This is a genomic window from Gluconacetobacter azotocaptans, from assembly GCF_014174355.1.
In the GTDB taxonomy this organism is placed as follows: Bacteria; Pseudomonadota; Alphaproteobacteria; order Acetobacterales; family Acetobacteraceae; genus Gluconacetobacter; species Gluconacetobacter azotocaptans.
Genome location: NZ_JABEQF010000022.1, coordinates 1 through 40488, shown reverse-complemented (window position 1 = coordinate 40488; position 40488 = coordinate 1). Strand labels below are relative to the sequence as shown.

45 protein-coding genes and 1 tRNA gene are annotated in these 40488 nt (G+C 58.7%); 36 read left to right on the top strand and 10 right to left on the bottom strand.

Annotated features, from left to right (window positions below):
• The first annotated feature begins 34 nt into the window (after window positions 1-34).
• Window positions 35-111, top strand: a tRNA-Met gene (locus HLH34_RS17870).
• On the opposite strand, the gene HLH34_RS17865 is transcribed toward HLH34_RS17870, so the two are convergent.
• The 4 genes from HLH34_RS17865 to HLH34_RS17850 form a co-directional block, all read right to left on the bottom strand.
• Window positions 68-1765 (bottom strand): recombinase family protein, encoded by a 1698-nt coding sequence (locus HLH34_RS17865; protein ID WP_183120918.1) that lies wholly within the window; start codon window positions 1763-1765, stop codon window positions 68-70. The two genes, HLH34_RS17870 and HLH34_RS17865, sit on opposite strands and share 44 nt — an antisense overlap.
• A gap of 28 nt (window positions 1766-1793) precedes the next feature.
• Window positions 1794-2174: a helix-turn-helix domain-containing protein gene (locus tag HLH34_RS17860; protein ID WP_102324111.1), complete on the bottom strand. Its 381-nt coding sequence runs from the start codon at window positions 2172-2174 to the stop codon at window positions 1794-1796.
• Complete coding sequence (locus HLH34_RS17855) at window positions 2164-2487, bottom strand: type II toxin-antitoxin system HigB family toxin (protein ID WP_166116241.1); 324 nt, start codon at window positions 2485-2487, stop codon at window positions 2164-2166. Before HLH34_RS17855 ends, HLH34_RS17860 begins: the two co-directional genes overlap by 11 nt.
• A gap of 101 nt (window positions 2488-2588) precedes the next feature.
• Window positions 2589-2798, bottom strand: coding sequence for a hypothetical protein (locus HLH34_RS17850; protein WP_244960035.1), 210 nt, complete (start codon window positions 2796-2798; stop codon window positions 2589-2591).
• 137 nt (window positions 2799-2935) lie between these two features.
• Here HLH34_RS17850 and HLH34_RS17845 point away from each other — a divergent pair, with 137 nt between their 5' ends.
• From HLH34_RS17845 to HLH34_RS19845, 7 genes are all read left to right on the top strand, one after another.
• Window positions 2936-3652 carry a DUF2726 domain-containing protein gene (locus HLH34_RS17845; protein WP_220792249.1) on the top strand — a complete coding sequence of 239 codons (717 nt, stop codon included), beginning with the start codon at window positions 2936-2938 and terminating at the stop codon, window positions 3650-3652.
• Between the two features lie 203 nt (window positions 3653-3855).
• Window positions 3856-4536: a DNA methyltransferase gene (locus tag HLH34_RS17840; RefSeq protein WP_183120914.1), complete on the top strand. Its 681-nt coding sequence runs from the start codon at window positions 3856-3858 to the stop codon at window positions 4534-4536.
• A gap of 7 nt (window positions 4537-4543) precedes the next feature.
• Entirely contained in the window at window positions 4544-5095 is a 552-nt protein-coding gene (locus tag HLH34_RS19850) for a transcriptional regulator domain-containing protein (RefSeq protein WP_373318563.1), read from the top strand.
• A gap of 1 nt (window position 5096) precedes the next feature.
• Window positions 5097-5678, top strand: coding sequence for a DUF2285 domain-containing protein (locus tag HLH34_RS17835; RefSeq protein WP_183120913.1), 582 nt, complete (start codon window positions 5097-5099; stop codon window positions 5676-5678).
• Window positions 5679-5754: 76 nt separating this feature from the next.
• Window positions 5755-6714 (top strand): BPSS1187 family protein, encoded by a 960-nt coding sequence (locus HLH34_RS17830; protein ID WP_183120912.1) that lies wholly within the window; start codon window positions 5755-5757, stop codon window positions 6712-6714.
• Window positions 6711-7151: a hypothetical protein gene (locus HLH34_RS17825; protein ID WP_183120911.1), complete on the top strand. Its 441-nt coding sequence runs from the start codon at window positions 6711-6713 to the stop codon at window positions 7149-7151. The genes HLH34_RS17830 and HLH34_RS17825 overlap by 4 nt, the downstream gene beginning before the upstream one ends.
• A gap of 273 nt (window positions 7152-7424) precedes the next feature.
• Entirely contained in the window at window positions 7425-7595 is a 171-nt protein-coding gene (locus tag HLH34_RS19845) for a transcriptional regulator domain-containing protein (protein WP_373318562.1), read from the top strand.
• Between the two features lie 216 nt (window positions 7596-7811).
• On the opposite strand, the gene HLH34_RS17815 is transcribed toward HLH34_RS19845, so the two are convergent.
• Window positions 7812-8468, bottom strand: coding sequence for a hypothetical protein (locus HLH34_RS17815; RefSeq protein WP_183120910.1), 657 nt, complete (start codon window positions 8466-8468; stop codon window positions 7812-7814).
• Between the two features lie 197 nt (window positions 8469-8665).
• On the opposite strand from HLH34_RS17815, the gene HLH34_RS17810 reads away from it, so the two are divergent.
• The 7 genes from HLH34_RS17810 (at window position 8666) to HLH34_RS17780 (ending at window position 14435) form a co-directional block, all read left to right on the top strand.
• On the top strand, window positions 8666-8935 hold the full coding sequence (locus tag HLH34_RS17810) for a helix-turn-helix transcriptional regulator (RefSeq protein WP_183120909.1): 270 nt from the start codon (window positions 8666-8668) through the stop codon (window positions 8933-8935).
• Window positions 8936-10054 (top strand): replication initiator protein A, encoded by a 1119-nt coding sequence (locus HLH34_RS17805; RefSeq protein ID WP_183120908.1) that lies wholly within the window; start codon window positions 8936-8938, stop codon window positions 10052-10054.
• Window positions 10051-10566 (top strand): DUF2840 domain-containing protein, encoded by a 516-nt coding sequence (locus tag HLH34_RS17800; RefSeq protein WP_077813555.1) that lies wholly within the window; start codon window positions 10051-10053, stop codon window positions 10564-10566. Before HLH34_RS17805 ends, HLH34_RS17800 begins: the two co-directional genes overlap by 4 nt.
• The gene (locus HLH34_RS17795) at window positions 10563-11168 is read left to right on the top strand and encodes a S26 family signal peptidase (protein ID WP_183120907.1); all 606 of its coding nucleotides are present in this window, start codon (window positions 10563-10565) and stop codon (window positions 11166-11168) included. The genes HLH34_RS17800 and HLH34_RS17795 overlap by 4 nt, the downstream gene beginning before the upstream one ends.
• Window positions 11152-11487 carry a DUF736 domain-containing protein gene (locus HLH34_RS17790; RefSeq protein WP_183120906.1) on the top strand — a complete coding sequence of 112 codons (336 nt, stop codon included), beginning with the start codon at window positions 11152-11154 and terminating at the stop codon, window positions 11485-11487. Before HLH34_RS17795 ends, HLH34_RS17790 begins: the two co-directional genes overlap by 17 nt.
• 4 nt (window positions 11488-11491) lie before the next feature.
• Complete coding sequence (locus HLH34_RS17785) at window positions 11492-12145, top strand: lytic transglycosylase domain-containing protein (RefSeq protein ID WP_183120905.1); 654 nt, start codon at window positions 11492-11494, stop codon at window positions 12143-12145.
• 79 nt (window positions 12146-12224) lie between these two features.
• On the top strand, window positions 12225-14435 hold the full coding sequence (locus HLH34_RS17780; protein ID WP_373318561.1) for a relaxase/mobilization nuclease domain-containing protein: 2211 nt from the start codon (window positions 12225-12227) through the stop codon (window positions 14433-14435).
• Between the two features lie 11 nt (window positions 14436-14446).
• Here HLH34_RS17780 and HLH34_RS17775 read toward each other — a convergent pair whose 3' ends face one another.
• The gene (locus tag HLH34_RS17775; protein ID WP_183120903.1) at window positions 14447-15355 is read right to left on the bottom strand and encodes a LysR family transcriptional regulator; all 909 of its coding nucleotides are present in this window, start codon (window positions 15353-15355) and stop codon (window positions 14447-14449) included.
• Window positions 15356-15532: 177 nt separating this feature from the next.
• On the opposite strand from HLH34_RS17775, the gene HLH34_RS17770 reads away from it, so the two are divergent.
• Window positions 15533-16741: an MFS transporter gene (locus HLH34_RS17770; RefSeq protein WP_183120902.1), complete on the top strand. Its 1209-nt coding sequence runs from the start codon at window positions 15533-15535 to the stop codon at window positions 16739-16741.
• A gap of 22 nt (window positions 16742-16763) precedes the next feature.
• Here HLH34_RS17770 and HLH34_RS17765 read toward each other — a convergent pair whose 3' ends face one another.
• A complete protein-coding gene (locus tag HLH34_RS17765) occupies window positions 16764-17675 on the bottom strand; it encodes an AraC family transcriptional regulator (protein ID WP_183120901.1) in 912 nt (303 codons plus the stop codon).
• A 122-nt stretch (window positions 17676-17797) separates the two neighbouring features.
• Between HLH34_RS17765 and HLH34_RS17760 the strand changes: the two genes are divergently transcribed.
• From HLH34_RS17760 to HLH34_RS17750, 3 genes are read left to right on the top strand one after another with little or no spacing between them, the layout of a single operon-like run.
• Window positions 17798-18760 (top strand): SDR family NAD(P)-dependent oxidoreductase, encoded by a 963-nt coding sequence (locus HLH34_RS17760; RefSeq protein ID WP_183120900.1) that lies wholly within the window; start codon window positions 17798-17800, stop codon window positions 18758-18760.
• A 53-nt stretch (window positions 18761-18813) separates the two neighbouring features.
• Window positions 18814-19779 carry a LysR family transcriptional regulator gene (locus HLH34_RS17755; protein WP_244960033.1) on the top strand — a complete coding sequence of 322 codons (966 nt, stop codon included), beginning with the start codon at window positions 18814-18816 and terminating at the stop codon, window positions 19777-19779.
• Between the two features lie 45 nt (window positions 19780-19824).
• Entirely contained in the window at window positions 19825-20427 is a 603-nt protein-coding gene (locus HLH34_RS17750) for an isochorismatase family protein (RefSeq protein WP_183120898.1), read from the top strand.
• Between the two features lie 23 nt (window positions 20428-20450).
• Here HLH34_RS17750 and HLH34_RS17745 read toward each other — a convergent pair whose 3' ends face one another.
• Both HLH34_RS17745 and HLH34_RS17740 read right to left on the bottom strand, forming a co-directional pair.
• Entirely contained in the window at window positions 20451-20675 is a 225-nt protein-coding gene (locus tag HLH34_RS17745; RefSeq protein WP_183120897.1) for a helix-turn-helix domain-containing protein, read from the bottom strand.
• Between the two features lie 49 nt (window positions 20676-20724).
• Complete coding sequence (locus HLH34_RS17740) at window positions 20725-21009, bottom strand: helix-turn-helix domain-containing protein (RefSeq protein ID WP_183120896.1); 285 nt, start codon at window positions 21007-21009, stop codon at window positions 20725-20727.
• A 105-nt stretch (window positions 21010-21114) separates the two neighbouring features.
• On the opposite strand from HLH34_RS17740, the gene HLH34_RS17735 reads away from it, so the two are divergent.
• The 17 genes from HLH34_RS17735 to HLH34_RS17655 all read left to right on the top strand — a co-directional run bounded on the left by HLH34_RS17735 (window position 21115) and on the right by HLH34_RS17655 (window position 39769).
• Window positions 21115-21411 carry a DNA -binding domain-containing protein gene (locus tag HLH34_RS17735; RefSeq protein ID WP_183120895.1) on the top strand — a complete coding sequence of 99 codons (297 nt, stop codon included), beginning with the start codon at window positions 21115-21117 and terminating at the stop codon, window positions 21409-21411.
• Between the two features lie 117 nt (window positions 21412-21528).
• Window positions 21529-23517, top strand: coding sequence for a conjugal transfer protein TraG (locus tag HLH34_RS17730; protein ID WP_183120894.1), 1989 nt, complete (start codon window positions 21529-21531; stop codon window positions 23515-23517).
• Window positions 23518-23519: 2 nt separating this feature from the next.
• Complete coding sequence (locus HLH34_RS17725) at window positions 23520-23963, top strand: ribbon-helix-helix domain-containing protein (protein WP_456305555.1); 444 nt, start codon at window positions 23520-23522, stop codon at window positions 23961-23963.
• A gap of 172 nt (window positions 23964-24135) precedes the next feature.
• Window positions 24136-25113 (top strand): P-type conjugative transfer ATPase TrbB, encoded by a 978-nt coding sequence (trbB, locus tag HLH34_RS17720; RefSeq protein ID WP_183120892.1) that lies wholly within the window; start codon window positions 24136-24138, stop codon window positions 25111-25113.
• The gene (locus HLH34_RS17715; RefSeq protein WP_077813542.1) at window positions 25110-25442 is read left to right on the top strand and encodes a TrbC/VirB2 family protein; all 333 of its coding nucleotides are present in this window, start codon (window positions 25110-25112) and stop codon (window positions 25440-25442) included. The genes trbB and HLH34_RS17715 overlap by 4 nt, the downstream gene beginning before the upstream one ends.
• Window positions 25442-25717 (top strand): VirB3 family type IV secretion system protein, encoded by a 276-nt coding sequence (locus HLH34_RS17710; protein ID WP_183120891.1) that lies wholly within the window; start codon window positions 25442-25444, stop codon window positions 25715-25717. The genes HLH34_RS17715 and HLH34_RS17710 overlap by 1 nt, the downstream gene beginning before the upstream one ends.
• Before the next feature lie 12 nt (window positions 25718-25729).
• Window positions 25730-28159 carry a conjugal transfer protein TrbE gene (gene trbE, locus HLH34_RS17705; RefSeq protein WP_183120890.1) on the top strand — a complete coding sequence of 810 codons (2430 nt, stop codon included), beginning with the start codon at window positions 25730-25732 and terminating at the stop codon, window positions 28157-28159.
• Window positions 28156-28893 carry a P-type conjugative transfer protein TrbJ gene (gene trbJ / locus HLH34_RS17700; protein WP_183120889.1) on the top strand — a complete coding sequence of 246 codons (738 nt, stop codon included), beginning with the start codon at window positions 28156-28158 and terminating at the stop codon, window positions 28891-28893. Before trbE ends, trbJ begins: the two co-directional genes overlap by 4 nt.
• Before the next feature lie 5 nt (window positions 28894-28898).
• Window positions 28899-30293: a P-type conjugative transfer protein TrbL gene (gene trbL, locus HLH34_RS17695; RefSeq protein ID WP_183120888.1), complete on the top strand. Its 1395-nt coding sequence runs from the start codon at window positions 28899-28901 to the stop codon at window positions 30291-30293.
• Window positions 30294-30298: 5 nt separating this feature from the next.
• Complete coding sequence (gene trbF, locus HLH34_RS17690; RefSeq protein ID WP_183120887.1) at window positions 30299-30982, top strand: conjugal transfer protein TrbF; 684 nt, start codon at window positions 30299-30301, stop codon at window positions 30980-30982.
• On the top strand, window positions 30979-31980 hold the full coding sequence (trbG, locus tag HLH34_RS17685) for a P-type conjugative transfer protein TrbG (RefSeq protein ID WP_183120886.1): 1002 nt from the start codon (window positions 30979-30981) through the stop codon (window positions 31978-31980). Before trbF ends, trbG begins: the two co-directional genes overlap by 4 nt.
• A complete protein-coding gene (locus HLH34_RS17680) occupies window positions 31977-33167 on the top strand; it encodes a TrbI/VirB10 family protein (RefSeq protein ID WP_183120885.1) in 1191 nt (396 codons plus the stop codon). Before trbG ends, HLH34_RS17680 begins: the two co-directional genes overlap by 4 nt.
• A complete protein-coding gene (locus tag HLH34_RS17675; protein WP_183120884.1) occupies window positions 33164-33403 on the top strand; it encodes a DUF2274 domain-containing protein in 240 nt (79 codons plus the stop codon). Before HLH34_RS17680 ends, HLH34_RS17675 begins: the two co-directional genes overlap by 4 nt.
• A 215-nt stretch (window positions 33404-33618) precedes the next feature.
• Window positions 33619-34776 carry an AAA family ATPase gene (locus HLH34_RS17670; protein ID WP_183120917.1) on the top strand — a complete coding sequence of 386 codons (1158 nt, stop codon included), beginning with the start codon at window positions 33619-33621 and terminating at the stop codon, window positions 34774-34776.
• Window positions 34773-36995, top strand: a complete 2223-nt coding sequence (locus tag HLH34_RS17665) for a S8 family peptidase (RefSeq protein WP_183120883.1) — start codon at window positions 34773-34775, stop codon at window positions 36993-36995. Before HLH34_RS17670 ends, HLH34_RS17665 begins: the two co-directional genes overlap by 4 nt.
• A 93-nt stretch (window positions 36996-37088) precedes the next feature.
• On the top strand, window positions 37089-38288 hold the full coding sequence (locus HLH34_RS17660; protein ID WP_183120882.1) for a nucleotidyltransferase domain-containing protein: 1200 nt from the start codon (window positions 37089-37091) through the stop codon (window positions 38286-38288).
• Between the two features lie 488 nt (window positions 38289-38776).
• Window positions 38777-39769 (top strand): CBASS cGAMP-activated phospholipase, encoded by a 993-nt coding sequence (locus tag HLH34_RS17655; protein WP_183120881.1) that lies wholly within the window; start codon window positions 38777-38779, stop codon window positions 39767-39769.
• 168 nt (window positions 39770-39937) lie between these two features.
• On the opposite strand, the gene HLH34_RS17650 is transcribed toward HLH34_RS17655, so the two are convergent.
• On the bottom strand, window positions 39938-40378 hold the full coding sequence (locus HLH34_RS17650; protein ID WP_183120880.1) for a hypothetical protein: 441 nt from the start codon (window positions 40376-40378) through the stop codon (window positions 39938-39940).
• Between the last annotated feature and the right edge of the window lie 110 nt (window positions 40379-40488).

Genomic DNA, 40488 nt, shown 5'->3' with positions numbered 1-40488 from the left:
TCGCCGCCAGGTCTTCCAGTCCACCTTACACCACCGCGGGGTGGAGCAGCCCGGTAGCTCGTCAGGCTCATAACCTGAAGGCCGCAGGTTCAAATCCTGCCCCCGCAACCACTGATACCGACACTCCCGTGAGCAAAGCTCCGGGAGTGTTTCTTTTTTCAGCCGTTCCAATAGCTTGCCGCTCGATCCAACTCAGGATCGTGCCCAGTTCCCCATACAGCATCGCGTCGGCCTCGCCACGGTTCGGGCCGGGTGTGAGCACGACCTTCTCGATCAGCGTCCGCAGCGCCTCGGCGGCTTCCAGCCGTTCCTCGGGACGATTGAGGGCGTCGGTCAGACGGCCGACCTTGCGGGCGTAGATCGCCGAAGCGCTCGGCAGCAGGTCCGGCACGTCGTCAGGAACGTCGGCCAGCAGGGATGCCAGTTCAGCCTTACGCGCTTCAAGTGTGTCCATCTCCGCCTTCATGCTGGGATGGAACATTCCTGCCTTGATGGCTTCAATGATGCCCCGGATCTGCTTCTCGACCTTCGCCTGTTCCACCTGCCAGACATCGGCGTTGGACCGACGCTCGCGGTTGAGACGATTGGTCTCCTCGGCATAGGCACGCATTGCCTCGGCCGCGATCTCCGGCGCCATCATCCGGTCCTTCAGACCGGAGAGCACGCGACGTTCCAGGTCGGGGCGAGGGATCGTCCGACTGTTGGTGCAGGAGCCATTCGTCACATGACTGGAGCAGGCGAAACGGTCGGAACCCCGTAGCGTGTAGGGACCACCGCACAGCCCGCAGAACAGCAGGCCCGACAGCAGGGATTTCGGCCGACGTGTGCCATTCAGCCGGTTGCGCTTGTGATGCGCCCTCACGGCCTCGGTGACGTTGATGTATTTTTCGGCGATGATGCTCTGTCGCGCTTTGGCAGCCTGCCAGAGAGCGTCATCGACGATCCGCAGGTTGGGAACCTCCGTCACTACCCATTCTGACTCTGGATTGAGGCGCGAGACGCGCTTGCCCGTCGACGGATCTTTGACGTACCGTTGCCGGTTCCAGACCAGTCGACCGATATACAACTCGTTGTTGATGATGCCGGTGCCGCGCTTCACATGGCCCCGGATGGTGGTGTCACTCCATAGCTTGCCCTCCGGGCCAGCGATGCCCTGGTCGTTGAGAGCTTTGGCAATGGCGCGCGGACCAATGCCGGCGGCGAAGTCACGGAAGATGCGGCGGACGATCTCCGCCTGATGCGCGTCGATCTCGCGGTCGCCCCGGATATGTTCGCCTTTGGCATCGAACTGGCGGACGACGCGATAGCCGTAGCACAGGCCGCCGCCGGATTTACCGTCCTCAACCCGGCCGCGCAGACCGCGATGGGTCTTGGCCGCGAGGTCTTTGAGGAACAATGCGTTCATTGTGCCCTTGAGGCCGACATGCAGTTCGCTGATCTCGCCTTCGGCCAGGGTGACGATCGGCACGCCGGCGAATTTCAGGTGCTTGAACAGGGTGGCGACGTCGGCTTGGTCGCGCGAGATGCGATCCAGCGCTTCGGCCAGCACGATGTCAAACCGTCCGGCCTGGGCGTCCTGCAACAGGGTCTGGATGCCGGGGCGCAGAATCATACTGGCGCCGGAGATGCCCGCGTCCTTGTAGGCGCCGACCACCTTCCATTTCTCGCGCTTGACGTGTTCCCGGCAGATGCGGAACTGGTCCTCGATCGACGCCTCGCGCTGGTTGTCGGAGGAATAGCGGGCATACAGGGCGACGCGGGTCATGGACATGTTCCTTGGGCGGTGTTTCCTATCAGGCGACTTTGTCCATCCGGCTGGGCCGGATCAGCACCTCGGCCGAGATGCCGAGGCCGTCATGCAACTGGCGGATCATATCGATCGACAGGCCGCGCTTGCGGTTCAGCACGTCGGCCACCCGGTTGCGCGGGCCGATCATCGGCTCCAGATCCTTACGGGTGAGGCCCTGCTGTTCCATGCGGAAGCGGATCGCCTCGACAGGATCGGGCGGGTCGATCGGATGGTGCTTCGCCTCATAGGCGTCGATCAGCGTTGCCAGCACGTCGAGCTTGTCGCCGTCTGGCGTGCCGCTCTTCGCTCCCCACAGCCGCCCGACTTCTTCGAGCGCCGCGTCATAATCCGCCTCATTGCGGATGGGCTTCAGATCAGCCGTCATGTTCCACCTCCGTCACGTCGATCCTGTCATACGCTTTGTGCGTGCCGATCCATTTGATCCAGACAATGCTTTTCTCGAAATCGACCGCCACGACTAGGCGATATGCGTTGCCCTTGATGTTGAAGACGATCCGCTCGGCGCTGACGATGCTGGCCGTGGCGTAGAGCCGCTTCACATCGGCGGTGCTTGTCCAGGCAGCCTTGCCGACTTCGGCGAACCAGGCGTCCAGCGCCGCCTTGACGGCCGGCTGGTCCTTCTGACCCGCCAGACTGTCGACGAACTCCCTTAGCGTGCGTCGGGCGATGATCCTCATTGACTGACCTTATATCACGGGACCATAATGGTCACAAGAAAAATGCACGACTGCCTGGCGAGGGGTCGTTCGCCGGGGAAAACGCAGCCGGGGAGGGGAAGCTACCGCATGGGGCCGGATCGGTTCTGCCGGGCCTGTTTCCGCTCCAGGGCGCGGGCACGTTCAAACTGCTCGCGAGCCATCTGCCGGCCGATCAGGCGGGCGAGGGACCGGATGGTGTCACTGGACGGGCGGAATGCTTCCTCGGCCGTTTCCGCCTCACTGGCGGGGCCGAACACCTCGATCCTGATCCTGTCGGGTCTGCGTGCCATCCTGTCCACCTTCCCGGTCATGGGGCGACAGGAATGATGAAGGACAGGACAAGGGGATTTGAGAAGACCGTGCGGCACCCCATGCGGTAATCGGCGGTGATCGCGCAGAAAAGGGAGGCTTATCGGTCGTGGAAAAAATGATCATTCTTCTGGCGATTGGATACGCCCTTGGATTCTATATCCGGGGTCGGCGCGCGACGGCCAACCTGGCACAGGCCGGGCAGCAGATTGCCGAAAGGAATGCTCGACTTCAGACACTGGATCGTCAGATCTCTGGACGCGATACAGAAGTTTCGTCTTTGCGCCGTCGGATTGCTACGCTGGAAACACAGGCCGCTGACCAGAAGAAGGAGGCAGAGCGTCGGCGGCAGTATTTTCAGGACAACGATCTGTCCAACACGCAGAATCAGCTACATTTCATCAGTCAGTGCAGCCTGCGCGCCGTCCGGCCCGTCAACAAGGAGGCTGTGCAGGTACTCTACGCGCTCGACGAGTGGATCAGGACATATCAGCCCGACTGGCGTTTCGCCTTCGAGGTTTCGATGGGTGGGTTCATCAGAACGACTTACGACCCGGAAGATCCGCGTCAGAAGCAGGCTTTCAGCTCCTATAGCGGCAAGCGTGTTGATTTCCTGCTGATTGATCGCTATGGGCTGCCTGTATTGGTGATCGAATATCATGGCACAGGCCACGACCTGTCCGGCGATGCGGATGACCGCATGGCGGTAAAGCGTCTGGCCTTGCAGAAGGCCGGTATCCCGCTGCTCGAAATTCCCGAAAAGATGGCCAAACCTCAAGTCATGGCTGCCATTTCCGAGGCAGCCGGGTCGGCTCTCAGGGTAAAAACAGGCTAAGGGCTCCGCCCTCGCGCCAGCAAGGGTGCGCGTCAGCAGGCTGACGCCGCCCGATGGGGTGTCCCCGATCTTCCTGCGCGCCGCTCCGTGCAGACCGGGCGATACCCCTCCCCATCGGTCGCCCTTGCTGTTGCTACCCCGCTGCTCGCCGCGAGGCAGAGGAACAGCGGGGGCTGTTCCTCGCGGAACAAAGGGCAAAGACCATGACTGGCAACACGAACACGGCGACCGATTTCCGCAATACCATTCTCAACGGCGACAGCGTGGAACTGATGCGGGTAATGCCGCGCAATTCGGTGGATTTCATTCTGACTGATCCGCCTTACCTGGTGAACTATCAGGGCAGGGACGGGCGGAAGGTTCGCAACGACGATAATGCGCGCTGGCTCCGTCCGGCGGTCAATCAGATGCACCGTGTGCTGAAATGGGGTGGTCTTGCCGTCAGTTTTTACGGGTGGAACAAGATCGACCTGTTTGCAGAAGCGTGGAAAGCGGCCGGGTTTCGCATGGTCGGGCATATCGTGTTTCGTAAATCCTATGCCTCATCTTCTGGTTTTCTGCGGTACGAGCACGAAAGCGCCTACCTTCTGGCGAAAGGGAACGTAAAGCGGCCCGGCCAGCCGGTGCCGGATGTGATCGACATGCCGTATTCCGGGAACAAACTGCACCCGACGCAAAAGCCCGTCGCGGCGCTGCTTCCTCTGGTGGATACGTTCTGCCCGGCTGGTGGCCTGGTGCTGGACCCGTTTTGTGGTTCGGGTTCGTCGCTGATGGCGGCGCAGCATCTCGGGCGTGACTGGCTGGGGATGGAATTGGACGCAGACCACGTGGCAACGGCGACCCGGCGCTTGGCCTGGCACGCGGCGAAGAAAATAGCGGCATAGGGGATGAATGCCGCAGGGCCGACAATTCGGTTCTGCGGTGCCCCCTTCCTTGGCCTGTCTGTTCGCACAAATTTGCGCCGATCCGACTTCGCGGATCGGCGGCGGGAAGATGGAAAATAAGCACAGCTCGCCGGGCGAGTGCCCGGCTCGCGAACTATTCTGGCAGGTGCGAAAGAGCGACATAATATCGTGCGATCGCGTTACGAGATCGACATATCTCCAAATGCAGTCTGCACAAAATCTTCCCGTTGCGCATCCTGATTGTCCTGCTGTCAGAAGCAGGCGCAAAAGGAAGGGTAACGCGATGCCGATGTCAGATTGGCAGTCGCCGGCCGCTTACGAACACGCACAAGACATAGCTGCCGCCGGCATGGCCTGGGAATATCTTCGACGTGACGACGAATACCGTCGCGCGTTCCAGCGAATGAAAATGCTTCCGGCTCCGAAGCCAGGGGGCAGCAAAGCCTTTTCCGAACGATGGGGTTTACGATTTCCCTGTCGATCCGGCGGTACCTGCCGGCCGCACGCCTGTCTTCTGGATACCGGAACTCTCGCCTGACATGATCGAACTGCGTGCGGCTCTTGCAGATGCGGATGGCCCGGCAGACATGCCGATCAATCTCGCAGCATTACCGGATCTCGTCGCACGGCTGGATGACGGTGATGCGTGGCACGGTTTCTGGCAGCCCGGCGCGTCGGCACATCAGTTCTGGCTTCCGACACGTCCGGCAGATAGACGTGCCACCTATGTCGTCATCCTGCCGCTTGATAAGCTGCTGGAGCTTCGCGCGGAGGCCGTGCTGCGTTTATGGCGCGCGCTGGTCGGTCGGTCTGAAGGCATATGGGCGCATGATTTCCCGCAACAAACACGGGATCGGCATATCTTGATGCTCCGGGCGTTTGACGGGCGGGCGGCTGGCGCGAGCTATCGCAAGCTTGCCGAAGCCCTGCTCGGGTTTCGGGGCAGAAAAGCGGACTGGGACAGCAATCCGCGTAAGAACCAGGTCCGCCGCTTGGTCGCCGATGGTCGTTATTATGTTCGAGGAGGCTACCGTGACCTGTTGCGTTATCCGATCCGTCTGTCTGATCGTTTACATTCAACCGGGAGGTCAGGATGCCGGCCGCCCTCAATTCATGAATGAATTTTCTGTGTCTCAGTGTTTGTCGTTGCATTTATGCTAAATTATCCATCTTAATCAAGGAATAGGAATGGCCAGTATGCGTCATTTTATACAAGGCATTTTTATTCTGTTGTCTGTTTTCTTTATATGGCCAACAAACGGAATGGCTGACGACTGGTCCAGTCAAATCGTAGAGCATGACGTTGATCCAAGTGATACTGACTCTGGTATTGTCAAAAGCGACGCACGAAATGTCGCAGGATATATGAAGAATGCTAGCGAAGATGGTCGCCTTCTTGTATTTTTTGGAGGTGCCCAATCCTTTCGTCAGACACCCAATATTCCTTTTATTGCCGATGCCCTGGAACATCACTATCGCGTTATTATGATTGATTATGTCTATAATCCACCAGGGACACTGCTGTGTGATCAATCGAATGATCCATGTTTTTCAGACTATCGCAAAGCCAAGATTTTCGGTGGGGCTCCTATGAAAGGATTAAATGTTTCCACACCGGAGGGGCTGGTAGCCCGCACGGCTTCAATGTTGCGGTATCTTCATCGTAAGTGGCCAGCAGAGCATTGGGATCAATATCTCGATCAGGGACAGCCTCGGTGGGCGAATATTGCTGTCTCAGGGTTCTCTCAAGGTGCTGGCCTGGCTGCTTTTTTTGCGAAAACAACAACTGTCGCGCGAGTAATCCTTCTTTCCAGTCCCTGGGACCACTATCAAGCGACCAATAGTGTTGCTTCGTGGCTTTCTTCGCCTTCAGCTACGCCCGCTGACCGCTGGTGGGGGATGTACTCGGCTCGCGAAGCGAACGCGCAATGGATGCAGAAGACCTACGCCGCTCTCGGTATCTCCCCTGATCATATTCGATTGGTTACTGACGCAGCACAATGTAAGCCTGGATCAGGTCTTTATCTGCCCAACCACTGGGCTGTTGCTGAACTTGGCTGTACGCCGAGAACCCCCAATGGTTCATTCATGGAGAAGCCCTTGTGGGATCTGATGTTGGGGGATGGACGTGGTCGAGACGAGGACTCTGCGCCATGAATACATATACAAGCGGGATACTGGCTGTCATCCTTGGGGTTGTGCCTGTTTCCAGCCTGAATGCCCGAGAATTTTTAAGCTACGAACCGTCGACAGTCAGCGTTCACGGTTCGATACAGCGCGTTCCCTGTATTGCCTCTGAAGGGCAGCGTATGGCTCCTGAATGTAAAGTCCTGCGACTTGAGATCAATAGTCCGGTCGATATCGGCGGTGGCAGCCAAATCGATACGCCTGTCACCAACCAGAAATATTTCGACATTGTTCTTGTGCAAAAGTCTATGGTTGCTGGTTCTACTGGTCCGGAAGCGAGGGTAGCGTTGTCAGATCTCGTCGGTAAGCCAGTTACTGCGGTCGGGTCACTAACATATGCCCCGACAAGGGGAACGACGAAAGTTCGTTTTGTTGTGAAAGATATTGAGGAAGTTATAGGTAAATAAAGGATAGTACTAATGATTGGGGAGATGTCGTTCGCCGGGTGAATGCCCGTCGAACAAAGTATTCTGGCAGGCGCGGAAGAACGCTATAACGTCGTGCTATCGCGTTACGAGATCGACATATCTCCAAATACAGTCTCAAAAATCTTTCCCTTTGTGCATCCTGATTGTCCTGCTGCCAGAAACAGACGCAAGAGGAAAGGTAATGCGGTGCCGAGATCAGATTGTTAGTCGCCGGACGCTTACGAACATGCACAAGATATAACTGCCGCCGGCATGGTCTGGGAATATCTTCGAGGCGATGACGATTACCGTCGGGCGTTCCAGCGAACGAAAAAGCTTCCGGCTCCGAAGTTTGGGGGCAGCGAAGCCTTTTCCGAACGATGGGGTTTGCAATTTCCCGCGACAGACACAGGACCCGCATATCCTGATGCTCCAAGCGTTTGACGGTCGGACGGCTCTGGCGCGAGCTATCGCAAGCTCGCCGAGGTTCTGCCCGGTGCGAAGGCAGGAAGGCCGATTGGGGCAATGATCCTCGAAGAAACCAGGTCCGCCAGATCGTTGCCGATGGTCGGTATTATATTCGGGGAGGTTGTCGCGATCTGTTGCGCTATCCGTTTCGCTTGTCTCAGGGAGATTAAAAGTAATCTACAGTTTTGAATTTTATTCGTCGAATTCTATAATTTCTGGAAGTTCCGCTTTTCCATTGATTTTATATTCAGAAAGAGTTCTTATTCTCCTATAAATACTAAGTAATATTTTAAGTGATATCAATGGATCGTTTGTTCTTTCTAGAATGGCTTTAGTTGAGGGAAGGTCAAGAATTTTTGCTATCTCTTCGTTGGCAAAGGTAACTAACTCTAGTTGTTCTTTGGTTAATGCTATTTTCTTTTTTTCGACGTCCATGCGCAATAGTTTGCGTTTTTGAAGATCTGTATGAATGGCATTGTAAGTTTTGTTGCATGCTCCAATAGATGCAGCGACACTACCAACTACGCCAGCTATCTGTACGGCAAGTGGAAGATTCAAAAGAAGTTCAATATAGCCTGGAGAGGCATATTGCATTTTCTGGATCAGAGGACGTCTTTTGGGGGGCGTTGCGTACTTTAGCTGATTATAAAAGCTAACAGCACTATATCCCCCTTGCCATGGAAACGCACGAAAAGCGCGCTCTATTCGTTCATCCGTCACTTCATCCGGTGACGGAAGGACGGCTTCAAAAGCGAAATAGACCTGTTCATAAGCTCGGGGAAACTTGTAGAGATCTTCTAAAGACCAGCGCTTGTCGATGAAAATTTTATAACTTTTAGGGTATTCCAAAGAACTCTCCTGTATGGCGCGTAGAATACTGGAATATCAGATCGTGTTTATTATCCATGAGAGTAGCATCCATGATAAGGGTGCCGGAATCAATCCCACTCAATTCCGGCACTCTCCATCCCGCCGATCCTCCGCCACGGTTCACCATGGCCCGCTGTTGTCACCAACAGCCGCCGAACCCAACCGGAGGCTCGATCATGCTCGATCCCAAGACGGGGTTGCCGCCCCGTTTCCTGCGCACGCCGGATGCGGCGCGCTTCCTCGGCATTTCCATCCGTACGTTGGAAAAGCACCGCACCTACGGCACCGGTCCGACCTATCGTAAGATCGGCGGCCGCATCGTCTATGCCCTCGACGACCTCCAGGGCTGGGTCGAGAACGGTGTCCGCAGGTCTACCACCGACGTGACACCTTGCCGGGTCTTTCCTGCCCGCCCACTGACCCCGGCCGAGAAAGCGACCCTTTGAATGGCCGGCGTCATGCCACCGCGCGGTCAGCATGCGCGGGAGAGCGAGCGGCTCCGCCTCGATCCCTTCGTGATCGCGGGGGGCGATGCCAGTCCCCGCGATCAGCGCGACCTGATGGAGCGGCCGTTCTTCTCGCTCTCCAAGGTAAAGCGGGTCGCGCCGATCCTCTATGAGGCTGGGGGTCAGCGCGTCGAGATTCATGGCCTCGCCGAACACGGCATGGCGACGATCTGGGATGCTGACGTGCTGATCTGGGCCGCCTCGCAGATTGTCGAAGCGGAGAATAGTGGCCTCCGGACATCACGCTTCCTGCGTTTCACTCCGTACCAGCTTCTGATGGCCGTGGGTCGTGCCACGGGCGCACGGGACTACCGGCTGATCAAGGCCGCGTTCGCCCGCCTGCAATCGACCGTGGTTCGTACGACCATTCGCAACGGCGAACATTGGCGTCGGCACCAGTTCTCCTGGATCAACGAATGGGAGGAGCGGGTGACCCGAGATGGGCGTGTCGAGGGTATGGAATGCGTCCTGCCCGACTGGTTCTATCGTGGCGTCATCGACCGCTCGCTGGTCCTGACCATCGACCCGGCCTATTTCCGTCTGACCGGCGGCATCGAACGCTGGCTCTACCGCGTCGCCCGCAAACATGCCGGGCATCAGCCGCAGGGCTGGCTGTTCGAGATGGCGCATCTCCATGAAAAATCCGGCAGCCTGGCGCGTGTCTCCGACTTTGCACTCGATTTGCGGCGCATCGCTGCCCGCCAGTCGCTTCCCGGTTATCGCCTCGCGATCCGGCGCGAGGGGCGGCGGAAACTGCTGCATATTCGCCCCGTCAATTTATCCACAGTGCCTGTGGATGACGGTGCGGATGGACACGGGATTTCGGGCGCAGGGACTATCGGGACTTCGGGCGCATCACTATCGGGATTTCAGGCGCACGAACCCCAGCTAAGCCTTTGGCCTGAAACGCGGAATCGCGCTCTTAACTTAGAGTCTAACTTAGACTCTAACTTTTTAATGTTGGGGCGACCGGATGTCGACCGTGGTGCCGGTGCCGCCGACAGGCCGGGCGATCCGCACACGTGTGGTCTTTCTCCCATGCCGGGAGATGGGCCATGACCAGCGCCATAACATTCCGTGCGCTGGGCAACGCCCTGCCGTTTGCCCGTGACGCATTGACCTATGTCGAACTGACCCACATCGAGAAGCGCGTCGAGAACTGGATCAGGTTCGGCCAAGAGGCTCAGGAACAGATCCTCGACCGACGCCGCCGGATCTTTTCCTTCCATCCCGGTAGCGTCTTCGCTTTCGTCCGCTGGGCGGCCAATGATTTCGGCACGATCGCATCGCGCATCGACATCCTGCGCGCCGTGGTGCCGGTAGAACCCTGCCAGACGGTGCCTTTCGTCCGGCCGGGCGCCGAAATCCTGTTGCGGGTTGCAGGCTGGCCGAAGGTCGAACAGGTGCTCCGTCATATCGATGCGGTGGAAGAGGCCGGCATCGACGCCTGCGCGGTTTCGCTGGATCACTGGCGGCATGTCGGCAACCGGCTGAACGCGGGTGAGCAACCGCGCCCCTACACGACGGCACGTCATCGGGCCTGGCTCAGACGGCGGGAGATCGTGCCATGACCCGCTTCGGTTATGTCATGGCGACGTATTTTGCCGCGATGGGCGTGGCCGTCGCCGCTATCGTCCCCGTGCCGGTGAAGCTGCTCTGGAATGCCTCTGCCAGCACGCCCCTCGGCCTCTACGACCTTACCGCACCGAACGGGTTGAAGGTCGGCGATCTGGTCGCCGTCAGGCCGCCGAAACCGCTGGCCGATTTCATGGTCGGGCGCGGCTATATCGGGCGGAACGTGCCGCTGCTCAAGTCTGTGGCGGCGCTGCCTGGGCAACAGGTCTGCCGTGTCGGCCGTACCGTCACCGTGGATGGTGTGCGGCTGGGCGAGGCACAGGACCGTGACCGGCGCAGGCGTATGTTGCCGGTCTGGCAGGGCTGCCGCCGCATCGCACCGGATCAGATTTTCCTCATGAACCCGTCTGTCCACGACAGCCTGGACGGTCGCTATTTCGGCCCGCTCCCGCGCGCCGCCGTGATCGGGCGGGCGATGCCGCTCTACACCGACGCGCGCGGTAACGGTCATTTCGTCTGGCGCGGCCTGTTCGCTGACAGGCCGACGCCGCCCCTTCCCAACATCGCTATGGAGACTTCCCATGCCGCAGATCGGTAGCTTCACGCGCGACAAGATCGGTTTTGTCGGGCGCATCCAGACCTTCCTCGGCTCTTATGAGATCGTCATCGTGCTGACCGAGAGATCGGACTCCGACAACGCACCGGATTATCGCATCCATCGCGATGACGAGGATGGTCCGGAGATCGGTGCCGGCTGGAAACGCACGGGCGAGCGGGCCGGCGATTACGTCGCCGTGCTGATCGACGATCCGCTTCTGCCGCAGCCGTTGCGCGCCAATCTGTTTCGTGATGGCAGCGACGGTGGCATCTGGTCGCTGCATTGGAACCGGCCGCCGAAGCGCGATGGGCGGGACTGACCCCATGCGCAATCAGACCCGGATCGCGTGTCTGCTGGCAGCGGGATGTCTCGTGTCCATGGTGCCGGTTGCTGTATCGGCGCAGACAATCGACGTCCCGTATGCCGCCGAGGTTGCTGAGGCTGCGCGGCGTTTCGACATTCCGGCGACATGGATCAGGGCCGTCATGGGGGCGGAGAGTGCAGGTGATCCGGGTGTGGTTTCATCGGCAGGCGCGATGGGGCTGATGCAGATCATGCCCGGCACATGGGCGGCTCTGCGCGTCCGGCATCATCTCGGTCGCAATCCCTACGATCCGCGCGACAACATTCTGGCCGGTGCGGCGTATCTCCGTGAACTGCATGACCGCTACGGTTCGCCGGGTTTTCTCGCTGCCTATAACGCCGGTCCCGATCGCTACGAGGCATCTCTGGAGGGTCGTCCGCTCCCATCGGAAACACGCGCCTATGTCGCTTCCGTTGCGTCGACCATCGCAGGTGGCGTCGACGCTCCCGTCATGATCGCGGCGGCCGATCGGTTTGCCTGGACCCGTGCGCCGCTCTTTATCGTGCAGCCGGATCGCAATGCAGCGGGCGCGTCTGTGCGCGATATGTCGGGGATTCTGCCGCGATCGGATGGCCTGTTCGTCGCGGGTGGCGGCATGGGATCGCGGCCATGATGGCGATGTGCAGGGCAGGAGGTGGAGAGGCGGAGAGAGGGCAGAAGAGGGAGCGCAAGATTAAAGCGGGCGGCACCCCATGGGTCCGATCCGCAGGGCAAGCCCTTGTCTGCACATTGTTTTGGGTGGCACCCCCTTTGAGGGGGTATGGTGCCGCGACAGGCGGCGAAGTCAGTTTCCGCCCCGTTTTTTGCGGCACTCTTGCCTGTTTCTGGCAGTTTTGGATGGATCGGCGGTCGTGAGCGCGGGCGACGACAACCGGTTCCGCCCGAGGCTGGGCCGTATCCGCGCCGACACGCCGAAGGTCGGTCGTGCCAGGAGTTTCCTGACCAGGGTGCGGACCGTCACGCGCCAGCAGCAGGCGGCGACCGGTGGGAGCGGACGCCCCCGAGGCGGCGGTCCCGGACATGCGCCGAAGGGGGACGGAAGCATCGCGTCCGGACGTGGTGTGCGACGCGGACGCGGAGCGACGTTTGTGCGCGCCCGGAACCTCTCGAATGGCTGGAGCCATCGTCGACCAGGCAGCCGTCGCCTCATCGTCAAATCCCGTTCCGTTCGTGCCGCCGGACGGAATGGCAAGGCCGCCGCCCATCTCCGCTATATCCAGCGCGACGGCACCGCTCGCGATGGTGAGCGAGGACGACTCTATTCGGGGACGGAAGACCGTGCCGATGGCGATGCCTTTCTCGATCGCGGCCGTGATGACCGCCATCAGTTCCGATTCATCGTCTCACCGGAGGATGCCGGGGATCTTGCCGACCTGACGGGCTACACCCGCGACCTGATGGCCCAGGTCGAAGCCGATCTCGGCACGAAGCTCGATTGGGTTGCCGTTAATCACCATAACACCGGCCACCCGCATGTGCATGTCGTCGTCAACGGTCGTGACGATCTGGGCGAGGATCTGGTCATCAATGGCGACTACCTTGCCAACGGCATCCGCGAACGGGCAAGCGAACTGGTGACGCTGGAACTCGGCCCCGTCACCGAGATCGAGCAACGTCGCAAGCTGGTCGCCGAAATCGACCAGGATCGTTTTACCCGCATCGATCGGGCGATACTCGCGGAGGCCGACGGCCGGTTTCTCGATGTGCGCCACGAGCCTGATGATCCGCGCGGCCAGGCGGATCGGACGCTGCGCCTGCGCCGTCTTGGCAAGCTGGGAGATATGACCCTCGCCACGGAACATGCGCCAGGTGTGTGGGAACTGAGCGAGCGGCTGGAGCCGACGCTGCGCGAGATGGGCGAGCGCGGCGACATCATCCGCACGATGCAGAAGGCACTCCGGGCGGAGGGCGCCGAGCGCGACCCGATGAGCTTTGCGATCCATGATGCAGCACCGGCGACGCAGATCGTCGGTCGCGTCATCGACAAGCATCTGTCGGACGAACTGGGCGAGGAACTGACGCTGGTGGTCGATGGGATCGATGGCCGCACGCATCATGTCGCCGACATCGATCCGGCTCGTGTCGCTGAGGCGCGAATTGGCAGCATTGTCGAGATTGGCCCGCCTGACAGCGCAGGTCGTCCCTCCGATCGCGTGATTGCCGTCATGGCCGAGGAAGGTGTTTATCGGCCGAGCCGTCATCTGGAACAGGCCCGGTTCGAGGGGCGCGTGCCGGGTGGAGACTATGACGGTTTTGTCGCGTCCCATGTCCGACGGCTGGAGGCCCTGCGGCGGGCCGGTATCGTCGAACGGATCGACGCCGATCAGTGGCGTATTCACGAGGATTTCGCCACCCGTGCTGCTGCCCACGATGCGGGGAGGGGCGGCAGGGCCAATATTCGTGTCCTGTCGACTTTCGACCTCGACAGGCAGATCGGCGGGGATGGCGCGACCTGGCTCGACCGGCGGCTGATCGGAGGTGCGGTGTCCGATCTGGTGCCTGTCGGCTTCGGGGAACAGGTGCGCGAAGCGATGGAACAGCGGCGGGAGAGGTTGATCGGGCAGGGGGATGCGATCCGCCGGCCGGACGGGCGCGTCAGCTATCGGCGCAACCTGATCGCCACACTTCAGGATCGGGAGGTTGCCCGTATCGGGGCGGAATTGGCGGCAATGAAGTCCATGCCGTTTCGGGCGGGCGCTGACGGCGAGACGGTCAGCGGCAAATTCACCGGCACCACCCAGCTATCGAGCGGGAAGTTCGCCATCGTCGAGAAATCCCATGAGTTCACGCTGGTCCCGTGGCGGCCTGTGATCGAGCGTCACCTCGGTCGGGAGGTGACGGGCATAGTGCAGGGTGGATCAGTATCGTGGCAGTTGGGGAAGCAAAGAGGATTGGGGTTGTAAGGTCTGGGTAGCTACCTTGCCACCATGTCTGATGGACTGCCGAAAAGATTCTCTGCAACAAAATCCACGAAGACACGGATTTTTGGAGAAAGTTGGCGGCTTGAGGGCCAAAGAATGCGGAAAGTGCCGGAATGACAGACCGCACTTTCCATCACGCTTATCAGCGTACCAGTTTGCACCTGTTCTCGGACGGCAAAGTCCGGCAGGCAGGCGATACCGAGACTACGTTCGGCCATATAGACCAGTGGCTCAATTGCGCTCGAGACAGCAACCGTAGGCAATTCGACCGCCGTTTCATTACTGCGCACGATAAGCGGCCAGTCTTCCAATTTGCCGGTGCTTGGATAACGATGACGTAGGCAACGGTGTGCGATGAGGTCGGCGGAGGTTTCAGGAACACCGTGTTCGGAGAAATAGTCGACCGAGCCGACAAGCTGATAATTGAAGCCGCCCAGCATGCGCGTCATCAACCGGGAATCGTTAATCTCACCGGTGCGGATTACTGCATCAAAACCCTCGTCGATTACGTCGACCAACCTGTCAGTGAAATCCAAATCCAATTCAATGTCCGGCCAAAGGCGCATGAAAGCCGAAATAGTTGGCATCATCAACATTCCGACCAACGGTAAACTGATTCGCAATTTACCATGCGGTGCTCCCCTTGTTTGGGAGATTTCCAATTCTGCCGCTTCAACTTCCGAGAAGATTCGTCGGCAGCGTTCGAGGAACAGCCCTCCTTCCGGTGTCAGCGTAATGGTGCGGGTGGAGCGATGAAATAATCGCACGCCAAGCCGCCCTTCAAGGCGGGCAATGGCCTTGCCGATCGCCGAGGAGGAAACGCCGAGCTGCTTTCCTGCTGTCGTGAAGCTGCGGGCTTCTGCGGCGTGAACAAACGCATTGAGAGAACCAAGACTATCCATTTTGCGAACCTATTTCGGATATAAATGTCCGATATGTTCGGAACTATAGCCTTATTATCGGGAGAAGCGAGAGGGTTTATCGTTTTGTCAAAGCTTTGGGCGGCGAACGGCATTCGCACCAGACATGGCGCAGTCTGTTAGCCGATCTGTTGAACAGGTAGAACAATGACATCAACGATGGAAATCGAACCCCTTACTGGTTCCAATGACGAAGCGATTATATCTAGTCGCTTCCCTCTCGTGGCACTGCTTGCGCTGGCTGTTGCTGGTTTCATCACTATTTTGACCGAAGCCCTTCCGGCTGGGCTTCTGACACAGATCGGCAGCAGCCTCTCGGTATCAGATGCTCTCGCCGGGCAGCTCGTCACGATCTATGCTGTGGGATCGCTCGTTGCCGCCATTCCCCTGACAGCGGCGACCCAGGGAATGCGGCGACGGCCCTTGCTTCTGACCGCCATCGTCGGCTTCGCGGTCGCCAATACCATAACAGCCATTTCAACGAATTACGGGCTGACCATGTTCGCGCGGTTCGTCGCTGGCGTCTCGGCCGGTCTGTTATGGGCGCTACTCGCTGGTTATGCGGCGCGGATGGTGCCGGACCACATGAAGGGGCGTGCAATTGCCGTCGCCATGGTCGGGACGCCCGTGGCTTTATCGGTCGGTATCCCTGCCGGCACATTCATTGGTACCACCATCGGTTGGCGGCCCTGCTTTGGGTTGATGAGTGTGCTGACGCTGGTTTTGATCGCTTGGATACTTGTGAAAGTTCCCGATTTTCCGGGGCAGGTAGCCGGTAAGCGTCATTCCATCAGGCAGGTCTTTGGAATGGCAGGTGTGCGGCCCGTTCTGTTCGTGACACTGGCCTTCGTGCTCGCCCACAACATTCTCTATACTTACATCGCACCGTTCCTCGCCGCCACTGGTATGGCCGCGCAAACAGATTTGATTTTACTCGTTTTCGGTGTGACATCGCTGATCGGCATCTGGATAGTCGGTGTCCTTATTGACCACCGCCTGCGCGCGTTAACGCTTGCAAGCACGATATTGTTCGGATTTGCTACTCTGGCGCTAGGCATCTGGAGTGACAATCCGACTGTGACCTACTGCGCTGTCGGCGTATGGGGGCTTGCCTTTGGCGGTGCCGCTACTCTCTTTCAGACTGCGCTTGCTAAGACTTCCGGTAATGCGGCCGATGTCGCGCAGTCTATGCTCGTTACTGCTTGGAATACCGCCATCGCAGGAGGCGGGATCATAGGTGGTCTGCTGCTCGAAAAGATCGGCGTAGGCGCCTTTGCTCCCGCCCTACTTTGTCTGCTTGTCCCCACGTTCGTCGTCGTATGGATGGCACGTCACCATGGTTTCCAAGCGGTCGATCCTCGTGGTTAACAGATATGTTCGCCAGGCGGGATTAGGTTGCTACCAGACGCCGATGTTGCATCGGTGTGCATCCCATCATGCGACGAAATGCAGTGCTGAACGCGGCTTCGGATTCATATCCGACAGAGAAGCCGATGTTCGCAACGCTATCGGCGGTATGTTGCAAGCGATCACCGGCAAGTCGCATCCGCCAGCCTGCAAGATAGTCAAGCGGCGTCTGTCCGACGACATCACGGAACCGCACGGCGAAGACAGTTCGCGACATGCCGGCAAGCCTTGCCAGTTCGGCGAGGGTCCATCGTCGGGCTGGTTCGCTGTGCATCGCTTCCATGACGCGCATGAGGCGCGGATCGGCCAGAGCCCCCAGCCAACCAGTGTGCGTCTCCTTGTCGGAGGCCAGCCACAGCCGGATGATCTGGAGAAGCATGATTTGTGCAAGATGGTCGGCCATCAGGGTGCCGCCGGGCGACCCGTGTTTCAGTTCCGTAGCCAGTTGCTCCAGCGACCAACGCAGCACCGCCGCCTGCTCCGAGGCATCCCGGACATGAACAATAGCAGGCAAGGCGTTAAACAACAGATCGGCATGGTTGCCATCAAAGAAAAAGCGGCCCCCAATCAAAAAGAAATCTCCACCGCCGTTGCAGGTCGCAATGCCGTCCGATGCCTTGTCGTAGATCGTCGCAGAGTTGATCGGTGGCAGTGTCATGTCCGTTGCAAAGAGGAAGGGGCGGCCACGTGTCAGGAGGAAGCAATCACCTGCTTCAATACGCAATGGTTCAGCTTCGCCGTCGACCTGCACCCAACACGCACCCTGTATCACGGTATTGAACTTGACCCCGTCATGAGGCGGAAAACGGATTGCCCATTCCCCGCCGGCATCAAGACCGGCGCTGATAGCGGTTCGAGGTTTGAGCAGGGAAAGAACATCCGAGAGAGGGTCCATGCCCGTAAATCCGTATTATCGCAAAAGAAATACGAACTATACAATATGGATCGTTCGATCGCCATAATAGATTCTCTCCAGGCGGCCGTGGCAGTCCGGGTCGCCTACTCTGGAGAATAATCATGACCGACTATCAGAAGCCTTTGGGCTCCGGCTTTGGTGTCCGTTCTACCGCTCGAGACGTCTTGTCAGGACTGGATCTGAAGGGAAAGCGCGCGGTTGTCACTGGCGGCCACTCTGGTCTGGGTCTCGAAACGACGAAGGCGCTTGCCGGAGCAGGTGCCAAAGTGCTTGTTGCGGCACGGAACCCAGATGTCGCGAAGATCGCGACGCAGAATATTTCGGGCATAGAAATCGAGGCGCTCGATTTGGCCGATATTGCTAGTGTGCGCTCTTTTGCCGCGCGTTTGCTGGCTTCAGATCAGCATATCGACATGCTCATTAATAATGCTGGCATCATGGCCTGTCCGGAGAAGCGTGTCGGCCCAGGCTGGGAAGCACAGTTCGCAACCAATCACCTTGGGCATTTTGTACTGACAAATTTGCTATGGCCGTTGCTCGCCGGAGGTGCCCGTGTTGTCGCAGTTTCTTCAGCCGGACATCATTTGTCCGACATTCGGTGGAACGATGTAGAATTTGAAGAAGGCTACGACAAGTGGCTTGCTTACGGGCAGTCAAAGACCGCCGACGCATTGTTCGCAGTTCATCTCGATCGACTTGCGCGTGAACATGGTGTTCGGGCTTTTTCTCTGCATCCAGGAAAGATTTTTACACCTTTGCAGCGTTACCTGACCGAAGGCGAGATGGTGGCGGAAGGCTGGCTCGATGCAACTGGAGCGCCTGCTGATCCAACATTCAAGACACCAGAACAGGGAGCTGCCACGCAGGTATGGGCGGCGACTTCTCCCCGGCTTGCTATGCTTGGTGGCCTTTATTGTGAAGATTGCGATGTCGCGTTGCGTGCAGAAGAAGTCAGTGAGCCATTTGTTGGTGTCAAACATTATGCGACTGATCCCCATGAGGCAGAGCGGCTTTGGGCGCTTTCGGCCGAACTGACGGGGATAAACGCTTTTCCTGTAACATGAGGAGGTCACGCTACATTGTAAGTGACGCTCGTTCTTTGGATGGGCGCATTCCATTGCGCGCACTCACCCACACACTTGCTGTCGCTGAACATCTCAATTTTCGCCATGCGGCCAATGCACTCGGTGTTACCCAATCGAGTGTCAGCGCCCGAATCAAGGCGCTGGAAGAGACATTGGGCATCGTCCTATTCGAGCGGCGTCATCGCGGTGTTCGGCTGACCGAGGCCGGACGCCGCTTCGTCGCAGAGGTTTCAGCAGGGATAGAGCAGATCGATCATGCCGTCAGGACGGCAGGTGCAATTTCTGATGGTACAGTGGGGCGGCTCACGATCGGGCTGAATGGCTCGATCGCGACAGGGTTTCTTGCCGATCTGCGCCAACGCTACAGAGCAGCCCACCCGGCAATTGAGCAAAGCATTATCGAAGGACCATCGTCACATACGCTTTCCATGATACGTGACGGCAAGCTCGATGTGGCTTTTATCATCAATGTCTCCAATGTGCCTGACTGTCATAGCCGGCACCTCTGGAGCGAGGCCCTGGTGATTGCTCTTCCTGCCGCGCATCCGATTGCGACCCTGGAATCCCTTGCTTGGGCTGACCTTGCGACGGAGAATTTCCTTGTTCGGCAGGGTGGCGCCGGGCCGCAGATCCTTGAGCATATCGTCCGGCGTGTGGTTGAGCATGGGCGATCGCCGCGTCTCCATCGGCGTGATGTCGGACGGGACACGCTAATGCATATGGTCGCCGCAGGAGAGGGGATCACGCTGACCCATGAGGCGGGCAGCCATATGCCATTTCCCGGCATCGTTTTCCGTCCGATCGACGACGAGAAGGAACACGCCCGGTTCAGCGCGGTCTGGTCGCCCCAGAACCGCAGCCCCGCGTTGCGAAATCTTCTGGATCTCGCCACGCATATGAGTCGTATGGATGGTCTGACCATGCAGGCTCAAACCATGGCATCATCGTTTTCAGCCACGACGTCGGGAAAACGCACAACGGGCGGCGTACGTTTGTGAAGCGTCGGCCTGTCGAAACAGCCTGTTACTAGGAGGAAAATCCCCATGAGCCTCGAAACTTTCCGTAAGATCTACGGTCTCGACGACAGCCCGTCACCGCTCGATCGGTCAGTGCTGGTCCTGATCGACATCCAGCGCGAATATCGCGACGGACGGGTGCCGCTCGCCAATGTCGATGCGGCGGCGGATGAAGCCGGACGGCTGCTCGATCTCGCGCGGCGCAAAGGCGTGCCGGTCATCCATATCGCCCATGACGCTGGACCAGGCGCTCCCGCCTTCGCCAGCGATAGCCCTTACCGCGATTTTCTGCCCCAGGTGACGCCCCGTGAAGGGGAGACGGTTCTGTTCAAGACCCATGCGAATGCATTTATCGGCACCGGGCTCGCGGAGCGTATCAAGGAAACGGGTCGGAACGAGGTCATCATCGCCGGTGATACGGTGGGTGTCTGCGTGTCCACCACCGCCCGCGCGGCGGCGGAAGAATACGGCCTGCGCGTGACCCTGGTGGCGGACGCCATTGCCGCACGCGATGTCGCCGATCCGCTGGGCGGAACGATCGCGGCCGAGACCGTGCGTCGCGTTGCGCTGGCCGAACTGGCGGATATGTTCGCCGTCATCGTAAAGGACAGCACTGCGTGGAAGGAGTGAGGGCGTCTTTTTCCCTCAGCCGGTCAGCGCGGGCTGGCCGGGACAGCCTTCAATAACGCGCCCGGTTCCACGTCCAGTGCCTCTGCAATTCTTCCCAGGATCGTAACGCTTGCCGACACGTCCGCGCGTTCGATCGCCCCGATATAGCGGGTGCTCAGGCCCGCACGATCGGCCAGCTCTTCTTGCGTCATGTCTCTGTCATGACGCATCCGACGCAGGTTGACCGCCATGACCTCCTTGAGGTCCATGCCATCATCGAGACCTTTGTCGGAACGATCGTTCCAGGAATGATCGTTCCTATTCGTCCCGACCCGTGGTATTCTCCGCGTCCGGTGGAGATTTTTCCGTGCTGTGCGCCAGACGGGCGAGAAGATCTGCGCCGGAAACGCCGAGGGCGGCTGTTATGTCCACGAACTCAATGATATCGATTCGTCGCTCGCCATTCTCGTATTTGGCGACGAAGGATTGGGGCTTGCCGAGTGCGGCGGCCAGTTCCGACTGCGTCATCCCCCCGGTCTTGCGCGCTTCTGTAAGGAGCGATTGCAGCAAACGCTGCCGGGGTGTGCGCAGGGATTTCTTCATGCGGAACGGCTCTCCGACGGGGAGGGGAGTCGTGCCGATAATCCTGATTTGGGATTATCCCATTTTAGGATATAATTGACTGCAATCCTGCTGGAGGGCTGTCGGATGACAGCGAGACCCGAACTGGACCCCGACGTCGATGACCTGGCGCCGACCGTGCCGGAGATCACGACCTATGACGAAGTGCATTTCATCACCTATCTCCGCCTGCTCGACGCCGAGGCGGATCGGGCCGACTGGGCGGAGGTGGCGCGGATCGTGCTGCATCGCGATCCGGCGGACGCAGAGCGCACGCGCACCTGCTGGGAAAGCCATCTTGCTCGTGCGCGATGGATGACGAAAATCGGTTATCGGAAGATTCTCGAACAGGCGGTGATCGACGCCCGCGTAACCCGCCACTGACCATCCTTTTTCTACGCCATGGTATCCGGCAGCACGATCGCGACTCATTCTATATTGCTTGCCTCCGTGTCGCCCCTTCTCTGATCGGTTTTATTCCCAAAGCCGATTGGAGCCCCGATGTCCGGAAGCCGTGTCCTGTGGGGGCAGGTCGTCCTCGTCCTGCTGATCGTGTTCGTCGCCCTCTGGAGTGCCACGGAATGGACGGCCTGGGGCCTGGGTTTTCAGCCCCAGCTTGGCGCTCCCTGGTTCATGGTGGCAGGCTGGTCATTCTACTATCCGCCGGCCTTCTTCTGGTGGTGGTATTTCTACGACGCCTATGCGCCGTCGATCTTCGTGACGGGCGGATATATCGCCTCGTCTGGTGGAATTATCGGCAGCGTGGTTGCCATCGGTCTGTCCATCCTCCGAGCACGGGAAGCCCGGAATGTCGCTACATACGGCTCGGCCCGCTGGGCGGAAGTCGGCGAAGTGGAGGAGGCCGGGCTGCTCGATCCCGACGGCGTGGTGCTGGGTCGGCTAGATCGGGACTATTTGCGGCATAACGGCCCCGAGCATGTGCTGTGTTTCGCGCCGACCCGTTCTGGCAAAGGCGTCGGGCTGGTAGTGCCAACGCTGCTGACCTGGCCGGGCTCGGCCATTGTCCATGACATCAAGGGTGAGAACTGGGGGCTGACCGCCGGATTTCGTGCCCGGCACGGGCGCGTGCTGCTGTTCGATCCGACCGATCCGGCGTCCTCGCCCTACAACCCGCTGCTGGAGGTCCGGCGTGGTGACAGGGAGGTCCGGGATGTCCAGAACATCGCCGATATCCTCGTCGATCCCGAAGGCGCGCTGGACCGGCGCAACCATTGGGAGAAAACCTCGCACTCCCTGCTGGTGGGTGCGATCCTGCATGTCCTCTATGCCGAGCCGGACAAGACGCTGGCCGGTGTCGCCAATTTTCTGTCGGACCCGAAACGGCCGGTGGAGGCGACGCTGCGTGCGATGATGTCCACGCCGCATCTCGGGAAGGCAGGCGTGCATCCGGTCATCGCGTCATCGGCGCGCGAACTGCTGAACAAGAGCGACAACGAACGATCGGGCGTGCTGTCCACCGCCATGTCGTTTCTGGGCCTTTATCGCGACCCTGTGGTGGCAAAGGTGACGGCACGGTGCGACTGGCGTATCGCGGATCTCGTGTCCGGCCAGCAGCCCGCCAGTCTCTACCTCGTTGTGCCGCCGTCCGATATCGCCCGCACCAAGCCGCTGATCCGCCTGATCCTGAACCAGATTGGCAGGCGGTTGACGGAGGATCTGCATGTCTCGACCCGTCGGCACCGTTTGCTGCTGATGCTTGATGAGTTTCCCGCCCTCGGCCGTCTCGATTTCTTCGAGAGTGCGCTGGCCTTCATGGCGGGGTATGGGATCAAATCCTTCCTGATCGCGCAGAGTCTCAACCAGATCGAAAAAGCCTATGGCGCGAACAACAGCATTCTCGATAACTGCCATGTCCGCGTCGCCTTCGCCACCAACGACGAGCGTACCGCCCGGCGTGTGTCGGATGCGCTCGGCACCGCGACCGAGATGCGTGATTCCACCAATTATGCCGGCCACCGGCTGTCGCCCTGGCTCGGACACCTCATGGTCTCGCGACAGGAGACGGCACGACCGCTGCTCACGCCCGGCGAGGTGATGCAGCTTCCGCCGACCGATGAACTGCTGTTGGTCGCGGGCGTCGCCCCCGTTCGCGCGAAGAAGGCGCGCTATTATGAGGACGCGCGGTTCATGGAGCGTGTCCTGCCGCCCCCGGCCACCGGAACGCAACGCCCGTCCGCGCCTCCGTCCGATGACTGGTCGGTGCTGGAGACAGGGGCTCCATCAGGAGGGCCGGCTCCGGATGGCAGCGCGGGCGCAGATGGTGATCCTGCAAATGCCGGCATCCGCCGCGAACCGGAATTGCCGGAGCATGAAGACGTCGTGCCGCCCGAGCGTCCGGGTATGCAGGAGTTCGATGTGCTCGACGACGAGCCGAATCTCGATGCTGCCAAAGCGCGCACCATCCGCCAGCAGGCCCGCTCCGTTGCGCGGCAGGCAACGATGGACCCGGCCGATGGTCTCGATCTGTGAGGATGCCCATGCCGAGCAAGACCCGCATGAATGTGTATTTCGAGCCGGAGCTTCTGAAACACGTCGAGGCGCTGGCGTTGCGGCGCAACGTCTCGAAGTCGTCGGTGATCGAGGCGGCCGTCGCGTCCTTTCTCTCGGCTGACGCCTCGGAGCGACTGGAAGCAGTGTTCGCCCGTCGCATGGACAGGATCGACCGCCAGATCGCCGGGATGGACGAAGATCTCGCCATTATGGGTGAGACGCTGGCATTGTTCATCCGCTTCTGGCTGACCGTCACCCCGCCATTGCCTGACAGTGCCCAGGCATCGGCCAGGGCGAAAGGCGTCGAACGGTTCGAGGGGTTCCTGCAATCGCTCGGGCGGAAACTGGCGACGGGAGATCGCTTTCTCAGGGAATTATCGCGGGACATCGACACACGGCGCAATGGTGGTGAAGACCCCCAGTAATCATCAGATTGCGTGGGGCTGCCATAAGGATTCGTCAATCCCGCCAATTACCGCCGTTTCTACGCGACGACCGCACGGTCCGCGATAGTTGTTGAATCGAGCCGAAATGGCCCTCTTTTAATCATCCCCGTGTGGGGACCGTCTGTTCCGGTCCCGTTCAAGCGGGGGTCAGATGGCGGTTTCGCATCATAATTCGGAAAGTCAGGCACGCGGCATTTCCATGCTGCGCACGGCGATGGGGCTGGCCATTGCAACGCATCTTGCCGACCCTGCCGTGGTCGAGGTGATGCTTAATCCGGATGGGCGACTTTGGATCGACCGGCTGTCCGAAGGGTTGTCCGACACGGGCGAGACTGTCACGCCCGCCGACGCCGAGCGCATCGTCCGGTTGGTGGCCCACCATGTCGGGGCAGAGGTGCATGATGGCGCCCCGCGTGTCTCGGCGGAACTGCCAACAGGCGAACGGTTCGAGGGATTGCTTCCGCCCGTGGTCACCGCGCCCAGTTTTGCCATCCGCAAGCCCGCCGTCGCCGTGTTCACGCTCGACGATTATGTCGAAGCCGGGATCATGACGGAAGGACAGGCGGCATATCTCCGTTGCGCTGTTGCCGAACGGAAAAACATTCTCGTCGCGGGCGGCACGAGCACGGGCAAGACCACGCTGGTCAATGCCCTTCTGGCCGAGGTCGCGAAAACTGGTGATCGTGTCGTGCTGATCGAGGATACGCGCGAACTGCAATGCGCGGCGCCCAACCTCGTGTCCCTGCGCACAAGGGACGGCATCGTCACGCTGTCCGAACTGGTGCGCTCGGCCTTGCGCCTGCGCCCCGACCGTATTCCGATTGGGGAAGTGCGCGGCCCCGAGGCGCTCGATCTGCTCAAGGCGTGGGGCACCGGCCATCCCGGCGGGATCGGCACGCTCCACGCCGGTACTGCCATTGGCGCGCTGCACCGCATGGAACAACTGATCCAGGAAATCGTCGTCACGGTGCCTCGTGCCCTGATCGCCGAGACGATCGACGTGATCGCGGTCCTGTCCGGGCGGGGCACGCAGCGCCGATTGTCCGAACTCGTCACCGTGGACGGGCTCGATCCCGTTACTGGCGCCTATCGCATTCATCCCTTCCAGCATTCGGGAGAATCCCAATGAACCTTACGCTGTTCCGCACGCGTCGGTACGTGCCTGTCCTCTCTGCCATGCTGTTGCTGTCCATCGTATGGTGCTCCTCGGCTCTGGCGTCCGGTTCCGATATGCCGTGGGAGGAACCACTCAACCAGATCCTGGAATCCGTGCAGGGACCGGTGGCGCGCATCGTCTCTGTTATCATCATCACCGTGACCGGTCTGACCCTGGCCTTCGGAGAAACGTCGGGTGGCTTCCGTCGCCTGATCCAGATCGTCTTTGGCCTGTCCATCGCTTTTGCCGCGTCAAGCTTCTTCCTGTCGTTCTTCTCTTTCTCGGGCGGCGCGCTGATCTGATGGCGGGATATGACGATGATACGGTGCCCGGATTTCATGTTCCAGTGCATCGGTCCCTGACAGACCCGATCCTACTGGGGGGCGCTCCACGGACCCTGGCGATCGCCAACGGCACGCTGGGGGCGGCAATCTCGCTTGGCCTGCGGCTCTGGCTGATTGGCGCGGTGTTCTGGATCGTCGGGCATGGGCTCGCGGTCTGGGGTGCAAAATGCGATCCGCTTTTTGTCGAAGTGGGGCGGCGGCATCTCCGCTATCCCGCCTGGCTGCGGGCATAGGAGGGCAGGGCGATGATGTCCCTTGACGAATATCGCAACCGTTCAGCCCTCCTCTCCGATTTCCTGCCATGGGCAGCGCTCATTGAGAAAGGCGTTGTCCTAAACAAGGACGGTTCGTTTCAGCGCACGGCAAAAATTCGAGGGCCGGATCTGGACAGCGCCACTCCGGCGGAACTGGTTGGTGTTACGGGAAGGCTGAACAATGCCCTGCGTCGTCTTGGCTCCGGCTGGGCCGTGTTCGTGGAAGCACAGCGGGTGCCAGCGACAGTATATCCCGAGAGCGATTTTCCCGATGCGGCTAGCCAGATGGTCGATCTGGAACGTCGGGAGCAGTTTGAGGACGAGGGCGCGCATTTCGAGAGCCGCTATTTCCTCACCTTGGTCTGGCTGCCACCGGCGGAATCATCAGGTCGCGCCGAACGCTTTCTCTATGAGGGTAGGGAACGGGACGGCCCCGATCCACATGGCATGCTCCATGCGTTCGTGGATCGCAGTGATCGGATGCTGGCGCTGCTGGACGGGTTCATGCCCGAGGTGGCATGGCTCGATGACGGCGAAACCCTGACTTATCTGCACAGTACCATCTCGACCCGGAACCAGCGCGTCAGGGTGCCGGAAATCCCCATGCATCTCGATGCCTTGCTGGTGGATCAGCCGCTGGCGGGTGGTCTGGAGCCGAAACTTGGTGATGCCTTCCTCCAAACCCTGACCGTCATCGGTTTCCCGAGCCGGACCTTCCCCGGAATCCTGGACGATTTGAACCGGCTGGCCATGCCGTATCGCTGGTCTACCCGCGCCATCCTGCTCGACAAGACGGACGCGACAAAGGTGCTGACGAAGATCCGTCGTCATTGGTTTGCAAAGCGCAAGAGCATTGCGGCCATTGTCCGTGAGGTGATGACCAACGAGGCATCCATTCTCGTGGACAATGACGCCGCCAACAAGGCGGCCGATGCCGATCTGGCGTTGCAGTCGCTGGGCGCCGATGATGTCGGGCAGGCGTACATCACGGCGACCGTCACGGTGTGGGATGGTTCCACGTCCATAGCGACCGAGAAGCTGCGGCTGGTCGAAAAGATCATCCAGGGTCGCGATTTCACCTGCATGACGGAAAGTCTCAATGCGGTGGAAGCCTGGCTGGGATCGTTACCCGGTCATGTCTACGCCAATGTGCGGCAGCCGCCAGTTTCGACCCTGAACCTTGCCCATATGATCCCGCTGTCAGCGGTGTGGGCGGGACCGGAACGCGATACCCATTTCCGTGCTCCCCCGCTGTTTTATGGCAGGACGGCGGGGGCGACACCGTTCCGGTTCAGCCTTCATGTTGGTGATGTCGGGCACACTCTGATCGCCGGACCAACGGGGGCTGGGAAGTCGGTGTTGCTGTCCCTCATGGCGTTGCAGTTCCGTCGCTATGCGGGTTCGCAGATTTTCGCCTTCGATTTTGGCGGCTCAATGCGGGCCGCAACGCTGGCGATGGGCGGGGACTGGCATAATCTGGGTGGTGGGCTGACAGATGATGACGGCCACTTTGGCGTTTCCCTCCAGCCGCTGGCACAGATTGACGATCCCGATGAACGCAAATGGGCCAGTGAGTGGCTGGGGCATATCCTTGTCGGCGAAGGCGTGGCGCTGACGCCGGACATCAAAGCCCATCTCTGGTCCGCTCTGAATTCCCTGGCGTCATCGCCCAGCCATGAACGCACGATCTCCGGCCTGGTGGCACTCCTTCAGTCCAACGTCCTGAAGCAGGCTCTGGCCCCATATTGCCTCGGTGGTCCTTATGGCCGGTTGCTCGACGCCGATGCCGAGCGACTGGGGGACGCCGACGTGGTGGTGTTCGAGACCGAGGGGCTGATCGGTTCCGGCGCCGCGTCTTCCGTGTTGTCCTACCTGTTCCACCGCATCGAAGGACGGCTGGATGGTCGTCCGACCCTGCTGGTCATCGATGAGGGGTGGCTGGTTCTGGATGACGGGAATTTCTCCGGCCAGTTGCGAGAGTGGCTTAAAACCTTGCGCAAGAAGAATGCGTCGGTGATTTTCGCCACCCAGTCCCTGTCAGACATCGTCAACTCGCCGATCGCGCCAGCCGTGGTGGAAAGCTGCCCGACCCGGATCTTCCTGCCGAACGAGCGCGCCATCGAGCCGCAGATCATGGCGCTCTATCGGGATTTTGGCCTGAACGACCGGCAGATCGCCATCATCGCGCGCGCGGCGTCCAAGCGTGAGTATTACTGCCAGACGCAGCGCGGCAACCGCCTGTTCGAACTGGGCCTCGGTCCTGTGGCGCTGGCATTGTGCGCGGCATCCGGCAAGGACGATCACCGACTGATTGATGCGGTTCTGGCGGAACATGGGCGGGACGGCTTTCTGCCGGCCTGGTTTGAGGCGCGTGGTGTCACGTGGGCGGCGGACCTTCTGCGGGAAGGGGACGTGCTGTGAGATATCGTCTGATTCCTGCCGTAGTGGTCATTGCTTTTACGGGTTCATCTTCTCCACCTGCTCACGCGCAATGGGCGGTCTATGACGGCGCGAACCATGTCGAGAACGTGCTGATCGCGGCCCGGACGCTTCAGCAGATTGACAACCAGATCACGTCGCTGGCCAACCAGGCGCAGATGCTGGTCAATCAGGGTCGCAATCTGGCGAGCCTGCCGCTCTCGACACTCTCGACGCTGCAATCAACAATTTCCCAGACTACGGCGCTGCTCGCGCAGGCGCAGAACATTGCGTATAGCGTCCAGTCGGTCGAGCGGCAGTTTCAGCAGGCATACACGTCCGTCTCGTCGGGTATGTCCGACAGCGCCCTGTTTTCTCAGGCGCAAACACGCTGGCAGAATTCCGTCGGCGGGTTCGAGGACGCCCTGAAACTCCAGGCGCGGGTAGTGGGGAACATCCCTTCTGACAGCAGCGCCATGACACAACTGGTTTCGGCCAGCCAGACATCGACCGGGGCGTTGCAGGCGGCACAGGCCGGCAACCAGCTTATGGCGCTTCAGTCCCGTCAGCTTTCCGACATTCAGGCCGAACTGGCCGCCAACGGTCGCGCCACGGCCCTGCAACAGGCACGTGATGCTGCGACGGAAGCGGAAAGTGACGCGCAGTATCAGCATTTCTCGCAGCATGACGCCTATGAGCCCGGCACGGTGTCCATGTTCGGCGGCAGCGGGAACTGAGCGCCATGGCTACGAATGATGTCGGCGTCATAGACAATTTTCTGAATACCTTCACGACCGCGATCGACAGCGGTTTTGGTCTGCTGAAAGGAAATGTGGTTTCGCTGGCGGGATCGCTGTCCGTGCTCGATATCGTACTGGCCGGACTGTTCTGGGCGTGGGCTGCGGATGAGGACATCGTCCAGCGTCTGGTGAAGAAGACACTGTATATCGGGTTCTTCGCATTCCTGATCAACAATTTCGACCATCTTACGAAGGTGGTGTTCGATAGTTTCGCCGCCATGGGTCTCAGGGCCGGGGGTGGCAATCTGACATTGTCGGATTTCCTCCGTCCCGGCCGACTGGCCGCGACGGGGTTCGATGCGGCCCAGCCGCTGCTGGAGTCCGTTCATAATCTTCTCGGCCCCGTCGCGTTTTTCAAAAACTTCATCCAGATTTTTGTGCTGTGCCTGTCCTGGCTGATTGTGCTGGCGGCGTTCTTCATTCTGGCCGTGCAGCTTTTCGTGGCGCTGATCGAGTTTAAGCTGACCAGCCTCGCTGGTTTCGTGCTGATCCCCTTCGCCCTGTTCAACCGTACGGCTTTCCTGGCGGAGAAGGTGCTGGGGAATGTCATGTCATCGGGCGTGAAAGTGATGGTGCTGGCGGTGATCTCCGGCATCGCGTCTGTATTATTCCGGCAGTTTACGACTTCTTATGGCGATGCTGTACCCACCGTCGGACAGGCAACGTCGGTGATACTGGCGTCTCTCGCTATCGTCGGTCTGTCCATTTACGGCGGCAGTATCGCCAACGGGCTGATCTCCGGCGCACCACAGCTTGGCGCGGGGGCTGCCGTTGGCACCGGCATGGCGGTGGGCGCGATGGGGGCGGCGGCTGTCGCTGGTGTCGGAGCGGTTGCCTCTGGCGGGGCAGCGGCCGTGGGTGCCACGGCTGCTGCCGCACGGGGAGGGGCCGCGATCGCGGGTGCGGCCAATACGGCATATTCCATGGGTGCCATGAATGCTGCTGGCGAAAGTCCCGGTGCCCGCATGGCAGCCGGGCTGGGCGGTATCGCCCGCGCGCCAGGTAGCGCTGCCACGAATGCCGTGAAGAGTAAAATGTCTTCTGCGGCGACCGCCATGAAGCAGAGCTACGGCGAGGGCGCGCGAGGTGCTTTTACCGCGACGGGCGGACGCTTCACGGGAGGGGCCGATGCGGGGGGCGGGTCGGCCGGCGGCCCGTCAGGTAATGGCGGTGGCGGAGGTGGTGTTGCCGGTGGCCCCGAAGGCACGCCGCCCCGATGGGCACGAAACATGAAGCGCCGCAATGCCGCGACCCATGCCGCCGAAGCCGCGCATGTCATCCGCTCGGCCGATGGCGGCGGCGGATCTTCTTCAATCGATCTGTCGGAAAAGGAATGAGGACGATGTTCCGTCGCTCCACCAGCCGTTACGGGATCGCGCCCGCTCCGGTCACGCCCTATCAGAAAGCCGCGCAGATCTGGGATGAGCGGATCGGCTCCGCCCGCGTGCAAGCACGCAACTGGCGGCTGATGGCCTTTGGCTCCCTGTTCCTTTCGGCCGGGCTTGGGATCGGGCTGCTCTGGCAATCTATGCGCGGCACCATCACGCCGTGGGTCGTGCAGGTGGACCGGCTGGGTCAGGCGCAGGTCGTGGCCCCAGCCACGTCCGGCTACATGCCTGCCGATCCGCAGATTGCCTGGTATCTGGCGCAGTTTATCGGTGATGTGCGCTCCCTGTCGTCCGATGCCGTTGTGGTCCGCCAGAACTGGCTTCGTGCCTATGATTTCACCACCACCTCCGGCGCGGTGGCGCTGAATGATTATGCCCGCCTGAACGATCCGTTTTCACGGATCGGGCATGAGCAGGTCGAGGTGGACATCGCCTCGGTGATCCGGGCCTCGCCCAACAGCTTCCGTGTCGCCTGGACGGAGCGCCATTACCGTGACGGCGCGTTCACCGGCACCGAACGCTGGACCGCCATCGTGTCGGTTGTTCTGCGCACCCCGCGCGACGCGGATCATCTGCGGAAAAACCCTCTTGGAATCTACGTCTCCGCCATCAACTGGTCGAAGGAGCTTGGCCAATGATCCGTTGTGCTCTTCGCTTTCTTCCTTTGCTTGCCCTGCCCCTGGCCGGATGCGCGCAGCAGTACCATCCGCCCGTCATCCGCTATGATGACGCGGCTCAGGCCGTGCGCCAGCCCGATCCGCCGAAACCGGTGCAGGTCGTGGTAGTCCCGAAAATCCTTCCTCTGCCGGGCCAGCTCAAGCCGCTTCCGCCGTTGCGGCGCAAACATCCTGTACCCGAGGCGGCCGATCCTACTGTGCGGGTGACCCAGGCCAATCTTGCCGCGCGCATCCAGCCGACGAGGGCCGGTTATGTGAATGCGGTGCAGGTTTATCCCTATAGCGCGGGCGCGCTCTATCAGGTCTATGCCGCGCCCGGCGAAATCACCGACATCATGCTTCAGCCCGGCGAAAAGCTGGTCGGCACCGGGCCGGTCGCAGTGGGTGACACCGTACGCTGGATCGTGGGCGATACCACCAGTGGCGCGGGTACGACGAAGCGTGTGCATATTCTTGTCAAGCCGACGCGCCCGGAACTGACGACCAACCTGATCGTCAATACCGACCGGCGGACCTACCTCGCCGAACTACGGGCGACCTCCGCGACCTATATGGCATCGGTGTCGTGGGACTATCCCGAGGACGACCTGATTGCTCTGCATCGGCAGGATGATGCCGCCGATGATGCTGCGCCGGTAGATGTAGGATTGAAACTCGACGCGCTGAATTTCCGCTATGCCATCCAGCCGGTGAAGGGCGGGACACCGCCCTGGCTGCCCAGCCGGGCCTTCGATGACGGCCATAAGGTCTATATCGCCTTTCCATCGGGGATCGGGCAGGGGGAACTGCCGCCGCTCTTCGTGCTGGGTGCCGATGGCGGCCCGGAACTGGTGAATTACCGAGTCCGACAAAACTGGATGATCGTGGACCGCCTGTTTGCCGCCGCCGAACTACGGTTGGGCGACACACATTCCGAGCAGCGGGTGCGGATCGTCCGTACCGATGGCAGGAAGTCATGAGCGACGCCGAGGATCGTCAGGACGGGGGAGGGGGCGCTGCTGGCAACGGGAGCGCAACGGAGCCGTCTCCCGATCTCCGACTGCGTGCACAGCGTCCGCCGGTCGTAAAACTGTCGCGTCCCGTCATCTGGACGTTGGGGGGCACTGGGATGCTCGCCATCGGTCTCGCGCTGGGCTATGCGCTGCAAAGCAACACGCCAAAAGGGCCGGTTCAGGCGGCGCAGGACACGGACGCGCGGGCCTCGGCCGATGGGCTGTCGGCGCTGCCCAGCGACTATACCGCCACCCCAAAGCTAGGACCGCCTTTGCCCGGCGATCTTGGTAGGCCAATCCTCAATGCGCAACGGCAGGGTCGAGCGGGGCCGGTCTCCGGCATGGGGGATCGTCGCGGCGACCTGGAGATTGAGGCGGCGCGGACCAGCCGGCTCTTTGCACAGGTCGAGGCGCGCGACGGGCAAGGCACGCAGGTGGCTCCGGGAGTGGTGGCCACCACTCCCGGAGCGCAGGCATCATCGGCAGGTACTGACCAGCAGACAGGCAATCGTGCCTTTCTGGCAGGTCAGCCAGATCGTGCGACGGTCAGCCCGGACCGAATTATGTCGCCCGCATCCCCATACGTTCTTCAGGCAGGCACAGTGATCGCTGGTGCGCTCAACACGAAGATCAGCTCCGACCTGCCGGGCCAGATCACCGGGCATGTGACCCAGAACGTCTATGACAGCCCGACCGGCCGGTATCTCCTGATCCCGCAGGGCAGCATCCTGTTTGGGGCCTATAACAGCGCTATTTCCTTCGGGCAGCAGCGCACCCAGATCATCTGGACCCGGTTGATCTACCCGAACGGCGGCAGCTTCGTGCTGGAAAAGCTGCCCGGTGGCGACGCCATTGGCCAGTCCGGCCTGTCCGACGAGGTCAACAACCATTGGGGGCAACTGTTCCGCGCAGCCCTCGTCACGACCCTGCTTAGCGTGGGCTCCGAAGCAGGAACGTCGTGGAATGAAAACAATCTCATGCAGGCGATCCGCAGTGGGGCCAGTAACGGGTTTTCCATGGTCGGCAACCGGCTGATCGACCGCAGCCTCAACGTCCAGCCGACGCTGACCGGCCGGCCGGGCCTGCCATTCACGCTTATCCTGAATCGCGATCTGGTTCTCAAACCTTGGAAAGAGAAGGAAACCTATCCATGACGAAGCTGAAGCTCGGTCCGATTGAGGACGACAAGTCCGTGAAGGTTACGCTGGAACTGCCAGCCACCTTACATCGTGATCTTGCCGCCTATGCCGAAATTTTGGGTCGCGGAACCCGGCAGGCGCCCGCTGATCCCGTGCGCCTCATTGTGCCCATGCTCGAGAGGTTCATCGGCACGGATCGGGGGTTCGCGAAAGCGCGGAGACAACGGTCAGGAAACGACTGTGAACGTTGAGGAAGAGAAATCCTATCTGATTACAGGTTTCCTGCCTTGATGCGGCTGGTCCCTTACACGGCCGTCGGGCTGATTATGAGGGAGCCATGAATGTGAGGAAGCGCTTGGCAATGACTGCTCGGAATATCTTTCCAGCAGGCTGAAAATATGAGAGAATAACTTTAGTCCATTTTTGACTGAAAAAAAGTGGTTTATATGAATGGGTTATCGTGTTTATGGACGATTCTAGTGGATTGAAGTCTGATTTAGCCCAGATTGTTCGGCTTGCCTTGGCCGAGCAAACGGAGGACGTGCGCTTGTTCGCCGCGCGGCTAGTTAGAAAATATCGAGGAACTGAACCAGAGCTGGCAGAGCAGGTAGATCTGTTCCTTCGGACCAAACCGCATCGCACCGGAGCGCCTTTACGCAAGGCAGTTACTCCATCTTCTCCGGAACAGGCTTTGCCGGTGGACGACGAATCGCGCTTATCATTGCTTAAAGAGTTCAGGGATCTTCCTGATCAGGAGGCGCCGCTATTATCTCCTGATTTGGAGGAAACGCTTGGACAATTGATCTTAGAGCGTAAGCAAGCTGAGCGTCTTGTGGCAGCGGGTCTGGTGCCTACACGTTCTGCAATATTTGTTGGGCAACCGGGGGTGGGTAAAACTCTCACGGCACGTTGGTTGGCGGCTCAGTTAGGCGTGCCGTTGTATGTACTCGACCTTACTGCTGTTATGAGTAGTCTGTTAGGGCGCAGCGGCAGCAACCTACGCACAGCTCTTGATTTTGCTAAACAACGCCCTTGTGTTTTGTTGCTTGATGAAATTGATGCAATTGCCAAGCGACGTAGCGATGATTCCGACGTTGGTGAACTCAAGCGTCTTGTGACAGTGATTTTGCAGGAAGTTGATGAGTGGCCTGCTACCGGAATGTTGTTGGCCGCAACTAATCATCCAGAGCTGATTGATCCTGCGTTGTGGCGACGGTTTGATTTGGTTGTCGAATTTAAGACACCTGAGCCCGTAGCGGTCAAAGAAGCTATTAAACGGTTCTTGGGACCTGATTTCGCATTGTTTGCTCGGTGGGTAGATATTCTGACCTTCGCGTTTCGTGGGCAGTCCTTTAGCGATATAGGAAGAGAAATACAGCGCTTTCGGCGAGCAGTAGCATTGGGGACGGCTCCAGATGTCGATTTAATTGAGGAATTCATTAAAGCTCGTGCTCTATCGTTGGATCGGCAGGGGCGCATCGATATGGCTGTTTTACTAGCTAAACAAACACGCCTGTCTCAGCATAGTATTTCGGATATTACAGGTGTAAGCCGAGATACTATTAGAAAATACACGACTGACGGTCCTGCCGTCGTTCCTAAAAAGCGGAGACGTGAAGGGTGAGTCAGACTAATTTTCTGATAGGACGGGGCGAACTCCTTACTTACGATATCAAGGGGCCTCGACGAAGCATAACGAAAACTGAAGTTTATACGTTGCAGCAGGCGAAAACACGCTTGGTGCCGCAATTTATCGAGACATCGATAAATCTCGATAGGTTGCCCTCCAAAGCCTGTCCGGGCGACTTGAGTGTGGCTCGTCTCGCCTTGAATCCTAGTTACATCGCGCGTTCTTTTTATCCAGTCGCAATGTTGCGTAATGCTGGTCTTGAGTCGGTTGGGAGTAGAGCTGTAAAGCTGACCCCGGAGGCTTGGTCAAAAAAGGGTTCTCCGCGCGAGTCAACGACCACGGAGCTTTTTGTGGTGGGACGGCGAAAAGCGTTTCGTCAGTTGGCAGATTGGGCTGGAGAAGTTGAAGAAGGATCCAGTGAAGCTAAAGATCTTTCTCATATTGAGAGTTTTTCTGCTTTTGAGTCAACAGATCGCATTGTGTCATTCGAAAAATCCCACGATCGTTTTTTTGAAGTGGGTGTTCATCTGTTACCTGGAGATAACTCTCAATTTGTACAACGTGCATTTGCCAAATATGCGACCGACGTTGGCGTAAAGCTGCATCTCGATCTGGCATTTAGCGCAGGGAATCTGTGGTTTCTTCCTGCCGAGGGCGATAGCGAGAGCATCAGGGACCTAGCGGAGTTCTCTTTTGTACGTGTAATTCGTTCCATGCCCAAGTTGCGTGGTATGCGTCCGATACAACGAGCTTCTGGGGTGACTGTGCCGTGTAGCCTGCCCACAGAGCAGCCGCTGTCGTCAGAGCCTAAAGTTGCCATTCTGGATGGTGGATTGCCCGAGAAGAGTAGCGTTGCTCCATGGGTAAATACTTATCGCGTCATGGATGAGCATGCCGAAGATGATCCGGGCGGCGTGGAGCATGGCCTTGCAGTCACGTCGGCATTCCTTTTTGGACCGATCACACCCAATAGCACTCCGTCTCGGCCTTATTCTTATGTTGATCATCTCCGTGTTCTGGATCGTGAAAGTGATTCAGAAGATCCATTGGAATTATATCGTACGCTGGGGTTTGTGGAAGAAGTTCTTCTGTCTCGATATTATCAGTTCATCAATTTGAGTTTGGGACCGGATCTCCCAATTGAAGATACGGATGTACACGCGTGGACTTCTGTGATTGATGACTTGTTGAGCGATGGCGATACATTGATGACCATAGCCGTTGGAAATAACGGCGCTATGGATCGCTCCACAGGTAACGCACGTGTTCAGGTGCCATCGGATTGCGTGAATGCGTTGTCCGTAGGGGCTGCTGACAATATTGATAAAACTTGGGGTCGGGCCGCTTACAGCGCCGTTGGACCCGGTCGTAGTCCAGGCGTAGTAAAACCTGATCTTATGGCTTTTGGAGGGGCCGCAGAAAATTCTAAATATTTTCATGTTCTGGCATTGGGAGGCAAGCCAACCTTAGTGCCTCAATTGGGAACAAGTTTTGCATCACCATATTTATTGCGCAATGCTGTTGGAGTTCATGCAGTTCTTGGTTCGGATTTATCACCGCTCGCTATTAAAGCGTTGCTTGTTCACAGTGCTGATTCCTCTGAACACGATAAAATTGAAGTGGGTTGGGGTAAAGTTCCAGAAGATTTGATGGAAGTTATTACTTGTCCGTCTGGAGTGGCACGGGTGGTCTATCAAGGTGAATTAAAGCCCGGAAAATATTTACGCGCACCGCTTCCAATACCAGCTGGTGGTCTGCAAGGTAGAATACGCTTGAAGGCAACATTTTGTTACGCGTCACCAACAGATCCGCAGGATGCTGTTACCTATACTCGAGCTGGTTTGGACATTGTTTTTCGTCCCAGTGATAAGAAAGTAAAAGAAGGTAAAGCGAACGCCGATACAAAGGGCTTTTTCGATATGAAAAAGTACGCAACGGAAGAGGAGCGTCGTTCGGATATGGGAAAATGGGAAACGGTTTTACACGGCGATAAACGTATGCGCGGTAGTAGTCTCGATAACCCGGTGTTCGACATCCATTACAATGCACGTGAAGCAGGGCATGCTACGACAAGTGCAGAGAAAATTCGCTATGCGCTAATTATCACTGTAGAGGCCGCTAAACACCCCGATCTCTACAATGATATTTTGCGTAGTTATACGAAGGCGCTTGTACCAATTCAACCAAAAGTAACTCTGCCAATTCGAACATAGGAACTGTTGGAGTTGGAATTTTGTATTTTTCGAATTGAATGGATGCTTTTGCATTCGAGTGAATGGGTTCAGTCCATCTGATCAGAGGTTGCAATGTATATCGAACGGCGCCCTGCGCTCAGGAAGGTAGAGCTTTTCGGGCTCTTGGAACGGCTCTGCGAGCGACTGGAACCAAGTGAGACGCAAGCTAATCGTGCTAAATCCAGTTATGAAGCGGTGGGCCAATGGTTGGCCGCCGCCGCCGATGGTCGGCTTGCCTCCAGTAGTATTTACTTGCAAGGGTCGATTGCGCTCGGGACCACCGTAAAGCCGATTGGCCAGACTGAGTACGATGTAGACTTGGTTTGCCATCTTCCTGCTTTCGGTCAGTGGTTGCCTCCAGCCTTGTGCAAGCAGATAGTTGGTGACCGACTGAGGGCCAATCAGCGTTATAATAATATTCTTCAGGAAAAGCCGCGTTGCTGGAGACTAAATTATGCAGATGAATTCCATCTGGATATAACGCCGTCCATTCCAAACGCGGATTGTGCCAATAGCGGCGAATTGGTACCTGATAAAGCCCTTTGCGAATGGAAGGCGAGCAATCCCAAAGGATACCGAGATGCATTCAAGCGTCGGGCCGAGTTGGTTCCGCAGATGCGTCTTCTGATGAGTTATGCGGAAGATCGAGCACGCGCGGATGCGGATATTGAACCGTTCCCTGAGCGTCCTCGCTTTAAAGGGCTTTTGTGCCGGATTGTGCAAATTGCGAAGAGACATCGCGACAGTTATTTTCTCGAACGTGATATGTCTCTAGCGCCGATTTCAGTAATTATCACTACGCTCGCCGCGTGGAGTTACGAACACTGTGTCCAGACGATGGTGTTCGACAGCGAGTTAGATGTTTTGCATGCAGTGATCCGTCACATGCCTACTTTTATTCGCACGAATATAGTAAACGGACGCGTCTATTGGACTATCTGGAACGAAACAACTGAGGGCGAAAATTTCGCTGAACGTTGGAATGAGGAGCCAGTTAAGGCAGAGGCATTTTTCGAGTGGCACGCTGCAATGATGCTGGATTTGGAGCGACTGAGTGCTGCTGAGGGGCTTGATGGTTTGGGTAGAATCCTTGCATCATCGTTTGGACAGGCTCCTGCACGAGAAATTATCCAGGAAATGCTTGATAGCATGTCGGCCGTGCGATCCGCCCGTACGCTGGCCTTTGCGCCAGGGATTGGTTTGACAACTGCAAAAATGCCTGTGGCGCGGACGACATCAGTCCGTAGTAATACGTTTTATGGGGCGCCATAGTTTCCAATGCGCTTCTATCTTCCTCGGCCGCTGACGCCTTCCCAACAGTATATCGCCTTACGGTCTAACCCGATCTGTGAAGGTCACGGAAAACTGCGTGGTAACATTCTTACGTGGTGCTTTCCGATAACGCCTACGCCCTTAAGCAGGTTGTATCATGCCCGGATAGAATATCGGCAAGGGAAGGCACCGGCAGTCTACATTGACCAGCCTGATCTTACGATCTTGGCTGAGGGAAGAAAACTACCTCACGTATATGAACAATTCCCAACACGGCTTTGTCTTTATCTTCCAAACTCGGGCGAGTGGGGAAATTGGATGCGGCTAGATCAGACGATCGTACCATGGACGGCACTCTGGTTGTTCTATTTCGAGGCATGGCTGCTGTCTGATGAATGGTCAGGTGGTGGATTGCATCCTAGAGTTCGAGAGCGATTCGATAGTCATAAACCGAAGCGTAAGCTTCTGACACCAATTACAAAACGGATATGATCAAGTTGGATGATCAAGATAAATTCTACCGTATTTTGTGTTTAGATGGAGGGGGAATTCGAGGAGTGTTTCCCGCAGCTTTTCTTGCCCGGCTTGAAGAGCATCTCGAGCATCCGATCGGTCGATACTTTGATTTGATCTCAGGCACGTCGACCGGTGGCATTATAGCTGTTGGCTTGGGTTTGGGGCTTTCTGCAAACGAGATTCTAAAACTTTATGAGGAGCGTGGACCCGCAATCTTCGATCAGCAGCATGGCATTATTCGTAATTGGCTCCGTCAGCGTTGGAGAAGCGCGCGGCACTGGGTTGGCAGTAAATATGAAGCGACAGAACTCCGCGCTGCTCTCGACGGCATTCTCGGAGAACGGCGTCTTGGGGAAAGTGCAACTCGACTGCTTATCCCTGCGTGGCACCCGATATTGGAACGCGTTTACATCTATAAGACGGCCCACCATCCGCGACTGGAAACTGATTTTAGGCAGTTGGCCGTAGATGCAGCGATGGCTACTGCTGCGGCTCCGACATTTCTGCCTGCACATAATACGTCTGATCAAGTCGAGCTTATTGACGGTGGTGTTTGGGCCAATAATCCGATTGGCGCAGCGGTGGTCGAGGCGGTCGGAACGCTGGGATGGCCCGCCAAGAGACTGAAGGTGCTTAGTATCGGGACGATCGCAGAAGTTAATGCCCCGCCTCGGTGGGCTGGAAAATTGCCGATGGCTGCTCATGTCACTCGGCTGTTCATGGCAGGTCAATCTCATAGTGCGCTCGGCGCTGCAAAAATACTTACAGGAGATGGTCACGGCCACCAAGCTATCTGGCGTGTAGACCAGATAGCCCCGTCAGGTCGTTACACATTAGATAATGCTGGTCGTATTGCTGAAATGAAGAATCGCGCAGTTGTGGAAGCGCGTGAGAAGCTTCCTGAACTTCGACGGCATTTTTTTGATAAACCTGCCGATACATTTATTCCGTATCATCCACTATAAGTCTGCTTGTGGGGGTAAGTGAATATTGCAAATCAAAGGCTCCGAACGAGCTTTCAAAGTAAGAATAACTGAGAATTAGCTATAGGATAACGCCTCCTTGTAGTCATTTTTTCCATAGCGATCTTAAGGGGCATATTTTATTTCTGATAAAGATACTTGCTTATTCGCCTAAATAGAAAATGCTAGTGATTGTCGGTATCGGTGCTTGCAGGCCCCCGCAACCATCTTGACTTGCGACGCAAGAACAGAGCCCGAACCGGCAACGGTCGGGCTCTTTTGCTTTGCCCCTGCCGCGATCGTCAGGATGCCGGCAAGGTCGCCGAACAACTCCACCCGCAACGCGCCGTTGACCGGCGTCAGCACGATCCTCTCGATCAGGGAGCGGATGAGATCGGCCGCCTCCAGGCGGGTGGCATCCTGCTGTAGGGCGTCGTGCAGCGCGGTGACCCGCTCGCGATAGACGACCGCCATGCTGGGATGCAGGACAGGCGGCGGCTCGTCGATGGTGGCCAGGATCTCCTCGGCCTGGGCTTTCCGTCGCTCCAGTTTCTGGCTGCGTTCCTTGATCCGCTCCTCGGGCAGGGTGCCTTTGAGCAGGGCATCCATCATGAGCAGCCCCCACCGGGTAGTCCGCTGTGACTGTTAGTGCATAAGCACCTCCGTCGCCAAGGTCGGTCGGAGGTGGAGCGAAGCGGAACTGGAGACCGGCCTTGGCGGTG

Bases quoted from the DNA above. Each gene is read 5' to 3' on its own strand.
- HLH34_RS19850 (WP_373318563.1), top strand. From the start codon at position 4,544: ATGCCGCAGGGCCGACAATTCGGTTCTGCGGTGCCCCCTTCCTTGGCC.
- HLH34_RS17865 (WP_183120918.1), bottom strand. From the start codon at position 1,765: ATGACCCGCGTCGCCCTGTATGCCCGCTATTCCTCCGACAACCAGCGC.
- HLH34_RS17710 (WP_183120891.1), top strand. From the start codon at position 25,442: ATGGCGGGATATGACGATGATACGGTGCCCGGATTTCATGTTCCAGTG.
- HLH34_RS17655 (WP_183120881.1), top strand. From the start codon at position 38,777: ATGATCAAGTTGGATGATCAAGATAAATTCTACCGTATTTTGTGTTTA.
- HLH34_RS17650 (WP_183120880.1), bottom strand. From the start codon at position 40,378: ATGATGGATGCCCTGCTCAAAGGCACCCTGCCCGAGGAGCGGATCAAG.
- HLH34_RS17660 (WP_183120882.1), top strand. From the start codon at position 37,089: ATGTATATCGAACGGCGCCCTGCGCTCAGGAAGGTAGAGCTTTTCGGG.
- HLH34_RS17830 (WP_183120912.1), top strand. From the start codon at position 5,755: ATGCGTCATTTTATACAAGGCATTTTTATTCTGTTGTCTGTTTTCTTT.
- HLH34_RS17785 (WP_183120905.1), top strand. From the start codon at position 11,492: ATGCGCAATCAGACCCGGATCGCGTGTCTGCTGGCAGCGGGATGTCTC.
- HLH34_RS17730 (WP_183120894.1), top strand. From the start codon at position 21,529: ATGTCCGGAAGCCGTGTCCTGTGGGGGCAGGTCGTCCTCGTCCTGCTG.
- trbL (WP_183120888.1), top strand. From the start codon at position 28,899: ATGGCTACGAATGATGTCGGCGTCATAGACAATTTTCTGAATACCTTC.
- HLH34_RS17790 (WP_183120906.1), top strand. From the start codon at position 11,152: ATGCCGCAGATCGGTAGCTTCACGCGCGACAAGATCGGTTTTGTCGGG.
- HLH34_RS17845 (WP_220792249.1), top strand. From the start codon at position 2,936: ATGATCATTCTTCTGGCGATTGGATACGCCCTTGGATTCTATATCCGG.
- trbB (WP_183120892.1), top strand. From the start codon at position 24,136: ATGGCGGTTTCGCATCATAATTCGGAAAGTCAGGCACGCGGCATTTCC.
- HLH34_RS17675 (WP_183120884.1), top strand. From the start codon at position 33,164: ATGACGAAGCTGAAGCTCGGTCCGATTGAGGACGACAAGTCCGTGAAG.
- HLH34_RS17810 (WP_183120909.1), top strand. From the start codon at position 8,666: ATGCTCGATCCCAAGACGGGGTTGCCGCCCCGTTTCCTGCGCACGCCG.
- HLH34_RS17680 (WP_183120885.1), top strand. From the start codon at position 31,977: ATGAGCGACGCCGAGGATCGTCAGGACGGGGGAGGGGGCGCTGCTGGC.
- HLH34_RS17855 (WP_166116241.1), bottom strand. From the start codon at position 2,487: ATGAGGATCATCGCCCGACGCACGCTAAGGGAGTTCGTCGACAGTCTG.
- HLH34_RS17765 (WP_183120901.1), bottom strand. From the start codon at position 17,675: ATGGACCCTCTCTCGGATGTTCTTTCCCTGCTCAAACCTCGAACCGCT.
- HLH34_RS17715 (WP_077813542.1), top strand. From the start codon at position 25,110: ATGAACCTTACGCTGTTCCGCACGCGTCGGTACGTGCCTGTCCTCTCT.
- HLH34_RS17740 (WP_183120896.1), bottom strand. From the start codon at position 21,009: ATGAAGAAATCCCTGCGCACACCCCGGCAGCGTTTGCTGCAATCGCTC.
- HLH34_RS17805 (WP_183120908.1), top strand. From the start codon at position 8,936: ATGGCCGGCGTCATGCCACCGCGCGGTCAGCATGCGCGGGAGAGCGAG.
- trbE (WP_183120890.1), top strand. From the start codon at position 25,730: ATGATGTCCCTTGACGAATATCGCAACCGTTCAGCCCTCCTCTCCGAT.
- HLH34_RS17670 (WP_183120917.1), top strand. From the start codon at position 33,619: ATGGACGATTCTAGTGGATTGAAGTCTGATTTAGCCCAGATTGTTCGG.
- HLH34_RS17775 (WP_183120903.1), bottom strand. From the start codon at position 15,355: ATGGATAGTCTTGGTTCTCTCAATGCGTTTGTTCACGCCGCAGAAGCC.
- HLH34_RS17760 (WP_183120900.1), top strand. From the start codon at position 17,798: ATGACCGACTATCAGAAGCCTTTGGGCTCCGGCTTTGGTGTCCGTTCT.
- HLH34_RS17825 (WP_183120911.1), top strand. From the start codon at position 6,711: ATGAATACATATACAAGCGGGATACTGGCTGTCATCCTTGGGGTTGTG.
- HLH34_RS17735 (WP_183120895.1), top strand. From the start codon at position 21,115: ATGACAGCGAGACCCGAACTGGACCCCGACGTCGATGACCTGGCGCCG.
- HLH34_RS19845 (WP_373318562.1), top strand. From the start codon at position 7,425: ATGGTCTGGGAATATCTTCGAGGCGATGACGATTACCGTCGGGCGTTC.
- HLH34_RS17835 (WP_183120913.1), top strand. From the start codon at position 5,097: ATGATCGAACTGCGTGCGGCTCTTGCAGATGCGGATGGCCCGGCAGAC.
- HLH34_RS17725 (WP_456305555.1), top strand. From the start codon at position 23,520: ATGCCCATGCCGAGCAAGACCCGCATGAATGTGTATTTCGAGCCGGAG.
- HLH34_RS17800 (WP_077813555.1), top strand. From the start codon at position 10,051: ATGACCAGCGCCATAACATTCCGTGCGCTGGGCAACGCCCTGCCGTTT.
- trbG (WP_183120886.1), top strand. From the start codon at position 30,979: ATGATCCGTTGTGCTCTTCGCTTTCTTCCTTTGCTTGCCCTGCCCCTG.
- HLH34_RS17780 (WP_373318561.1), top strand. From the start codon at position 12,225: ATGGGTCCGATCCGCAGGGCAAGCCCTTGTCTGCACATTGTTTTGGGT.
- HLH34_RS17745 (WP_183120897.1), bottom strand. From the start codon at position 20,675: ATGGACCTCAAGGAGGTCATGGCGGTCAACCTGCGTCGGATGCGTCAT.
- HLH34_RS17840 (WP_183120914.1), top strand. From the start codon at position 3,856: ATGACTGGCAACACGAACACGGCGACCGATTTCCGCAATACCATTCTC.
- HLH34_RS17770 (WP_183120902.1), top strand. From the start codon at position 15,533: ATGGAAATCGAACCCCTTACTGGTTCCAATGACGAAGCGATTATATCT.
- HLH34_RS17860 (WP_102324111.1), bottom strand. From the start codon at position 2,174: ATGACGGCTGATCTGAAGCCCATCCGCAATGAGGCGGATTATGACGCG.
- HLH34_RS17750 (WP_183120898.1), top strand. From the start codon at position 19,825: ATGAGCCTCGAAACTTTCCGTAAGATCTACGGTCTCGACGACAGCCCG.
- HLH34_RS17850 (WP_244960035.1), bottom strand. From the start codon at position 2,798: ATGGCACGCAGACCCGACAGGATCAGGATCGAGGTGTTCGGCCCCGCC.
- trbF (WP_183120887.1), top strand. From the start codon at position 30,299: ATGTTCCGTCGCTCCACCAGCCGTTACGGGATCGCGCCCGCTCCGGTC.
- HLH34_RS17795 (WP_183120907.1), top strand. From the start codon at position 10,563: ATGACCCGCTTCGGTTATGTCATGGCGACGTATTTTGCCGCGATGGGC.